Origin of the sequence: Stutzerimonas chloritidismutans AW-1 (genome assembly GCF_000495915.1) — a bacterium.
In the GTDB taxonomy this organism is placed as follows: Bacteria; Pseudomonadota; Gammaproteobacteria; order Pseudomonadales; family Pseudomonadaceae; genus Stutzerimonas; species Stutzerimonas chloritidismutans.
In genome coordinates this window covers 1-57,671 of record NZ_AOFQ01000026.1, presented here as the reverse complement: position 1 = coordinate 57,671, position 57,671 = coordinate 1, and the positions used below count along the sequence as shown (strand labels likewise).

At 62.8% G+C, this 57,671-nt stretch carries 42 protein-coding genes, 1 tRNA gene, 1 pseudogene and 1 riboswitch (1 of these 45 running past the window's edge); of the genes and pseudogenes, 15 read left to right on the top strand and 29 right to left on the bottom strand.

What is annotated here, in order from left to right; translation table 11 throughout:
- From F753_RS33480 to F753_RS33455, 6 genes are all read left to right on the top strand, one after another.
- Positions 1–465, top strand: the 3' portion of a protein-coding gene (locus tag F753_RS33480; RefSeq protein WP_023444905.1) for an HDOD domain-containing protein. Its footprint begins 1,050 nt before the window's first position; the window shows 465 of its 1,515 coding nt (coding positions 1,051–1,515); the start codon falls outside the window, past its left edge; the stop codon is at positions 463–465.
- A 47-nt stretch (positions 466–512) separates the two neighbouring features.
- Complete coding sequence (locus tag F753_RS33475; RefSeq protein ID WP_023444904.1) at positions 513–1,328, top strand: rhodanese-like domain-containing protein; 816 nt, start codon at positions 513–515, stop codon at positions 1,326–1,328.
- Between the two features lie 11 nt (positions 1,329–1,339).
- Positions 1,340–2,233 carry an archaetidylserine decarboxylase gene (gene asd / locus F753_RS33470; RefSeq protein ID WP_023444903.1) on the top strand — a complete coding sequence of 298 codons (894 nt, stop codon included), beginning with the start codon at positions 1,340–1,342 and terminating at the stop codon, positions 2,231–2,233.
- Positions 2,234–2,374: 141 nt separating this feature from the next.
- Complete coding sequence (locus F753_RS33465) at positions 2,375–4,213, top strand: hypothetical protein (RefSeq protein WP_023444902.1); 1,839 nt, start codon at positions 2,375–2,377, stop codon at positions 4,211–4,213.
- A gap of 61 nt (positions 4,214–4,274) precedes the next feature.
- Positions 4,275–6,341 (top strand): GGDEF/EAL domain-containing response regulator, encoded by a 2,067-nt coding sequence (locus F753_RS33460; protein WP_023444901.1) that lies wholly within the window; start codon positions 4,275–4,277, stop codon positions 6,339–6,341.
- 137 nt (positions 6,342–6,478) lie between these two features.
- On the top strand, positions 6,479–7,552 hold the full coding sequence (locus F753_RS33455) for an NAD(P)-dependent alcohol dehydrogenase (RefSeq protein WP_023444900.1): 1,074 nt from the start codon (positions 6,479–6,481) through the stop codon (positions 7,550–7,552).
- Between the two features lie 85 nt (positions 7,553–7,637).
- Here the strand turns inward: F753_RS33455 and serB are convergent, their stop codons facing one another.
- The gene (serB, locus tag F753_RS33450; RefSeq protein WP_023444899.1) at positions 7,638–8,852 is read right to left on the bottom strand and encodes a phosphoserine phosphatase SerB; all 1,215 of its coding nucleotides are present in this window, start codon (positions 8,850–8,852) and stop codon (positions 7,638–7,640) included.
- A gap of 202 nt (positions 8,853–9,054) precedes the next feature.
- Here serB and F753_RS33445 point away from each other — a divergent pair, with 202 nt between their 5' ends.
- Entirely contained in the window at positions 9,055–10,584 is a 1,530-nt protein-coding gene (locus F753_RS33445) for an AhpA/YtjB family protein (protein ID WP_023444898.1), read from the top strand.
- A 150-nt stretch (positions 10,585–10,734) separates the two neighbouring features.
- Here F753_RS33445 and F753_RS33440 read toward each other — a convergent pair whose 3' ends face one another.
- From F753_RS33440 to F753_RS33395, 10 genes are all read right to left on the bottom strand, one after another.
- On the bottom strand, positions 10,735–11,442 hold the full coding sequence (locus F753_RS33440) for a PqiC family protein (RefSeq protein WP_023444897.1): 708 nt from the start codon (positions 11,440–11,442) through the stop codon (positions 10,735–10,737).
- 183 nt (positions 11,443–11,625) lie between these two features.
- A complete protein-coding gene (gene parC / locus F753_RS33435; RefSeq protein WP_023444896.1) occupies positions 11,626–13,878 on the bottom strand; it encodes a DNA topoisomerase IV subunit A in 2,253 nt (750 codons plus the stop codon).
- The gene (locus F753_RS33430; protein ID WP_031297512.1) at positions 13,878–14,261 is read right to left on the bottom strand and encodes a bleomycin resistance protein; all 384 of its coding nucleotides are present in this window, start codon (positions 14,259–14,261) and stop codon (positions 13,878–13,880) included. Before F753_RS33430 ends, parC begins: the two co-directional genes overlap by 1 nt.
- Positions 14,258–14,791: a retropepsin-like aspartic protease family protein gene (locus F753_RS33425; protein ID WP_003301658.1), complete on the bottom strand. Its 534-nt coding sequence runs from the start codon at positions 14,789–14,791 to the stop codon at positions 14,258–14,260. The genes F753_RS33430 and F753_RS33425 overlap by 4 nt, the downstream gene beginning before the upstream one ends.
- Positions 14,788–15,771 (bottom strand): esterase-like activity of phytase family protein, encoded by a 984-nt coding sequence (locus tag F753_RS33420; protein ID WP_023444894.1) that lies wholly within the window; start codon positions 15,769–15,771, stop codon positions 14,788–14,790. Before F753_RS33420 ends, F753_RS33425 begins: the two co-directional genes overlap by 4 nt.
- Positions 15,768–17,654, bottom strand: a complete 1,887-nt coding sequence (gene parE, locus F753_RS33415; protein WP_023444893.1) for a DNA topoisomerase IV subunit B — start codon at positions 17,652–17,654, stop codon at positions 15,768–15,770. Before parE ends, F753_RS33420 begins: the two co-directional genes overlap by 4 nt.
- 153 nt (positions 17,655–17,807) lie before the next feature.
- A complete protein-coding gene (locus tag F753_RS33410; RefSeq protein ID WP_023444891.1) occupies positions 17,808–18,413 on the bottom strand; it encodes a YqiA/YcfP family alpha/beta fold hydrolase in 606 nt (201 codons plus the stop codon).
- 136 nt (positions 18,414–18,549) lie between these two features.
- Positions 18,550–19,362 (bottom strand): 3',5'-cyclic-AMP phosphodiesterase, encoded by an 813-nt coding sequence (gene cpdA / locus F753_RS33405; RefSeq protein ID WP_023444890.1) that lies wholly within the window; start codon positions 19,360–19,362, stop codon positions 18,550–18,552.
- 152 nt (positions 19,363–19,514) lie between these two features.
- Positions 19,515–19,961: a DUF1249 domain-containing protein gene (locus F753_RS33400; protein WP_003301652.1), complete on the bottom strand. Its 447-nt coding sequence runs from the start codon at positions 19,959–19,961 to the stop codon at positions 19,515–19,517.
- Positions 19,958–20,575 carry an NUDIX domain-containing protein gene (locus tag F753_RS33395; protein WP_023444889.1) on the bottom strand — a complete coding sequence of 206 codons (618 nt, stop codon included), beginning with the start codon at positions 20,573–20,575 and terminating at the stop codon, positions 19,958–19,960. The genes F753_RS33400 and F753_RS33395 overlap by 4 nt, the downstream gene beginning before the upstream one ends.
- Positions 20,576–20,791: 216 nt before the next feature.
- Between F753_RS33395 and F753_RS33390 the strand changes: the two genes are divergently transcribed.
- Complete coding sequence (locus F753_RS33390) at positions 20,792–21,529, top strand: RsiV family protein (protein WP_023444888.1); 738 nt, start codon at positions 20,792–20,794, stop codon at positions 21,527–21,529.
- A gap of 7 nt (positions 21,530–21,536) precedes the next feature.
- On the opposite strand, the gene F753_RS33385 is transcribed toward F753_RS33390, so the two are convergent.
- The 3 genes from F753_RS33385 to F753_RS33375 all read right to left on the bottom strand — a co-directional run bounded on the left by F753_RS33385 (position 21,537) and on the right by F753_RS33375 (position 25,593).
- Positions 21,537–23,525 (bottom strand): polysaccharide biosynthesis protein, encoded by a 1,989-nt coding sequence (locus tag F753_RS33385; RefSeq protein ID WP_023444887.1) that lies wholly within the window; start codon positions 23,523–23,525, stop codon positions 21,537–21,539.
- A gap of 74 nt (positions 23,526–23,599) precedes the next feature.
- Positions 23,600–24,631 carry an MraY family glycosyltransferase gene (locus F753_RS33380; RefSeq protein ID WP_014818920.1) on the bottom strand — a complete coding sequence of 344 codons (1,032 nt, stop codon included), beginning with the start codon at positions 24,629–24,631 and terminating at the stop codon, positions 23,600–23,602.
- A complete protein-coding gene (locus F753_RS33375; protein ID WP_080583086.1) occupies positions 24,628–25,593 on the bottom strand; it encodes an NAD-dependent epimerase/dehydratase family protein in 966 nt (321 codons plus the stop codon). The genes F753_RS33380 and F753_RS33375 overlap by 4 nt, the downstream gene beginning before the upstream one ends.
- A 378-nt stretch (positions 25,594–25,971) precedes the next feature.
- Here F753_RS33375 and F753_RS49970 point away from each other — a divergent pair, with 378 nt between their 5' ends.
- Positions 25,972–26,142, top strand: a complete 171-nt coding sequence (locus F753_RS49970; protein ID WP_014818918.1) for a hypothetical protein — start codon at positions 25,972–25,974, stop codon at positions 26,140–26,142.
- A gap of 84 nt (positions 26,143–26,226) precedes the next feature.
- Here F753_RS49970 and F753_RS33370 read toward each other — a convergent pair whose 3' ends face one another.
- Positions 26,227–27,645, bottom strand: coding sequence for a mannose-1-phosphate guanylyltransferase/mannose-6-phosphate isomerase (locus tag F753_RS33370; protein ID WP_017246559.1), 1,419 nt, complete (start codon positions 27,643–27,645; stop codon positions 26,227–26,229).
- Between the two features lie 174 nt (positions 27,646–27,819).
- Here F753_RS33370 and F753_RS33365 point away from each other — a divergent pair, with 174 nt between their 5' ends.
- Positions 27,820–29,004: a glycosyltransferase family 4 protein gene (locus F753_RS33365; RefSeq protein WP_014818916.1), complete on the top strand. Its 1,185-nt coding sequence runs from the start codon at positions 27,820–27,822 to the stop codon at positions 29,002–29,004.
- 64 nt (positions 29,005–29,068) lie between these two features.
- Here the strand turns inward: F753_RS33365 and F753_RS33360 are convergent, their stop codons facing one another.
- The 10 genes from F753_RS33360 to F753_RS33315 form a co-directional block, all read right to left on the bottom strand.
- Positions 29,069–30,778 (bottom strand): DUF4214 domain-containing protein, encoded by a 1,710-nt coding sequence (locus tag F753_RS33360; RefSeq protein ID WP_023444885.1) that lies wholly within the window; start codon positions 30,776–30,778, stop codon positions 29,069–29,071.
- Positions 30,779–31,466: 688 nt separating this feature from the next.
- Positions 31,467–32,687, bottom strand: a complete 1,221-nt coding sequence (locus F753_RS33355) for an acyltransferase family protein (protein WP_245218633.1) — start codon at positions 32,685–32,687, stop codon at positions 31,467–31,469.
- 237 nt (positions 32,688–32,924) lie between these two features.
- Positions 32,925–34,667 carry a DUF4214 domain-containing protein gene (locus tag F753_RS33350; RefSeq protein WP_023444883.1) on the bottom strand — a complete coding sequence of 581 codons (1,743 nt, stop codon included), beginning with the start codon at positions 34,665–34,667 and terminating at the stop codon, positions 32,925–32,927.
- A gap of 280 nt (positions 34,668–34,947) precedes the next feature.
- Complete coding sequence (locus tag F753_RS33345) at positions 34,948–37,050, bottom strand: acyltransferase family protein (RefSeq protein WP_245218632.1); 2,103 nt, start codon at positions 37,048–37,050, stop codon at positions 34,948–34,950.
- 169 nt (positions 37,051–37,219) lie between these two features.
- Positions 37,220–40,915, bottom strand: a complete 3,696-nt coding sequence (locus tag F753_RS33340; protein WP_023444881.1) for a glycosyltransferase — start codon at positions 40,913–40,915, stop codon at positions 37,220–37,222.
- On the bottom strand, positions 40,905–42,128 hold the full coding sequence (locus F753_RS33335; protein ID WP_014818910.1) for an ABC transporter ATP-binding protein: 1,224 nt from the start codon (positions 42,126–42,128) through the stop codon (positions 40,905–40,907). The genes F753_RS33340 and F753_RS33335 overlap by 11 nt, the downstream gene beginning before the upstream one ends.
- Complete coding sequence (locus F753_RS33330) at positions 42,125–42,919, bottom strand: ABC transporter permease (protein ID WP_014818909.1); 795 nt, start codon at positions 42,917–42,919, stop codon at positions 42,125–42,127. The genes F753_RS33335 and F753_RS33330 overlap by 4 nt, the downstream gene beginning before the upstream one ends.
- A gap of 110 nt (positions 42,920–43,029) precedes the next feature.
- Entirely contained in the window at positions 43,030–44,424 is a 1,395-nt protein-coding gene (locus tag F753_RS33325) for a TolC family outer membrane protein (RefSeq protein WP_374417599.1), read from the bottom strand.
- A complete protein-coding gene (locus tag F753_RS33320; RefSeq protein WP_014818907.1) occupies positions 44,421–45,734 on the bottom strand; it encodes an HlyD family type I secretion periplasmic adaptor subunit in 1,314 nt (437 codons plus the stop codon). The genes F753_RS33325 and F753_RS33320 overlap by 4 nt, the downstream gene beginning before the upstream one ends.
- A 20-nt stretch (positions 45,735–45,754) precedes the next feature.
- Positions 45,755–47,491 (bottom strand): type I secretion system permease/ATPase, encoded by a 1,737-nt coding sequence (locus F753_RS33315; RefSeq protein WP_014818906.1) that lies wholly within the window; start codon positions 47,489–47,491, stop codon positions 45,755–45,757.
- A 222-nt stretch (positions 47,492–47,713) separates the two neighbouring features.
- Between F753_RS33315 and F753_RS33310 the strand changes: the two genes are divergently transcribed.
- Positions 47,714–48,829: a glycosyltransferase family 4 protein gene (locus F753_RS33310; protein ID WP_014818905.1), complete on the top strand. Its 1,116-nt coding sequence runs from the start codon at positions 47,714–47,716 to the stop codon at positions 48,827–48,829.
- Between the two features lie 8 nt (positions 48,830–48,837).
- Here the strand turns inward: F753_RS33310 and F753_RS33305 are convergent, their stop codons facing one another.
- The 3 genes from F753_RS33305 to thiC all read right to left on the bottom strand — a co-directional run bounded on the left by F753_RS33305 (position 48,838) and on the right by thiC (position 52,527).
- Entirely contained in the window at positions 48,838–50,265 is a 1,428-nt protein-coding gene (locus F753_RS33305) for an MBL fold metallo-hydrolase RNA specificity domain-containing protein (RefSeq protein ID WP_014818904.1), read from the bottom strand.
- A gap of 99 nt (positions 50,266–50,364) precedes the next feature.
- Positions 50,365–50,439 (bottom strand) — tRNA-Thr (locus F753_RS33300).
- A gap of 207 nt (positions 50,440–50,646) precedes the next feature.
- Positions 50,647–52,527, bottom strand: a complete 1,881-nt coding sequence (gene thiC / locus F753_RS33295) for a phosphomethylpyrimidine synthase ThiC (protein ID WP_023444878.1) — start codon at positions 52,525–52,527, stop codon at positions 50,647–50,649.
- A 99-nt stretch (positions 52,528–52,626) separates the two neighbouring features.
- A riboswitch (TPP riboswitch) is annotated at positions 52,627–52,733 on the bottom strand.
- Between the two features lie 175 nt (positions 52,734–52,908).
- Between thiC and F753_RS33290 the strand changes: the two genes are divergently transcribed.
- Positions 52,909–54,363, top strand: coding sequence for a TolC family outer membrane protein (locus F753_RS33290; RefSeq protein ID WP_023444877.1), 1,455 nt, complete (start codon positions 52,909–52,911; stop codon positions 54,361–54,363).
- Between the two features lie 177 nt (positions 54,364–54,540).
- On the opposite strand, the gene waaA is transcribed toward F753_RS33290, so the two are convergent.
- Entirely contained in the window at positions 54,541–55,809 is a 1,269-nt protein-coding gene (waaA, locus tag F753_RS33285; RefSeq protein ID WP_023444876.1) for a lipid IV(A) 3-deoxy-D-manno-octulosonic acid transferase, read from the bottom strand.
- Positions 55,810–55,990: 181 nt separating this feature from the next.
- Between waaA and F753_RS33280 the strand changes: the two genes are divergently transcribed.
- From F753_RS33280 to F753_RS0124820, 3 genes and pseudogenes are all read left to right on the top strand, one after another.
- Complete coding sequence (locus F753_RS33280; protein ID WP_051375869.1) at positions 55,991–56,263, top strand: DMT family transporter; 273 nt, start codon at positions 55,991–55,993, stop codon at positions 56,261–56,263.
- 60 nt (positions 56,264–56,323) lie between these two features.
- Positions 56,324–57,499 (top strand): NAD(P)/FAD-dependent oxidoreductase, encoded by a 1,176-nt coding sequence (locus F753_RS33275; protein WP_023444874.1) that lies wholly within the window; start codon positions 56,324–56,326, stop codon positions 57,497–57,499.
- A pseudogene (locus F753_RS0124820) lies at positions 57,496–57,671 on the top strand (aldo/keto reductase); the annotation flags it as partial. The gene F753_RS33275 and the pseudogene F753_RS0124820, both read left to right, overlap by 4 nt.

Sequence of the window (57,671 nt, the reverse complement as noted above, 5' to 3'; positions counted from 1 at the left end):
CTCAGCGAGCCGACGCCGTTCAGCAACGTCTTGCAGCTGACCGCCACCGCCAGCCAAGCCCTTGCCTGCGCGGGCATGCAGCGCACACTGGTGTTGCTGTTCGACCGAAAGCAGAACCGCCTGGTCGCCCAGCAATCGGCCGGCCTGCCAAGCGATGCTGCGCGACTTACCCTCATCCCCGAGCAGAGCCAGATCGTGCGCCGTCTGCTGGAAAAGCCGGCACAGCTGCGCCTGCAGCCGGCCAACATGGCACAGTTCTCGGCCTTGCTGCCCGGCAGCCTGAAAGCGCTTTTCAGCGGCGAACATCTGCTGTTGCGCTCGCTGGGCATCGACGGGCGCGTGCTAATGCTGGTGGTTTCCGATCAGAACGGCGCGCCCTTCTCCGACACTACCCTGCAAACATTCGCTAAAACAACGCAGTGCATCGAGCGCGCATTGGCTACCTTCAGCAGGCGCGGGGTCTGAGCTTTTTCGCTAGACTTCGCCCCTTCTACGACTAGATGAGGGCTGCCGTGTCTGCCTTTTCCAACCTGCCGCTGGTGATCGAGCCAGCCGACCTGGCCGCACGCCTGGACGCGCCGGAGCTGATTCTGGTCGACCTGACCAGCGCCGCCCGTTATGCCGAAGGCCACCTGCCGGGCGCTCGCTTCGTCGATCCCAAACAGACCCAGCTCGGCCAGCCGCCAGCGCCGGGATTGCTTCCGGATATTGCGCAACTGCAGCGATTGTTCGGCGCACTGGGTCATCGGCACGACGCGGTGTACGTGGTGTATGACGACGAAGGCGGCGGCTGGGCCGGTCGTTTCATCTGGCTGCTCGACGTGATCGGCCATCACCACTACCACTACCTCAACGGCGGGCTGCACGCCTGGCTCGGCGAGGCGCGACCGCTGACCCAGCAGATACCCGAGGCGGCGCCCGGCCTGCCGAACCTGACGCTGGACCCCGCCCCAATCGCGACCCGCAGCTACATCGAAAGCCGCCTCGGCGCAGACGATCTGGTGATCTGGGACGCACGCTCGCCGGCCGAATTCCGTGGCGAAAAACTCTTTGCCGCGCGGGGCGGCCACATACCCGGGGCAATCAACTTCGAGTGGACCGCCGCCATGGACCGTGCTCGCGACCTCCGAATCCGCGAGGACATCGCCGAGCAATTGGAGGCACTGGGCATCGTCCCGGAAAAGGAAGTCGTAACCCACTGCCACACCCATCATCGCTCCGGCCTCACCTACCTCCTGGCCAAGGCACTCGGCTACCCACGCGTCAAGGGCTATGCCGGCTCCTGGTCCGAATGGGGCAACCTGCCTGATACACCGGTGCAGCAATGAAAAGGACCCACATGAAAGATCGCCTGTTCGTCATCAGCCAGTACGCGCTGCCCCATCACCTCATCTCCCGCCTGGCTGGCTGCCTGGCCGAGTGCCGGCTGCCGTGGGTGAAGAACACCTTCATCAAGTGGTTCGTTCGGCATTTTCAGGTCGACATGCGCGAGGCCCAGGTCGAGGAGCCCACGGACTACGAGCACTTCAATGCCTTCTTCACCCGCGCGCTGAAGGACGGTGCCCGTCCGCTGGATCAGACCCCGGGCGCCATCCTCAACCCCTGCGACGGCGCCATCAGCCAGCTCGGCAAGATCGAGCAGGGCCGGATCTTCCAGGCCAAGGGCCACAGCTACAGCGCCATGGAGCTGCTTGGCGGCGATCACGAACGTGCCGCACCGTTCATGGGCGGCGCATTCGCCACCGTGTACCTCTCGCCCAAGGATTATCACCGCGTGCACATGCCGGTCAGCGGCACGCTGCGGGAGATGGTCTACGTGCCGGGGCGCATCTTCTCGGTCAACACCGTCACGGCGCAGGGCGTGCCGGAGCTGTTCGCACGCAATGAGCGGGTAGTCTGCCTGTTCGATACCGAGCACGGGCCAATGGCCATGGTGCTGGTCGGCGCGATGATCGTCGCCAGCATCGAGACCGTCTGGGCTGGGCTGGTCACACCGCCCAAGCGCACCTTGAAGACCTTCCGCTACGACGCAGCGGCGCGTGCGCCCATCCATCTTGAGAAAGGCGCCGAGATGGGCCGCTTCAAGCTGGGTTCAACGGTGATTCTGCTGTTCGGACCGGAGCAAGTGCGCTGGGCTGAACAACTGGGGCCGCTGAGCCCCGTGTGCATGGGCGAAGCGCTGGGCCTGGCGACATCCAGCCCAACCGCCACCGACCCGCTCGAAACCCTCTGATTCCCGCCCCCGCGACGTTCGGCAGCCCATAACTGCCGAACGTCGGCTAATATCATGAAGCCATCATTCAGTCCTGCCCGCTGCGGCAGATATTGATAGAGTTCTCATTAATCATGCCCTGACCGCCGCGGAGCCAACCGTTTGGATAGACAGAGCCATCATCTGCTGTTGCGCGCACCAGCGCCCACCCGGCAGACCCTGTCCTTCTGCGACGCCAGCGTGCGCGGCGTAACCGGCTGGCTTGCCGGCTTGCCGAAAGCCAACATCGGCGAAACCGCTCGCCAGCTCTACCAGGCGCTGATCGAACTCAATCAACTGCGAATCACCACGGAAACCCGCCTGCAGATGCTGGAACTGCTGCGGCCGGACGTGCAGTTCGTCTGCACCCAGCTGGAAAAGCACTTCGTCAACCAGCCCATCGTGCTCAGCGAGCGACCGCGCAAGGTCGCCGGTCTCTGCCAGGCGCTGCAGAATCACCTGGCGGTCGGCTACAAGCTGATCGTGGTGCGCGTGGTATCCCAGCCCGAGCGCGACCGACATCAGCTGCTATCGATCGCCCTGCAACGCGCCATTCACAGCCTCGGTGCCTTGCTGATCCGCTCCACTCAGCTGTACAGCCCGGCAGCCGCCGGACTGTGGCTGGAACTGCACCAGCTCTACCAGCTGGCGGTCGAGCATGGCACCGAGCGCCTGCTGCTGCGCGACCCACTGGCACGACATGCCAAGGAGCTCACCGCCGAGCAGAGTTACCTGGCAGCGCTGCTGCTCGGTTGCGCGCGCTGCAATCAGTTGCGTCAGCAGAACATCGTCAAGCTGGCCGCAGCACTGGAGGCCTGGGGCGCCATGGCGCAGATCCAGGCAGCCAGCGCCGCCAGCAGCCTTTTCCTCCTGTCTCCGCTGGTGGACGGGCCGCCGCGCTACCGTTCGCTGTTTCCCGACAGAAATCAGCAGAACCTGCTCGGCATCGATACCCGGATGCTGGTCGGCATGATCGATGAGCACCTGCGCCTGGCGCCCGACAACCGCCGGCTGAGCCGTCTGCCAGCCGCCGCAGGACTGGACGACGATCTGCTGCGCCACCTGAACTCGGCCTGGGGCGCCATCTCCGAACGAACCTTCCAGCGCACGCCGGCAAAGGGCACGCTGGCGCTGTGCATCGGCATGACTGCGCTGCACTATCAGCTCGCCGGTCAGCGCGCCTTCAACGAAGTGCTCGAACTGCCCGGCACCTCGAATCGAGCCGTGTTCAAGCTGCACAACGGCGCCGCAGATGTCTGGGCCAATGCATTCGATGCACAGAGCAACAGCATCGAACGCCTGCCCGACAGCGACCACATCGAGTTCGTCAGACCCGATGTTTCACGCGCAACGCCAGCGACCAGAGCAGCCGCGTCTGCATCGACGAAAGGTAAGTCCACCAGCAGCGAAGATCATCCGATCTATCAGGTCCAGCTGGTCGACCATAGCCCCGGCGGTTACTGCCTGGCCTGGGAAGGCGAGGTGCCCAGCCTGCTGCAGACCGGCGAGCTGTTGGGACTGCGCGAAGACACCGGGCAAACCTGGAGCGTCGCCGTGGTGCGCTGGATTCGCCAGGTACGCGGCGGCGGCACGCAGCTGGGCATCGAACTGATCGCACCGCAGGCCAAGCCCTGTGGTCTGCGCCTGCTGCGCAAGGTCGACCAGGGCAGTGAGTACCTGCGCGCCCTTCTGTTGCCGGAGATCGCCGCGATCTCCCAGCCGGCAACGCTGATCGCGCCACGCCTGCCTTTCCAGGAGGGGCACAAGGTTCAGATCAACCGTAACGGCGAGGAAGAACGCGCCGTGCTGAACCAACGCCGTGCGGCTACCGGCAACTACAATCAGTTCGAATACCGCTCCCTCGGACAGGTCGCACCGGAGCGAGAGACGCCTGTCACAGGCTGGAAAACCCACACCGCAGGCGGGGATGAAGATTTTGACTCACTCTGGAAGTCGCTGTAGATTGCCGACTCTCGCATTCCTGCCTGCCCGCGCCGCTTTGGCGCGCACTTAAGCTGTTGCCATGGCCCTGCAAAAGAAAACCATCCGCCTGCTGATTCTCGAAGACTCGCAGAACGAGGCCGAGCGCCTGGTCAGCCTCTTCCGCAATGCCGGACAGGCGACCCGGGTGCATCGGCTCACCTCCAGCGACGATCTGGCCGAAGCCCTGAAACAGACCTGGGATCTGCTGATCAACGCACCGCAGAGCGAGAATCTCGACCCCAGTGAGGCAATCAGCGCCATTCGCCGGCAGGCCAAGGACATCCCAATCCTCCAGCTAACCGCAGGCAACGACGCCGAAGCGATCACCGAAGCGCTGATGCTCGGCGCCCAGGATGCCCTGCCGCAGGGCGAGGACGAGTGGCTGCTGCTGGTGGCCAATCGCGAACTGGCCAATCTCGAAGAGCGCCGCGCACGCCGTTCAGCCGAAGTGGCCCTGCGTGAAGCGGAAAAGCGCTGCCAGCTCTTGCTCGACAGCTCGGTGGACGCCATTGCCTACGTGCACGACGGCATGCACATCTACGCCAACCGCGCCTACCTCGAACTGTTCGGCTACGAGGACGTGGAGGATCTGGAAGGCATGCCGATGATCGATCTGATCAGCGGCACCGACCAGAGCCGTTTCAAGACCTTCCTGAAGAACTACCAGAGCATGGAAGGCAGCGCCGAACTGGCCTGTGGCGGCGTGCGCGCCGATGGCGACACACTCAAGACACGCATGCACTTCTCGCCGGCGGCCTATGACGGCGAGCCCTGCATTCAGGTGGTGATCCGCGCCGAGAACGACAGTGCCGAACTGCAGAAGCTGCGCGAGATCAGCAGCCAGGACCCGGTAACCGGCCTGCTCAACCGCAACAGCTTCCTCGAAGTGATTGACGCCGCCGTAGAGCGCGCGATCAATGCCGGTCAGCCCGCCAGCCTCGCCTACATCCGCGTCGATCGCTTCGCCGCGCTGCAGGCAGACATCGGCCTGACCGACTCCGACCAGCTGCTCAACCAGCTCGCCACCCTGTTGCGGGGCCACTTCCCCGGCGAAGCCCAGCTGGCTCGCTTCGCCGATGACGTCTTTGCGGTCCTGCAACCCGGCGTCATTCCGCAGCAGGCCGAACCGGAGCTGCGCAAGCTGCTGACCAAGGTCGAAGGCCAACTGCTCGATGTCGGCGGTCGCACGGTGCAAACCACCCTCAGCATCGGCGTTGCCGGCCTCGACGAGAAGACCGCCAAGGCTCAAGACGCGATCGAGCGCGCGCACCGCTGTGCCGATGAGCTGAGCGACGGCAATGCGCTGAAGCTCTACAACCCGGCCGACGAACTGGCGGCAGCAGCCAACCGCGGCGACATCGTCGCGATGCTCAAGCAGGCGCTGGAAAGCAACAGCTTCCGCCTGCTGTTCCAGCCGATCATCAGCCTGCGCGGCGACAGCTTCGAGCATTACGAAGTGCTGCTGCGGCTACTCGATCCGCAGGGCGTGGAAGTCCCGCCGAACGAGTTCCTCAGTACCGCGGCCGACGCCGGCCTGGCTGCCAAGATCGACCGCTGGGTCATTCTCAATTCCATCAAACTGCTCGCCGAGCACCGCGCCAAGGGCCATCGCACGCGATTGTTCCTGCACCTGTCCGCCGCCAGTATCCAAGACCCCAGCCTGCTGCCCTGGCTCGGCGTCGTGCTCAAGGCTTCGCGTCTGCCAGGCGATTCGCTGGCCTTCGAGTTCGGTGAAGCCGATGCCGTGGCCTATCTCAAACCGGCCAAGGCGCTGGCCCAGGGACTCAACGGCCTCGGATGCCGCACCGCGCTCGCCCAGTTCGGCTGCGTGCTCAACCCATTCAATACGCTCAAGCATCTGGATGCCGAGTTCATCAAGGTCGATGGCTCCTACACCCAGGATCTGACCCGCCAGGAAAACCAGGAAGCGCTCAAGGCCCTGCTCGCCGAACTGCACGAGCAGCAGAAGCAGAGCATCGTACCGTTCGTCGAAAGCGCGACCGTACTCGCTACGCTATGGCAAGCCGGCGTCAGCTACATCCAGGGCCATTATCTGCAGGGCCCGAGCCAGTCGATGGACTACGACTTCGCCTCCGACGAAGAGTGAAGCGCCGCCGGGCTGGCAGCCTCCCCGCCAGCCCGAACGCCACCAGACAATCCACCTCAGCTTGACTACGATCACTGGCCAGCCGCAGCGCTGAGCTAGAGTGTCCGGACGCCTTCAACTCGAAGAGGAGCCGCACCATGGTCATGATGAAAGCTGCCGTGTTCGTCGAACCGGGCCGCATCGAACTGCAGGACAAGCCCATCCCCGAGATCGGCCCCAACGATGCCCTGCTACGCATCACCACAACCACGATCTGCGGCACCGACGTGCACATTCTCAAGGGTGAGTATCCGGTCGCGCCCGGCCTGACCATCGGCCACGAGCCGGTAGGCGTCATCGAAAGGCTGGGCAGCAACGTCAAGGGCTACCAGGAAGGTCAGCGCGTCATCGCCGGCGCCATCTGCCCGAGCTTCACCTCCTACGCCTGTCAGGACGGCCTCCCCTCGCAGGACGGCGGCTGCTCCTGCCATGGTTACAAGCCCATGGGCGGCTGGCGTTTCGGCAACAGCATCGACGGCACCCAGGCCGAGTACGTACTGGTACCCGACGCCATGGCGAACCTGGCGCCCGTACCGGACGGCCTGACCGACGAACAGGTGCTGATGTGCCCGGACATCATGTCCACCGGGTTCGCCGGCGCCGAGGCGGCCAATATCAAGATCGGCGACATCGTGGTGATCTTCGCCCAGGGGCCCATCGGCCTCTGTGCCACCGCTGGCGCCAGGCTCCGCGGTGCGGGCACCATCATCGCCGTGGACGGTGTGGATGCGCGGCTGGATATCGCCCGGAAGATGGGAGCGGACGTGACGCTCAACTTCCGCAATGTCGATGTGGTGGAAGAGGTTCTCAAGCTAACCGGCGGCCGCGGCGTCGACGCCTCCATCGAGGCGCTGGGCCTGCAATCGACGTTCGAGAGCGCATTGCGAGTACTCAAGCCGGGCGGAACGCTGTCCAGCCTGGGCGTCTATTCCAGTGACCTGACCATTCCGCTCGGCGCTTTCCATGCGGGCCTTGGCGACAACAAGATCGTCACCTCGCTCTGCCCGGGCGGCAAGGAGCGCATGCGCCGACTGCTCAATGTGGTCGCCTCGGGCCGGGTCGATCTCGGCCCGCTGGTCACCCATCAATATGCGCTGGACGACATCACCGACGCCTACGACCTGTTTGCCAATCAGCGCGATGGCGTGCTGAAAGTGGCGATCAAACCCTGAAGGCACTGCAAGGCATGAGTGACAAAACTAGAGCCCCGGATCGATTGATCCGGGGCTTTGCGTTGTTCGAGCCTGCAGTCGCGCTTTATTCCGTGCCGTCGCGATCGCGGAAACCCAGCAGGTAGAGAATCCCGTCCAGACCCAGGGTTGAAATCGCCTGCTTGGCCGACTGCTTGACCAGCGGCTTGGCGCGGAAGGCAACGCCCAGGCCGGCCAGACCAAGCATCGGCAGGTCGTTGGCGCCATCCCCCACGGCGATGGTCTGCTCCAGACACAGCCCTTCCTGCTCGGCCAGCTGGCGCAGCAGATCGGCCTTGCGCTGGGCATCGACGATCGGCTCGACCGCCACGCCGGTGACCTTGCCGTTCTCGATCTGCAACTCATTGGCGAACACGTAGTCGATGCCGAGCTTGGCCTGCAGCTGCTTGGCGAAATAGCTGAAGCCGCCGGACAGAATCGCTGTCTTGTAGCCCAGGCGCTTGAGTTCGGCGAACAGCACTTCGGCACCCTCGGTCAGGCGCAGGCTGGCACCGATGTCCGCCAGCACGTCTTCCGACAAGCCTTCCAGCAGCGCCAGGCGCTCCTTGAAGCTGGCGCGGAAATCCAGCTCGCCGCGCATCGCCCGCTCGGTGATCTCCGACACCTGTTCGCCAACACCGGCGGCCTTGGCCAGCTCGTCGATGACCTCGGCCTCGATCAGCGTCGAGTCCATGTCGAACACAGCCAGCCGGCGGTTGCGCCGGTAAACCGAATCGCGCTGGAAGGCGATATCGACATTGAGCTCCTGCGCCACGCTGAGAAACTCGGCGCGCAGCGCCGCGGTATCGGCTGGCTCGCCGCGCACCGAAAACTCGATGCAGCCCTTGCCCAGTTCTTCCGGCATGTCCAGCGGCATGCGTCCGGACAGGCGGTCGATATGGTCGATGTTGAGCCCGTACTTCGCCGTGATCGAGCTGACCCGCTGCAATTGCTCGGCGGTGACCTTGCGCGTCAGCAGGGTGACGATGTGCCGGGACTTGCCCTGCCCGGCCACCCAGTGCTGGTAGTCAGCCTCGGCCACCGGGGTGAAGCGCACCTGCTGGTCATGCTTGTAGCCCATGAACAGGACGTCCTTGAGTACCGACGAGGCGCGCTCGTTATCCGGAATCTCGATCAGGATGCCGAACGACAGCGTGTCATGGATCACCGCCTGGCCGATGTCGAGAATATTCACGCCACCCTGGGCGAGCACGCCGGTGATGGCCGCGGTGAGGCCCGGTCGATCTTCACCGGTGATATTGATCAGGACGATTTCGCGCAAGGCGCAGCTCCCATGGCAGGCAACGAAGGCGGGCATTCTACATCAGCTGACCAGCGCGCTGGACAGGCCCCGCGGCAGGCACATCGCGCGCCATCACGATGACCCTGGACGCAATTCGTCAGCTTACCGTCGCAGACCTTCAGCGCCCCCCGTGCTTTCCGTATACTGCTCGGCAATTTCCCGACGAGAAGAGCCGCGCTCTGTGAACCGGCCCGCATCCGTAAAGCCAGACAACTTCTTCCTCATGCTCTATCGCGCAGTACGCCAGCATCGCGTGCCGCTGGTGTTGCGTATTGCCAGCCATACGCTGCTGCTGGTGGCGCTGGCGCTGATCATCTACGCGTGGGTGATCGGCATGCAGTTCAAGCATGCCATGGAGCAGCAGGCCGATGCCCTCGGCCAGAGCCTGGTCACCCAGACGGCCGCCTCGGCCACCGATCTGCTGGTGGCCAACGACATCCTCAGCCTCAACGTGCTGCTGAGCAATCTGGTGAAGAATCCGCTGGTCGCTCACGCAGCGATCTACAGCGTGGACAATCGCGTGCTCGCCGAGTCCGGAACCCGGCCGCAGCAGGGCCTGCTTGGGGACGATAACGGGCTTTATTCGACACCAATCAGCTTTCAGGAAGTGATTGCCGGGCATCTGCGCGTGAGCCTAGACATGCAGCAGTTTCAGCAGCCGATGACCATCAGCCTGCAGAGCATGGGACTGCTCAGCCTGATCCTGCTGGCGTTGACGCTGATGCTGAGCCTGCGCCTGGGCCGGCAATTGGCGACGCCCTTGATGCAGCTGCGCCTGTGGCTGCGCGACCCGGACGACCCCGCCCCGGGTGCCGGACGGCAGGACGAGATTGGCGACCTTGCGCGCCAGCTGCAGGCACGCCTGGTGCCGGAGAAGCCCGAGGCGGAGCTTGACCTGAGCGATGCGCTGGACGACGACTATTTCGACCAGAGTGACGACCACAGCATTGACTCACGATCCCCCGCAGCGCAACCGGAGCGCTTCGATATCGAGCTGGACGACGAGTCACAGCGCCCACGCGGCTTTTCCGCGAACGCTGATGACCACGTGCAGCAGCTGGACGACGACGTCCCGTTCGAGCTCCCGTCACTGGGTACCCCGAGCGTACAGCCTCCTACCCCGCCCCAACCTACCCGCAGCGCCGTGCTGGCCATCCAGCTCGGCGGGCAGGAACAATTGCGCCGCTTGCCGCGGCCGCGCCTGACCGAACTGCTGCAACGCTATCGAGACTGCCTGCAACAAGCCGCGACGCTTTACCAGGCCGAGCTGCACACGCTCAACGATGGCAGCAGCCTGATGTTGTTTCATAGCCAGGACGACGAGCAGAACTACCTCACCCACGCGATCTGCTGCGGCGAACTGATGCGTGCGCTGGGCCATGCCTTGCAGATCGACGTCGCCGACAGCGGCATCACGCTGCAACTGCAGCTCGCCCTGACCCAGGGCGATGGCCTGTTCGACCTGAGCCAGGGCGACCTGCTGCTCAGCCAGCCGGCGCAGGCCGCGCTGGATATGTCGCTGCACAGCCGCAACCTGCTGCTGGTAGAGGGCAGCATCAGCGAGGACCGGCTGATTCAGCAGCGCGCGCGTATCCGCCCGATTGCCAGCCCGGAAGGCGCCTGCTGCGTCGAGCGCCTGCTGGACCCATACCCCTCGCTGCTGGAACGCCAGCTCACGCGCATGCACGAACTACGCAGCCGCACCCACTGACGCAAACCATACGGTCGCTATCAAACGACCGTTGACCTTTGACCTTTGGTCGAGCCCGCAGTCGCAACCAGCCCGAGAAAACGAAAAAGCCCGACCAGATCACTGGCCGGGCTTTTCAATGCGCTGGCTGCAACAGCAGCCGCGACAGAGTCAGAAGCGGAACACTTCCATATCCGTACGAATGGGTTCGGCGGCCGGGATGCGCGGTGCCGGTGCCTCGGCAGACTTGCTTACCTGTGGCTTGGCAGGGGCAACCTTGGGTGCGGTCTTGGCTACCAGGGTAGGTTCGACCGCATCGGCGACCATCTCGCTCAGGCGCTGCAGCAGAACGCTCTGCGCCCGCACCTGGTCGCTCGCGCTGCCCTGGTGCTCCTCCTGCAGGCGCACCAGTCGACTGCCCAGGTGCTTGCCCGCCTTGTCGCGCAGACGCCATTGCGCCTCGAGTACCGCCGGGAATTCGGGGCCGGAATCAAGGCGCGTGATGGACAGCTCGATCTGCACTTCTGGCGTAAAGCCTTCGTCGGCCGGGCCAAGCACCAGGCTCTGCGTATCCAGACGCCAGGCCAGCTGGCGCAGCAACACCTGCTCGACGTCGGCCTTCAGGCTACCCGCCCAGTGGGCGCGCTGTCCGTCGACGGCCAGGCTGCCGTCAGCCAGACGCTGAAGCAAGGCGTCACGCTGCAGATAATCGGCAAGCGTCACCGGTGCCAGCAGCACGGCGGCGCCATCGGTTCGCTCAGGCACTTCAGTCGTACCGCTGTCCAGTCGGTACATTGGTGCAGGCTGCAGGCCGATGCAGCCTGTCAGCCCCATGCTGGCCAGCAACAAAACAGTCGGAACACGCAGCAAATTCTTCATTACCGTCATAACACCAGAGTTCAGGCCGCTCGCGACCATCAGATCGCCAATGCCTCGTGCATATGTCTCGCCGGACAATCGACTCCGCCGACGCGAAAGAAAGCACCGGGCAACATGCCGCAGGCTGGAAAGGCCGCTATCTTCCGTGAAAGCGGCCTTCGATTCCAGCGCCAATACGTTTGGTCATGCTTCGACCAGCAAGCCTTCGACGCGCTGGAAGCCTCGTGGCAGCTTGTTGCCGCGCCTGCCACGTTCGCCTTTGTAGTGCTCCAGATCCTCGGCCTTGAGCGACAGCGTGCGCTTGCCCGCCTGCAACACCAGTGTCGCACCGGTCGGCAACACGGCGAGATCGACCAGATACTCCTCGCGGCTCGCGACCCGCTCGCCGGGGATGCCGATGATCTTGTTGCCCTTGCCCTTGCCCAGCTGCGGCAGATCCCGCACCGGGAACACCAGTAGACGGCCCTCGGTCGTCACTGCAGCCAGCCAATCCTCCTCGCGACTGGCCAGCGGCCGCGGCGCGACGACCTTGGCGCCTTTCGGCAGCGAGAGCAGCGCCTTGCCCGCCTTGTTCTTGGCCTGCAGGTCTTCGCCCTTGACCACGAAACCGTAGCCGGCGTCCGAGGCGATCACGTAGAGCGCCTCATCATCGGGCAGCATCACGCATTCGAAACTCGCGCCCGGCGGTGGCGTCAGCCGGCCGGTGAGCGGCTCGCCCTGGCCTCGCGCCGAAGGCAGCGAGTGCGCCGCCAGCGAATAGCTGCGCCCAGTGGAGTCGATGAACACCGCATATTGATTCGAGCGCCCGGCCGCAGCTGCCTTGAAGCCATCTCCCGCCTTGTAGGACAGCCCGCTGGCATCGACATCATGGCCCTTGGCGCAGCGCGCCCAGCCTTTATCGGAGATCACCACGGTCACCGGCTCGGACGGCAGCAGCTCGTTTTCCGACAGCGCCCGCGCCTCGGCACGCTCGACGATCGGCGAGCGGCGATCGTCGCCGTAGGTTTCCGCGTCCTCGATCAGCTCCTTGCGCACCAGTTTCTTCAGCTTGGTTTCACTACCCAGCAGCGCCAGCAGCTTCTCGCGCTCCTTGGCCAGCTCGTCCTGCTCGCCGCGGATCTTCATCTCTTCCAGCCGCGCCAGCTGACGCAGGCGGGTGTCGAGGATGTAGTCGGCCTGCAGCTCGGAAAGCTCGAAGCGCGCCATCAGCACCGGTTTGGGCTGATCTTCGGTACGGATGATGTGGATCACTTCATCCAGATTGAGGAAGGCCACCAGCAAGCCTTCCAACAGGTGCAGACGCCTCTCGACCTTGTCCAGGCGGAACTGCAGGCGACGGCGTACCGTACCGATGCGATAGGTCAGCCACTCGCTGAGCAGGGTGCGCAGGTTCTTCACCTGTGGGCGACCATCGAGCCCGATCACGTTGGTGTTGACCCGGTAGCTGGACTCCAGATCGGTGGTGGCGAACAAGTGCTGCATCAGCGCTTCGACATCGACCCGGTTGGAGCGCGGGATGATAACGATGCGACAGGGGTTCTCATGATCCGACTCATCGCGCAGGTCGGCGACCATCGGCAGCTTCTTGGCCTGCATCTGCCCGGCGATCTGCTCGAGCACCTTGGAGCCGGACACCTGGTGCGGCAGCGCGGTGACCACGACGTCGCCGTCTTCGACACGGTAGACGGCCCGCATGCGAACGGAACCTCGACCTGTCTCATAGATCTTCAGCAGGTCCGCACGCGGCGTGATGATCTCCGCCTCGGTCGGGAAATCCGGCCCCAGCACATGCTCGCAGAGCTGCTCGACACTGGCGCTCGGCTCGTCGAGCAGACGTATGCAGGCGCTCGCCACTTCACGCAGGTTGTGCGGCGGCACATCGGTGGCCATGCCCACGGCGATGCCGGTGGTGCCGTTGAGCAAAAGGTTGGGCAGGCGCGCCGGTAGCGTCGCCGGCTCGTCGAGGGGGCCATCGAAGTTCGGCACCCACTCCACCGTACCCTGCCCCAGCTCGCTAAGCAGCACCTCGGAATAACGCGACAGCCGGGCCTCGGTGTAACGCATGGCGGCGAAGGACTTGGGATCATCCGGCGCGCCCCAGTTGCCCTGACCATCGACCAGCGTGTAGCGATAGCTGAACGGCTGCGCCATCAGCACCATGGCTTCGTAGCAGGCACTGTCGCCATGCGGATGAAACTTGCCGAGCACGTCACCGACGGTACGTGCGGACTTCTTGTGCTTGGCGTCGGCGCCCAGGCCGAGTTCGCTCATGGCATAGATGATGCGCCGCTGCACCGGCTTCAAACCGTCGCCGATATGCGGCAGTGCGCGATCCATGATCACGTACATGGAGTAGTTGAGGTAGGCCTGCTCGGTGAAATCGGCGAGGGAGCGACGCTCCACGCCGTCCAGGCTCAGGTCGAGGGATTCGCTCATCAGCAGTTTTCTTCAGCAAAGGATGGATGACTCACGGCTGGTTGCTCGCCGAACTTGAGCAAGTTGCCGTGGGCGTCGATGACATAAAGTTCTTGCATGCCCCAGGGCTGCATAACGGGCGCGTCCAGGACCAGGCCACGCTGACAGAACTCCCGGTACAGCGCCTGGCAATCGCCGGTACGTATGTAGCAGGAGGTGTTCTCGGCAACGTGGCGCTCCGTGCAAAGCCAGAAATGCAGCTGCGCACCGTCGCGCTCCACGATCAGGTAGTCAGTGGCCTGCAGCACGACCTGGAAACCCAGATAGGTCGTGTAGAAGCCGCGGCTTTCATCGAGATTCAACGAAGCCAGGACAGGCACCGTGGACTGTATGAGCGCCCTCATCGGTCTTGCCCCTGAGGTAGTTGCTGGCGCAGCACCAGGGTGCCAGCGCGCTGGGTGAATTCAAGCTGCTTCAGTGCGCTCATACCGAGCAGAACCTGTTCGCTGCGAAAGCCGGGAGCGACGATAGCGCGCACGTCGTGCAGGCGGATGTCACCCAGATCGAGGCTCGACAGCACGGTGCGATAACCGGTGGTCTGGCCGTTGGCGGTGTGCAGCATCACCGGCGCGCCGCGCTCCAGTCCTAGCCGTTCGGCCAGCTCGGCCGGCACCGCGACGTCGGTAGCACCGGTATCCAGCAGAAAGGTGACCGCCTCGCCATTGATCCGCCCGCTGGCGACGAAATGGCCTTGGACATTGCCGGCCAGCTGCACTTCGATCTGCTCGCCCTGCAGCTGGGAAACCGGCTGCCGATTGGGGTTGAGCCGATCCTCCTCCCAAGCGGCGAAAAAGCGGGTGGCCAGGAACAGTCCGACGCCCCAGGCGAGCACCAGCATCACGCGCCCGGCACGCCGCCCGGCGGTCTGGCTCACGGCTTCGCACCCCAGCCGCCATCAGGCGCGGCAAAACGCCAGACAATCGGGCGCTTTTCGCCATCACCACGGGCCTTGCCGTTGTTGTCAACCCCGATCCATGCGCCTTCGGCATCGACCCACAACGCCTCGGCATTGCCGTAGGGCTCAGCGTAACGGCGCGCCTCGGTCAAGGCTTCCTCGGCAAATGACCAGCAGCGCTCGACCACTCCAGTGGCCGGGTTGCGACGACAGACGCGGTAGGCCGAGGGCTCGAGCACGAAAAGCTTGTCGGCGAAGAACGCCACCGCAGCGAAGCTCTTTGGCAGCGGCGCATCGCCCAGCGCAGCGGGCGGCAGCTGATCGCCCCCGTCGGCCATCAGCACGCAACCGCCCGTGCACTGCCAGCTGCTCTGCTGACGATGCAGCACCAGAAGACCGCGGCGCTCGCGTTCGGCCGCAATCCACATGCGCTCGGCCTTCGGATCGACGGCGATCCCTTCGAACAGCGCGTTGAAGTGCCAGAGCATGCCGCTGGCCCGCGCCTGTCGTACCAGCGTATCGGGCAGGCGCAGCCATTCTGCCGTACCCGCCGGGCTGACCCGCAGCACGCCGGCATGGGCCTCACTGACCACGTAGCGGTTGCCCAGGCTGTCACAACTCAGACCTTCGAAATCCAGCTGACCACCCCGCACCTGGCCACTGACCCAGGCGCGCATGCGCATGCCCCAGGGCAAGCCGCTGTCCGGTGGCGGGGCCGCCTCGAAACGCTCGGGCTCCGCCTGCCAGGGCGAGACGCTGGTATCCAGACGATAGAGAACGTCGTCCTCGCGATCGGAAACGGCCCACAAGGCATCGCCGCACCAGGCCATTCCGGACAGGTTGCCACCGGTTATTCCGGCCACCGGGTGCTCGCCGAGCAATTTCAGTTCGGGCGCCGGCTCGCTGGCCCAGAGCGGTGCCGAAGCCAGACTCAGCGCTGCCAGCCAACGGCGGATCAAACCAGCACCTCGGCCAGATTGCCCTTGGACTCGAGCCAGCTCTTGCGGTCGCCGGCGCGCTTCTTGGCCAGCAGCATGTCCATGATCTCGCGGGTGCCCTCGAAATCATCCAGGGTCAGCTGTACCAATCGACGCGTGTTGGGGTCCATGGTGGTCTCGCGCAGTTGCGGCGGATTCATCTCACCGAGGCCCTTGAATCGGGTGACCTGAGGCTTTCCGCGGCGCTTTTCAGCAACCAGACGCTCGAGGATGCCGTCGCGCTCGGCCTCGTCCAGCGCGTAGAAAATGTCCTTGCCCAGATCGATGCGGTACAGCGGCGGCATGGCGACATAGACATGGCCGGCCTCGACCAGAGGGCGGAAATGCTGAACGAACAGGGCGCAAAGCAACGTGGCGATGTGCAGGCCGTCTGAGTCGGCGTCGGCGAGGATGCAGATCTTGCCGTAACGCAGCTGGCCCAGATCGGCCGCGCCCGGATCGACGCCGATGGCGACGGCGATGTCGTGAACTTCCTGGCTGGCCAGCACTTCGCCGCCGTCGACTTCCCAGGTGTTCAGGATCTTGCCGCGCAGCGGCATGATCGCCTGGAACTCCTTGTCCCGCGCCTGCTTGGCCGAGCCGCCGGCCGAGTCACCCTCGACCAGGAACAGCTCGGCGCGCATCGGGTCCTGCCCGGCGCAGTCGGCCAGCTTGCCCGGCAGCGCCGGGCCCTGGGTGATCTTCTTGCGTTCGACCTTCTTGCCGGCCTTGAGGCGGCGCCCGGCGTTGCTGATCGCCAGCTCGGCCAGTTGCATGCCCAGCTCCGGGTGGGCATTGAGCCAGAGGCTGAAGGCATCCTTGACCACACCGGAGACGAATGCCGCGGCCTCGCGGGACGACAGGCGCTCCTTGGTCTGCCCGGAGAACTGCGGCTCCTGCATCTTCATCGAGAGGACGAAGGCGATGCGCTCCCAGATGTCTTCCGGAGCCAGCTTCAGCCCGCGCGGCAGCAGGTTGCGGAATTCGCAGAACTCGCGCATGGCGTCCAGCAGCCCTTGGCGCAAGCCGTTGACATGGGTGCCGCCCTGGGCCGTTGGAATCAGGTTGACGTAGCTCTCCTGGACACTCTCGCCACCTTCCGGCAGCCACAGCAGCGCCCAGTCCACCGCCTCGGTGTTGCCCGCCAGGGTGCCGACGAAGGGCTCGTCGGGCAGGCGCAGGTAATCGCTGACCGAGTCGACCAGGTACGAACGCAGGCCGTCCTCGTAGTGCCACTCGACCTTCTCGCCGCTGCTCTTGTCCTCGAAGCCGACGCTCAGCCCCGGGCAGAGCACGGCCTTCGCCTTGAGCACATGCTTGAGGCGGCTGATGGAGAATTTGGGGGAATCGAAGTATTTCGGATCGGCCCAGAAGCGCACGCTGGTACCGGTGTTGCGCTTGCCGACGCTGCCGATGACTTCCAGGTCAGTGGCCTTGAAGCCATCGGCGAAGCTCATGCGGTATTCGCTGCCGTCGCGCTTGACGGTCACTTCGACCCGCCTCGACAGGGCGTTGACCACCGAGATGCCGACCCCGTGCAGACCACCGGAGAACTGGTAGTTCTTGTTGGAGAACTTGCCGCCGGCGTGAAGCTTGGTGAGGATCAGCTCGACGCCCGGCACACCCTCTTCCGGGTGGATGTCCACCGGCATGCCACGGCCGTCGTCGATCACTTCCAGCGAATTGTCTTGATGCAGGATCACCTGAACCGAGCGGGCATGGCCGGCGAGGGCTTCGTCGACGCTGTTGTCGATGACTTCCTGGGCCAGGTGGTTGGGCCGCGAGGTATCGGTGTACATGCCCGGGCGCTTGCGCACCGGGTCGAGGCCGGAAAGAACCTCGATGGCTTCTGCGGTATAAGACATCTGTCTGGCACTGTCCTTATGTTCTGAATGAATCAGCCCTTGCGGGCAGCGAAATCCGCGCAACAGCCCGAATGAAATGGCAGGTCCGCGTTCGCGAAACCACCCTGGCCGCCGACCAGCCGCGCTAACGTTGCGCCGCGCATCAGCATCCCTTCAGAGCAGATCAAGCCATGCCTGCGGCTCGAAGCCGGCAAAGGCCAGCAGCGCCGGCAGACGCTCGGCAAATCCCTGAAAGCCATGGTCACCACCGGCCTGAATGCGCAGTGCACAGCCACGATAGAACTGCGCGGCGTCACGGTAATCCAGCGTCTCGTCGCCCGTCTGCAGCCAGACCTGATAGCGCTCGGCATCCTGTGGTGGCGCGGTTTCCAGTTCCGCCAAGGCGGTTACATGATCGTCGGTGAGGTCCCAGACTTCCCCACTATACAGATTGGTCTGCGGCCCAAGATAACCGTCGAACCGGCGGTGCGGTGTCACGGCCGGATTGATGAGCAATGCCTTGAGGCCATGGCGCTCGGCGAGGTGCGTCGCATAGTAGCCGCCAAGCGAGCTGCCGACCAGCAACGGCCGGCCGAGCTCGGCCAGGCATGCTTCGAGTTGGGCGATGGCCTGACGCGGATGATGGTGCAGTGCGGGGACCCGCAAGCGTTCGGCCATGCCCAGTTTCTCCAGCGCAGCGGACAACCGGCTGGCCTTCTGCGAGACCGGTGAGCTGTTGAGACCGTGGATATAGAGAATCGAAGGTGAATAGCTGGACATGGATACAGTTCGTAGGAAAACCGCAAGGCTACAAGGCACCTGCCGCCGTCTGCAAGCAGGCCGGCGGCATGATGGGTGGGCTCGGGGTATCTGCTGGCAAGTACCGCCAGCGCGTGTCACTGCGCGCAGAGCCGCGTTAGTAGCCCTTGACGCTGTAGTCGATCTCGAACTCGATACCGCTGACCCGGGAAACTCCGGTTTCCAGCTGCCCATCGGCATATAGCCGCAGCCAGCGATAACCCGGCGCGACGTTGTCGACCTGAAAGTCTTCACTCTGCGGGGCGAACTGCACGCCGGTCGATGGCGACGCCAGCAGGCGTACGTCGTTACGCCAGCTATCGAACTCCTGGTGGATATGACCCCAGAGCAATGCACGCACGTTGCTGTGACGATCCAGCACCTCGAACAGGGCGTCAGGATTGCGCAGCCCGATGGTATCCATCCAGCGGCTGCCGATGGACACCGGATGATGGTGCAGACAGATCAGATGGTGATGGTCCGGCGCTTCACTCAGTGCACGCTCGAGCAGTTCCAGCTGATCGTTGCGCAGCATGCCGAACACCGAGCCCGCCACCAGCGTATCGAGCATCACCACACGCCAGCCGCCGATCTCCAGCACCGGCTCCATCAGCGCACTGCCACGGCAGGCCTCACGCATTGCTGCCAGCTCGTCGTGGTTCCCCGGACACCAGCGCGCTGGTGCTTCGATGCGTTCGGCAAGCCGGCGGAACCGCTGGTAGGACGCTACCGAGCCATCCTGCGACAGGTCGCCGGTGGCAAGGATCAGGTCGATGCGCGGCTGCTCGTCGATGGCGAGCTCGACCACCTGCTCCAGGCTGTCACAGGTATTCATGCCCAGCAGCTTGCCGTCCGCTTCGGCAAACAGATGGCTGTCGGTAAGCTGCACCAGCAGAACCGAATCTTCAACAGTCAGGGACGCACCAGGCAATGCCCTTCTCCTTGAGCTAAATCGCAACGGAATTATGGTAGGTGCCCGGCAGGGGGGTAAACCTCGGGATGTGGGCTTGGATCACAGAATAGCGCTGCGCATCCAGGGCGGATCAAGCGCACTATCAGGCTATCAAGGCATGGTGCAAGGGGTCAGAGCACCGGTTCCAGCTCGTGCCCGCAGGCCAGACAGTGGCCCAGCCATTCGCCGAGGAACAGATTGAGTTGGTTCTTCTCGTCCGGCTGGTGCATCTGCGCGTTGGGGTAGTGATAAATGCCGCGGAAACGTCGCGCATTCTCGGCGCGAATGACTTCGGCCATGCGCGCATCGTGGTAAACCCGCACCTCCATCTTCGGCACCGGCAACCAGGTCAAGCAGTTCTCCTGACTGACCTGCAAGGTCGTGGTGTAAGGGCAGCTCTCCAGCACCTCGAGCACCAGCACACCGAGCAACATGTCGCCCTGACTGATGGCGATGCGGCGCGCGTCGCAACCGTTACGCATGCCCGGCAGCAGGCGCATCAGGCGCAGGTAATTGGCCTCGCAGGCCGACTGCAGTTCGAGCAGATCGACTCGGTATCGCTCGCGCGTCTTCCTCATGCCCACTCCCCCCGCACCTGCTCGCGATTCAAGGCCAGCCACTGCAGTGCAATGATGCTGGCCGCGTTGTCGATTCGACCCTCGTTGACCGCGCGGATTGCCTGCTGCAGCGGCCAGACATGCACGCGAATATCCTCGCCTTCCTCGTCCAGACCGAAGACGCCTTGCGCGCCTTCGCTGTCGCAGCGGCCGATGTAGAGATGCACCTGTTCATCGCTGCCGCCCGGAGACGGAAAGTACCGGGTGATCGGCCACAGCTCGCCGAGCTCCAGCCCGGCTTCTTCGATCGCCTCGCGCCGGGCCACCGCGTCAGGTGACTCGTCCTTGTCGATCAGCCCCGCCACCAGCTCGATCAGCCAGGGGTTCTCAACCTTGCCCAGCGCACCCACGCGGAACTGCTCGATAAGCACCACCTGATCGCGCTGCGGATCGTAGGGCAGCACGCACACGGCGTCATGCCGCACGAACAGCTCGCGACTCAACTCCGCGCCCATGGCACCGCTGAACTGGCGATGACGCAGGTGCAGGCGTTCCAGCCGGTAAAAACCGCTGAAGCATTGCTCTCGTCGGAGGATCTGGACATCATCCGGTCCGGGCTTGAAGGTCTCGCTCATCGGGTACTACTCATATCGGTTTGAACCGCGCCTTACGTGACGGCGGGCGACTGCAACCGTCACAACGTGAGCGGCTTCGTCGCCATCCTAACGCGACATCGTCGCTGGCGCAGCCCTTTGCAGACCACCGTAGCCGAAGAAAGCTCCACCTGCAGCGCCGCACGAACTTCAGGTGTCTTCGGCAATCGAAAGCGCACTGCCATGTCTGGACCAACCATGAATCGAACCGCATCCATCCGCACTCTGATCCTCTTGGGCAGCCTTGTCGTGCTGCTGAGCGGCTGCCAGCACCTCTCCTCCGAACGTCCGGTGGAGGTGCGCCAGAACCTCACCGAGCAGCGCCCGCAGGGCTGCCAGGGCGAAGACTGCCCGCTGGTGAACATCGACACCCTGACCTTCGCCGATGAACCCGAACTGAACAGCCTGATCGACGCGCGCCTGCGTCGGATGACCATCAATGGTCCGGATGATCGCCTGCCCGATTCGCTCGAGCGTTACCAGCAACAGTTTCTGCGCGCTGCCGAGCCGGGCTGGAGCAGCTACCTGCAAGCCAAGCTGCGCGAGCAGCACGGCGACATCCTGATCGTCGAGCTGTCCAGCTATCTGTACGTCGGCGGCGCCCACGGCATGCCCGGGCGTGGCTTCATCAACTATGATCGCGAGCAGAACCGCGAGCTGCGCCTGGAAGACCTGCTGATTCCGGGACAGGAAGGCAGCTTCTGGCGCGTCGCGCGCCAGGCCCATCAACGCTGGCTGGTGGAGAACGGCCACGCCCAGGACGCCGAGTTCCTCGACTTCTGGCCCTTCCAGCAGACCGCCAACATTGCACTGCTGAAAGACAGCGTGTTGCTCAAGTACGACGTGTATAGCATCGCGCCGTACTCGAGCGGGCACCCTGAACTGTTCATTCCCCATGAACAACTCGAAGGCATCTTAAAAGCGAAATATCTCTGACCGAGCCCTACGTCGGCGGCACTCGTGCCCGCCGCCGGTGGATCCAATCGACGATCTCCTCGCGTGGCGAGTAGCCATCGACCGTGGCACGCATGACCAGCCTAACCTGCTCGAAGTCGTCACGGTCCAGCCCCTGCAGGAGTCTGTCCAGCACATCGCAGAACTCGGCCCATGGCAGGCAGGCTTCGTTCGCCGACATGATCATCGGATGCTGGGTCGGGGTGACGTTGTCGCCAATCAGCAACTCCTCGTAAAGCTTCTCGCCCGGCCGCAGGCCGGTGAACTGTATGGCAATGTCGCCGGCAGGATTGCTTTCGGAGCGCACGGATAGTCCCGACAGGTGAATCATCTTCTCGGCAAGCTCGACGATTTGCACCGGAGAGCCCATGTCGAGCACGAACACGTCCCCGCCCTGCCCCATTGAGCCTGCCTGTAGCACCAGCTGGGCAGCCTCGGGGATGGTCATGAAATAACGGGTGATCTTGGGATGGGTGACAGTGACAGGCCCACCCCGGCGAATTTGTTCGCGAAACAGCGGTATCACCGAGCCGGACGACCCCAGCACATTGCCGAACCTGACCATGGTGAAGCGTGTCCGGTTCACATGGTTGACGCCCGCCTGCCCATACAGCACTGGCGCCGTTTCGCTGCTCAGGGCCTGCAGTGCCATTTCCGCGAGGCGCTTGGTGCTGCCCATGACATTCGTCGGGCGCACCGCCTTGTCGGTCGAAATCAATACGAAGTGAGAAACACCCGCCTGAATCGCCGCCTGCGCACAGTTGAGCGTGCCGATCACGTTGTTCATCACGCCTTCGGCGACGTTGTGCTCGACCATTGGCACATGCTTGTAGGCCGCAGCGTGATAGACGCTATCGACGCCCCAGGTGCGCATCACGTCGAGCAGCCGATCGGCATTGCCGACCGAGCCCAGGATGGGGATCAGCTCCAGCTGAAGCGCCCGCTCACCGACCTGCTGCTCGAGCTCGGCGTGGATGGCGTACAGGTTGTATTCACTGTGGTCAAGCAGAAGCAGCACCGTTGGCGACAGCCGCAGGATCTGGCGACTGAGCTCGGAGCCGATCGACCCCCCCGCGCCAGTGACCAGCACGACCTTGCCCTGCATGCAGTGTGCCAGCAGCCTCTCGTCCGGGGCGACGCTGTCGCGCCCAAGCAGGTCGGCGATATCGACCTCTTGGAGATCTTCCACCTTCACCCGGCCGCTTGCGAGATCCATGAACCCGGGTACCGACCGGACGTGCAGCGGATATCGCTCCAGATCGGCAAGAATCTCCCGACGCCGCGCCCGGCTGGCGGATGGAATCGCCAGCAACACTTCGCTAGCCCCCGTGTCTCCGATCATCTGATCGATATGCCTGGGCTTGTACACCTTGAGCCCGGCAATGACCCGATTGGCCAAGTCGCCATCGTCGTCGATGAAGGCAACCGGACGCATGGCACGCCCCATTCGTAACGCCGCCGCCAGCTGATTGCCGGCCGCGCCCGCGCCGTAGATGGCTACACGCGTCAGGCCGTCGTCACGTCCGAACGGGACGGCCAGCATGCCGGCGTACCAGTCACCCAGCACGTACTGTCGCAACAACAGGCGCAGCCCGCCGAGCAGCATCAGGCTGATCCACCAGTAGTTGAATACCAGCGAGCGCGGCACCAGCGCTGGCGCATCGCGATACCAGTAGATCGCCAGCGCCAGCAGCAGCGAAGAAAACGTCACCGCCTTGGCAATGGTGATCAGCGCATCGTTGCCGAGATAGCGCATCACCGCTCGGTACATGCCGATGCGGATGAACAGCGGAATAGCCAGCACCGGGGCCAGGGCGAACAACCAGGCATGCCCCCCGAGCGGCTCGATCGGGCCGAACGAGCCCAGCCGCACCACGAACGCCAGCCACAACGAGATCCATACCAAGATGACATCGGCCAGCACCTGCAGCAGGCGCTTGTACCGTCGGGGCAGGCCCAGTAGGCGATCACGCAACATTCATTTCATTCCCCTACCGTCAACGTCATTCGTCCCAAAACCGCGCATGTGCAAATCGCCACCTCGCAACGCCATCATCTGGCCGTCTCAGCCGCACCGGCGCCAAGCCAAAGGCAGAGGCACAACAAGGGCACATAGGCGATCAGCATGGCCGTCGCACCGTCGACTCCGCCCAAGGCCACCCCCACCGCCCAGGGCAGAAGCCAACCCAGGTTGATCAGTCCAACCGCAATCGTCACCGGCGCATGGCGGCTAAAGCGCCGCGCCGCAGCCTGATACGCATGGCTGCGATGAGCCTGATAGACAGCTTCGCCCCGCAAAAGACGACGGAGCAAGGTGAAAGTTGCGTCGACGATGAACACGCCGAGCAAAATCAGCCAGCTCCACAGCAGCTGCGGATGCTGCCAGGTGGCCTGCAGCACAAGAATGCCGATCACGATGCCGAGAAAGCCGCTTCCCACATCGCCCATGAATATGCGCGCCCGCGGGAAGTTCCAGAACAGAAACCCCAGCACCGCGCAGGTCAACAGCAGCTCGCTCGCGCCCCCAGCCATCAGGGTGAACGCACCCGCATCCACGGCAGCGTAGCAGAGCACGGCCCCGCCACCGGCACAGATGGCCTGCACTGCCGCTATGCCATCGATGCCATCCATGAAGTTGTAGAGATTGAGCAACCAGACCAGGAAAACAGCGGCCAGCACGTGCCCCACCCAACCTAGGTCGAACGGCACCCCAAACAGAACCACTGGCGGTAGCCCGCCCAGCCAGAACAGTGACCAGGCGGCCGCCACGAAATGACCCAGCAAGCGCCAGCGTGCTGCGATATGGCCATGGTCGTCGGCAAAGCCGAGGGCGGCGACGCCACCACCGGCCCCCAGCAGGGCGATCATCAGGTCACTTTCGAGCCCGGCGCAAAGCCACAGCGCCAGCAGCAGCGAAAGAAACACCAGGACAAACGCCATGCCTCCCCCGCGAGGGGTTGCAACCGTATGCGAGCTGCGTGCATTGGGCTTATCCAGCAGGCTGCGCTGCAAGGCATAGCGGCGCAACAGCCCGGTCAGACCGAAAGCGGCCAAGGTCGCGAGCAGGAAGAGCGCCCAGCTCATACTTGCCGCCGCCGGATATAGTCCGCCGCAGTTGCGCGCAGCGCATCATCCACACCGACGGGCGGCGCCCAACTCAGCAGTGAGCGGGTCTTGCCGATGTCGACCTGAAGTGAACCACACAGCCGGTCGAAGGCGGCGCGCTTGCCGAGCATCCGGGCGAGGAACTCCAGTTGCCCCCCGGGGACCGGCAGCAAGCGCACCGGCGTATCCAGCGCCGCACCCAGACGCCGAAGCAGATCCGGGGTCGCGAGGTCCTCGCCGTCACTGGCGAGCAAGGTCTCGCCGGCAGCGGCCGGGTGATCGATGCAGGTGCACAGGAGGTCGACGAGGTTGTCCAGGGCGACCAGGCTTCGCTTGTTCTCAACGGCACCGAGCGGCAACGGGATGCCCCTCATCAGCCAGTCCATCATGCTGCGGAAATTGCCCTTCACGCCGGGGCCATACACCAGCGGCGCGCGAACGATAACGATCTCCAGCCCCGTCTCCCGGGCGAGCGCCCGCAACCCCTGCTCGGCCTCGAGCTTGGATAGCGCATAGGGATCGGCCGCCTGCGGCAGGTCATCGGCCGTGAAGGGCCTGCCAGCCGGCGTCGACTCGCCGTTGACCTTGATCGAACTGATGAAGATGAACCGCCGCGCGCCCGCCGCCACGGCGCTGCGTGCCAGCTCGAGCGTGGCGTCCACATTGATCTTGCGAAACTCCGCCAGCGGATCCGCGGCCTCGTCCTGCATGACATGGACCCGCGCCGCGCAGTGAATGACCGTATCGACATTTTCGACCGGCGAACCCGCGGCAAAGGTGCGGCTGAACGAAACGGGCACGGGAACCACGCCAGCAGGCCATAGCGAATCCACACGGCGCGCCCAGGCGAGAGCCTGCACGTCCGGACAGGCGACCAGGCGCTGCAGCAGCGCGCCCCCCACGAAGCCGGTTCCTCCGGTTACTAGAATCTTTCTCTTCAAGCTCAGCGTCTCTCTGCCATACGCAGCCATCCCTGACTGCCAGGCGGCAATTCTACGCGCTCGCGTCGGGCAAAGCCGCAAGCGTCAACCGACCCGGCACATGGCGGACCGAGCCAGGCGAGTCCGTCCGTCGAACACCCGAACGGGTGCGACGAAATTAAGCCATCAAACTGAAGACATTAGGCCACTTGAGCAAACCGAGATAAATCCAGCACACACCTGCCGGATGAATGCCATGACTGGTGATTCAGCCGCAGACGCCACCTCCACGCGCTTCGCGCGCATATCGAAGCGTTACTCGCCGCACGGGCATCGCTGGAAGGACCGGACCCGGTTCGCCTCTCACTCAACGGCCAGACCTTTCTGGTTCGCCACGGCATGCTGGTCAGCGAAAATGGCGACTTGGATGCTATCGAAACCCTGTCGAAGATCGAGTGGGATAACGAGCAGCAACGCAACCACGCGATCGAACTGTGCCTTCATCACCTGTCACAGGCCATTGACCAAACGGAACCGAGCTTACGACCTTGGGATTGCGACGAAGCCTGAAATTGAAATGATGCGCCAGATAACGCTGGAATGATTCAATCTCGAAAGGATCCGCGCATCGCCAGCGTTACAGGCACCTGCCAGTTACGACCGCGCACGCCCGTAGCGGTCCTCGAAGCGAACGATGTCATCCTCACCCAGATACGCGCCGGACTGCACCTCGATGAGTTCCAGCGGCACCTTGCCTGGATTCGACAACGAGTGCTTGATACCCAGCGGGATATAGGTCGACTGATTCTCCGAAAGAATCATCTCCTTGTCGCCACATACGACCTTGGCAGTTCCGGATACGACGATCCAGTGCTCGGCGCGGTGATAATGCAACTGTAATGACAGGCACTCACCGGGCAGCACGGTGATGCGCTTGACCTGATAGCGCTCACCCTTGTCGACCGTGTCGTAATGGCCCCACGGACGACTTACCAGTGGATGGCTGGCATGCTCTTCCCGCTCCTCGGCCTGCAAGCGCTGGACGACTTCCTTGACCTGCTGGCACTTTTCTCGATGGGTGACCAGTACAGCGTCCTTGGTTTCCACAATGACCAGGTCTTCGACACCGACAGCCGCCACCAACCGGTGCTGGGAGCGTACCAAGGTATTGCGAGCGCCTGCGATCATCGTATCGCCCTGTACACTATTACCCTGCGCGTCCCGCTCGGAAATGTCCCAGATAGCGGCCCAACTGCCAAGATCATTCCAGCCCGCATCCAACGGAACCACAACACCCGAATGGGTGTGCTCCATCACGGCGTAGTCGATAGATTCATCATCGCAGCGCGCGAATCCCTCGGCTGCTACATGGATGAAATAGGCATCTTCTTCAGCCTGCTGCCACGCTTCACGACAGGCCTCGAGTATGTCGGGTCGCAGGCGCCTGAGCTCATCGAGCAGAACCGATGCACGGAACATGAACATTCCGCTGTTCCAGAGATAACGCCCATCCTGAACATACTGCTCAGCGACATCGGGCGCAGGTTTTTCCCTGAAGCCTTCGATCGCAAATCCCTCGGGCATTATCCGCGCGCCACACTGGATGTAGCCGAAGCCCGTCTCGGCCCGTGAGGGACGAATACCGAACGTCGCCAACCGACCGGCCTGCGCATGCTGCAGCGCAACCTTCACGGACTCACGAAAAGCAGCGTCATCCTCAATGTAATGATCGGCGGCAAGCACCAGCAATACCGGGTCCTCACCACTGCTGCTCGCCTCCAATGCGGCCAGCGCAATAGCGGGTGCCGTGTTACGAGCCAGCGGCTCGAGAATGACCCGGCGTGCCGACTGCCGCTTCAACTGCAACTGTTCGGCGACCACGAACCGGTGCTGCTCGTTGGTAACCACCAGCGGATCGCCGTGTTCGAGTCCCTGCAGCCGTGACAACGTCCTCTGCAGCATTGTCCCGCGCTGCTGGCCATCAAGAGCGAGGAACTGCTTGGGGTACTGCTGACGCGACAATGGCCACAGCCTGGAGCCGCTGCCACCTGCAAGAATTACCGGGATAAACATCGTGGATCCGTCCAAAGGAAAAAAGTAGCGTCACATGCCAGGCATTATCAATTGCCCCCCTGACAGGCGCAACCAACCAGGGCCAAGCGCAGACCATGGAGCCTAGGCCTGATAAACTCCGCGACCGCATTTCAGCGCCGACAGGCCGCGCCGGCCAATAGGACATCCCAACCAATGAACCTGCTGCTCAATACTGAATCCATGCGCCCTCCCTTGACGGGCATCGGTAACTACACCTACCACTTGGTTCAAGAGCTGAGTCGGCGTGGAGAAATCAAGGACTTCCGCTGCTTTGATGGCCAGCACTTCCTGAGCCCCGAACAGATGCTGCAGCAATGCGACGAGGCCGCAGCGAATTACCATCAGGCCAGTCCTGTACGTAACGCTGCATCCAGCGGACTGGTATCGTTCATACGCAAGATTCCTGGCGCTTATGGCGCCCGTCAGGCAGTTCGCGACCTGCGCCTCCTTCAACAGACACGCCGCCATCGTGGATACCTCTATCACGAGCCCAACTTCATTCTCAAGAATCATCCCGGCCCCAAGGTGGCGACGATTCATGACCTTTCCTTCATTCACTACCCACAATTCCATCCGACGGAGCGCGTGGAATGGATGATGGGCGGCCTGAACGACACCATCAAGCGAGCAGACATGCTATTGACAGTCTCAGAGCTGGTGCGCTCGGAGCTGATCGAACGGCTGAATGTAGAACCTGAGCGCGTCCGGGCCATTCACCTAGGTGTGGATGCCTCCTACCACCCAAGAAGCGCTGAACAGACTCAAACCGTCATGACCCGCCATGGCCTGCGTCACGGCAGCTACCTGTTGTTCGTGGGTACGCTTGAACCACGCAAAGGCGTGGACCTGCTCATGGATGCCTGGGCTCGGCTACCAGGCGAGATGCGTCGCGAATTCCCCTTGGTCCTCGTGGGCTCGTCCGGTTGGCGCAATCAACAGATGCTTGATCGCGTCCGCGAATTGGAAAGTAGCGAAGGATTACGCTGGCTGCGGTACGTCCCCTCAGAAGAGCTGCCGCAGATTTATGCTGGAGCCGCCACCTTCGCCTATCCATCGCTTTACGAGGGTTTTGGCCTGCCTGTACTTGAAGCCATGGCCAGTGGCGTTCCTGTCGTCTGCACCGCAGGCACCTCCATGGCAGAATTCGCCGGTGAGGCGCCATTACTATTCAGTCAAGGCAGTACCGAAGCACTCAGCGACTGCCTGCAACGCCTGTTCGCAGACAGCGCTCTCCGTAACCAGCGCTCCGACATCGGCCTGCGCTTGGCCGGCTCGTTTACCTGGTCGCGCTTCGCGGCACGTACTTGCGACGCGTACCGCACTGTCGCCAGCTACTGAATACAACGAGGCCGCCCCGGAAGGCGGCCTCTTCTATTAGGCGAACTCACATCCGCCACTACTCTCACGCAACGTGACTGATCACACCATTGCTGAATTGCAGCTCATCCGCGCTCACACCCGTCAACGTGATCACGGCGGCATCAGGGGAAGCCGTAATGCTTCCATTGGTACCGGCAGTTACGGAGCTGCTAGCAAACGGCGTCGTTTCGATAACGATCTGTGCACCAGCTGCGCCCTGAACGATGAAAAACTCGGAGACATTATTGTCGCCAGCACTCGTAGCCCCTTCGTTGTAGGCGAAAGCGCCGCCGATCACCAGACTGTCGTTGCCTTGGGCACCAAAGTTCGCTATCGCGAAATCCGCAGTCGTAGGCGCCTCGGCAAACACGAAGACGTCGTTGCCTGTCGATCCTGCGGCGGCACCATCATCCAGTTCGTCGTAGTTCACGTTCGGGTTAGCGGCCAGGTAAGTCGAGAATGCAGTTTCAGCAGTGTCAACAGCGCGGTCCAATGAGCTGAACTGGTCGACAATCGGCTGAATAGCTGCAACAGCCGCATCAGCCTCCTGAGCGTCCTCAAGTAGATCCATCGCAACGATGCGTGCCTGGCTGGTCGCCAGATAGCTCGTGCCGGCAGAGCCAAGCGCCGTCACGGCGCCCTCGGTAGCAGTGACAGCCGCGTCGGCTTCGGTAATTGCCAGATCGTTGGCAGCCAACGCGGCCACCTGCTGGCCGAAGCTCAAGCCGCTGACGGCCTCCACCAGATCGGCCCTTTCCGCGCTCGCAGTAGCCGGGTCGGAGAGCGCCGCATAGAGCGTTGCGTAGTCCGTAACGGCAGCGGACGTCAATGCGTCCAGTGATGCATACGAGACAGTTGCACTACTGCCAATGGCCGCGTTGAAACCGGCTTGCGCGGCAGCCTCGTCGGCTGGATCATTTTCTTCCAACGCCAGGGATGCCTCAACAGCGGCCTCGTATTCGGTCACAGCCTGGTTTCCGCCCTGCTGCGCAACCGCAGCCGCACGGGCATTGGCATAGTTGGCCTCGGCTGTATCCAGACGGGCGGCCAGAACATTGGTAGTCTCGCCTCCGCCGATAGCAGCGCGAACCGCAATCGCACTATCCAGCGCACCCTGTGCTTCAGTGAGACTTACCTCTCCGCTATCGTCGGCATCCCAATCCGGAAAATCGGTGGCAAGTTGCTCGCCATAGCCAGCCAGTTCAGCCTCGGCAGCAGCAATTGCATTGAACAATGCCAAGCCAGGAACGGCACCCGGCAACGAGCCGTCTTCCAGCATCTCAAGTGCTGCGCTTACCGATGCCGGATCGGAACTAACATCCGCAACGATTCGCGCGCCAGCAGCAGGAGTGTAGTTATCTCCCGCCGCTACCGTATAGGTATTGGCGACAAATATCTTGTTATCGATAGTGCGCTGATCCACCTCACCCAGACTATTGATCATCGAGGCTACAAGCGTATCGGCCGAAATCACACCATTTCCAATTTCATTCACCCAGAAAGCCAGCCCCTCTTCATCCGGGTCTCGCCCCAACACATTCCTATAAACCGTTGCAACAAACTCCTCGACAGGAAGGCCACCATAGAGTCCCTGATACTCCTCGCTAAGAGTAAAACCCAAGGCAACGGATTCGAGAGTCGACACGTCATTGCGGATGGCATCGAGCCAGAAATCCAGCCCTGCCTGATCTCCCGCGCGGCCCAAATAGCCTACATAAAGCGCTTGTACCTGCGATACGGTAGCGGTCGCCATACGAATATCTCCAATTCCAGAACGATTTATTGTGCTAAGGCATCTTAGGGCTTGGCCCACTCCAACTTGATGCCCAAAGGCATAGCCTGTTCCAAGCTGGTGAATCTTTTTTAGCTAAAAACGCTGAACAAAAAAGAGAGAAAACGATAATTGCAGTACCGTCTGTCGCACCGTAGCAGCACTTTAATATCAAAAACTACCGAATATCAGCTCCACGACTAATAGCTTTTATCCCTGACATCACATTTGCTATTGGAAATTATCAAGCACAAGCCCCTTCTCACCGCCCACCCGCAAACCGCTTAAGCTCAATCCATTTAAGTAAACGGCAACAAATAAGGCGGTCGCTAGCCATGCATTGCACCGCAGCCGAATTCGTATATCGCAAGCTATTGCAAAAAGAGAATCCCACCTCAAAGCAAGCCGCCGACTTTCAACGGGTGGTTCCAAGCAGCCTCTGGCTGGAATTTAAAGACATTCTCTACAGGCGAGACTCATCACCGCCCCGCCCACTGAAGAAGCCCAATAGACTCGCAAAACGGCAAGCGGGCCCGCCGACCTAGACCTGATGCATCACCATCAACATGGCAGCGTCTACTTCAGGAAACAGCCGTACGTATCAGATCCAAGAATAACGATGCATCAGGAGATGCGAGAGCTGGGCCGAACAGCCCCTGAACCAATCCGCTTAGGCGAGCTGGCGATTTTCCGCTTCGACCACGTTCTTGGCGATCCGCCCCCCTAGTGCTTGAAAGGGAACTTCCACATATCGATACGTCAGGGCGGAAATGCCGATAGTCAACGAGGCGGTAGCAAGCATGTAACTACCGGTGCTCCACCCCTTTAGTACAGCGATATCGGTGGCCTGTACCAACCAGGACAGGCTGTACTGCGCGACCGGGTGAAACAGGTAGAGCGAATAACTGACCGTCCCCAGCCAGACAAGTGCTCGCGCGCGCAGTTTCATGTATGTAGCGAACGACACGAACATCGCCACCCCAGCGGCGCAAGGCACAAAGGTGCGAAACAGGGCCTCATTGGGTCGGACCAGCATATGCTGTGCGCCCACCAGCAGGCCAACGGTAATCCAGCCCGCCCCGAATCCGATCATGACCAGCATCGCCAGCCTGGGCAAGGTGTCGTGTTCGTGGGCATGACGCACCAGTGCGCCCCAGAACATCAGGCTCAGATGAACGATAAGCGAAAGCGCTTGCGGAGGGATATCGAAGGGGGCTGCTGTGAATGAAGTCGGTGCGGTGGCGGTTCTGGCGTCTGCCAGCCTTTCCTGGATCGAGGTGTAGTCCGAGTCTTCCGGCGTCTCGGCGATGCCGGCGCGGATCGGGTTGAGGTCCACATAGGCCATTGCAGCGAGCAGCGCCTGTTCATCGAGCAGCGCCTGGCTTTTGAAACGCCCCTCCCAGAAGCGCCCGGTGCACTCGTCCTCGGCGTTGGCCTGGCGGGCGATGGACTCGTTCAGTACGCGCATGAACCAGGACAGGTCGTGCAGACGTGCGCGGTAGCATTCAGCGTACTCCGCAATGCGCGCAAGCTCCGCGGCGCCCAGGGCTGCTCGCTCCGGTGACAAGTAGCGCACCACCAGCGGCGGACCGCTGAACAGGCGCGTCCAGCGCGCCAGCACGTCGTCGGTGCTCCAGCTCAGCGCGCGGGCGCGGTCTACGTGGGCGACCAGATGGTAGTGGTTGCTCATCACTGCGTAGGCCGCGATGTCGATGGCGAACACCTGCGCCAGTTCCTTCATACGTTCGGCTATCCAGCCGCGGCGATGATCGTAGTTCTGGCCGGAAAGGCGGTCGTCGCCGCAAAGAAATGCTCGCCGCACGCAGCGGCAAACGCAGTGATACCAGGAGGTGTCGGCAAGGCTGACGAGGATAGAGCGAGGCTGTGTCATGTCGGCGATCCCTGCCGGGCCCGCTCGATGCGGGCAATGAATGAAGCGTAGCGCAGAAGGCTAATTCAGCAAAACAAAGTGGGTGTCCTTTTGTTTGTTTTTTGTGCTTTTGCTTTGTGGATTGGAAGTGGGTGTCCTTTTGTTTAAAAGCAAAACCCCGCCGGTTAGAGCGGGGTTTCGTTTAAGCCAGTCAGACGGTGTACCACCACACGGTGTGCTCCGCCTACACGGCTTTCGTCAAGCTACGTAGCTAATCACGCCGTTGGCAATCGCCAAGTCAGCGACATTCACACCAGTCAACTCGATTACCACAGCGTCAGTGGAGGCATTGATCTCACCAGAGGTCGCATCGTAGCCCAAGCTACCGCTACCGTACTTAGCGGTTTCAATTACGACCTTAGCGTCCGCGCCGTCTTGAATCACGAAGTACTCAAGAACGTTGTTGTTACCGGCAGTAGTCGCGCCGCTGTTGAAGGTGTACTCCGAGCCAAGCAGGATGTAGTCAGCCTTACCCTCACCAAAGTTAGCGAAAACAACGTCATCGCTAGCGCCAGTAGCGGCACCAACATAAAGCACATCGCTGCTATCGTCAGTCAGAGTAAGGGGGCTATCGATTACAACGAAGTCAACGTCGTTATCGCTTTCAAAATCGCTTAGAGCGGTTTCAGCCTTCGTAACAGCATCGTCGAGCTTAGTCAGCTCAGCTTCGATAGCTGTCAAAGCCTTGATTACTGCGTCAGCCTCACGGACGTCAGCCAGCAGCTCGTCTGCTTCAGCTTTGGTATCGAAGGCAACCAAGTATGCTTGGCCGTCAGTGATTGCCTTAACCGCAGTCTCAGCCTTCGTAACAGCATCGCCAGCTTTGTTGATGGCATACTCATTGTCAGCCAACTTAACCAAATCACTGCCGTATTGCAGCTCGCTTACAGCATCGACAATCTTGGCGCGATCAGCGGCAGTTGTGCTCAGCGAGGTCAGAGCAGCGTAGATCGTATCGTACGCGCCGTCAGTCAAGTCATTGGTCAGAGTAGCGTTCAGCTCTACGACGCTGATCGTACCGTTAGCAGCGGTGAAACCTGCCTCAGCAGCAGCTTCCTGCGCCGCGCTGTTTTCGGTAAGAGCTGCGAAAGCAGCAACTGCGCTTTCGTAAGTACGGACAGCTTGCGGTCCATTTGCCTGGGCCTGCACTGCGGTCTTGGCAGCGGCGAGATCAGTAGCGGCCTCGGAAGCAGTAAGTTCCAGAACGCTGGTTTTGGTAGTGGAAGACACCAAAGCGTCACGATCGGCTTGAGCAAAGCCAACAGCGGCAGTTGCTTCAGTCAGAGTCAGACCGACCTTCTTGTCGGCGATGACTACGTTGTCAGCCACATCGTCCACATCGCCAGCGGCAACAGCCAGCTTGGCTGCTTCCAGCTGATAAGCGGCCAGAGCTTTCTCAGCAGTTTCGATAGCATTGAACAGAGCCAGGCCAGGGACAGCGCCCGGCACCGTACCATTGCCGATATTCTGCAGGGCTGCAGCAACAGAAGCCTGAGTGCCATCAACACCAACCAAAACAGCTGCACCAGCTTCAACGTTGTAAGCGGCACCAGCCGAAGCAGTGTAAGCGTTGGCAACGTAGACTTTGTTATCGATAACTTGCTGATCGATAGCACCCAGGCTATTAATCATCGATGCGATCAAGGTATCAGCGGAAATGGTGCCGTTGTCGATCTCACCAGCCCAAAATGCGCTGCCTTCGGCATCCGCTGCGCGACCGAGCAGATTGAAATAAACCTGCTCAACCAGCTGAGTAGTGGTCAGCCCTTCATACTTGCTGGTGTATTCCTGGCTCAGGGTGAAGCCCAGGGCGACGGACTCGATGGTCGAGGTGCCGGCGGTGATAGCGTTGGTCCAGAAGTCCAGACCGGCCTGATCCGCGGCGCGGCCCAGGTAGCCTACGTACAGCGCTTGTACTTGCGATGCGATAGCGTTCGCCATTTCCTACTTCTCCAATATTTAGTCGAATCGACAGACAGGCTTTGGTTGTTTCGGGCCCGTCGGCCCGGCCTGCTTGCCATGCCCCATCGGGGCATGGCCCCCCTTGATGGGTTACGTCTAACACCGCGGTAAGGCCGATCCCGTCATATTCCTAGACGCAAACCGGAGCCTGTCGGTATTAAGCGGGGTCATGCTACACATTTTTCCGCGCGACAAACAAGGGCGACAGGCGATTAAATTGAGGCCTTCGCGACATCAGTATTAGTTGCGTAATCGTCTACTACCTTTTATCCGATTTAGAGGCGGCAGAATTCAGACGATCAGCCATGTAGGCGTCAAACGCGCGGAACAACTGGAGGTTGCCGTATCCGCTCAGGTGATCACCGTCAAGATAAAGCGGCAATTCGCCGCGCACGGCTTCGCAAACGGGCTCCGGGCAGAGAACCGGGAGTGGATCCCAGACGCCGACTCGAGGTACGGCGCTGGCGATATGATCGTAACTGGCCAATACGGGGCCACGGAAGCGCTCGATCAGTTCCCGGGGGATTTGCAGGCCCTGCGCGCAGATGGGATTAGCCCTATTGAACCAATCCGCGCAGCGAAAAGGCGGCGCCTTGAACAGGGGCTTGGGTGCCTCGAAGACGATCTGTACGCCCCGCTCGGAGAATTCGCGCAGCACCTCGATTGCATTCGCCTCGGCACGGGCGCGACCGGCACGGGCTTCGGCACCGAACATCTGCCTTTGCGCATCGGCCTCGCCGAAATAGGCCCACTGGTCGGAGAAGCGCGGTATGCGCAGCGACGGCAGGAAGAGGATATCGCCAGGCTTGATGCGCTCACGCAAATGGCGCAACGCGGCGTCGGCATAGCGTCGGCAGTCGGCGTTGTCCAGGTCTCGCCAGGGTTGCAGGCTGATGAAGGGGCAGCCTCCATTGTTGTAGGCGTTGATCTGTACCGAGCGGGCGATGGCGTACTGCTTGAACAGACCTTCATAGGCCAGGGCATGGGAGTCGCCGATCACATGAATGCTGGCTTCGCCGAGGGGGCGGGGCTCAGCACAGCCGCGCGGCTTGTAAATAAGCAGCAACCCGCCTTCGACATCGTGGTATTCGGGCTCGGCCGTGCAGCCCGGATAACCTTCACGCGTGGCAGGGCCGTGCGGGTACCAGAGGTCCTGGTTCCGGCTCAGGGTGCTGAGCGACAGTTCGTGCAGGTTGTCGGCCATCCGTGCGGCAAGCCACCAGCCGCCCCCGATCACCAGCAGCCCGCAGATTATGACGACGCCCTGGGGGGCGCGCCGCACCAGCCCGGCATGGCGCAGCGGATTTTCCACCAGGCGATACGAGAGTATCGCCAGGGCAAAGGCCAGGAGCACCGCGATGGCGCGCAGCAATGGTGTTTCCAGCCCCACCGTCCAGCGGAACAGGACGAAGACCGGCCAGTGCCACAGGTAGAGGGAATAGGAGATCTTGCCTACGGCCACCAGGGGCTTGCTGCCGAGCAGGCCGTGCAGGCGCTTCAGGTCGTCCCGCAGGTGCAGGCTGTAGATCAAGCCCAGCGTGCCCAGCACGGCGAGCAGCGCTCCCGGCATGGGGAAACGCTCGGCGGTGGAAACAACGAATGCCAGCAGCAACAGACCGAGGGATGCCCCACCCAGCCAGCCGCGCACTCTGCCTGCGGGCCTGGCGGTGATGGCCGGGAAAAGGGTTATCAGTTGGTACAGAAGCACGCCAGCGGCCAGTTCCCAGAAGCGGCTAGGGCTGAGGAAGTAGGCCTGAGTGGGGCTCGCCGCGCTCTGCCAGCCGGCAAATGCCATGGAAGCCAGCAAGCCGATGGCGAACAGGCCTACCGATACCCAGCGTCCGCGCCGGGAAACCAGCCAGCCGATGATCAGGAAGGGGAAGATCAGGTAGAACTGTTCCTCGACGGCCAGCGACCAGGTGTGGGTGTAGGGATTGAATTCGGTAGTCGGTGCGAAGTAATCGCGGCCAGTCCGGGCCAGGATGAAATTACTGAGTCCGAAGAAGGCAAACAAGCCCGTTTGCTGGTTCACTGCACTCAGCCACGACGACGGAATGAACAACGCGGAGACATAGGCGGTGATCAGCAGGCAGACGATCAGTGCTGGAAAGATGCGCTTGATCCGGCGCGCATAGAAATAGGCCAGGAAGGCTCCCAGCCCCTGTCCACGGAAGCTCGCAATCGATGCGCTGACGACGAAGCCGGAGATGACGAAGAACACGTCCACACCGACGAAGCCGCCGGGCAACCAGGCCGGATTGAGGTGATAGATCAGTACGGACAGCACGGCGAAGGCGCGCAGACCATCGATATAGGGAAAATACTGACCGCGCGTGGGGGTAATGGCGGGAGTCGGAATCATGCTGAGGCTCTGGTTCGGGCCGGTTTCACCGGGCGGTGGCATCGAGTATGCGGCGCGCATTCAAGCACAAGGTGGCAACGCAGGGAACGATGAAGCGTAAGGTTGCATGCCTTGCCAGCGGAGAAAATGCGCAGCGGCTACGGTGCGCTCCGCAGGCAAGGCATTCCTCCTACGAGGAGCGCAGAATCCGCTCAAGATTGGCCGCGCTCTGTTGCCAGGTGAGCCAGGGCATTTGCCGCGAGGCCGGGGTGAAGCCGGCTTCGATCCAGCCTTGCAATGCATCGGCCAGCTCTTGCGGCTCGGCGGCCTGGAAGAAACGGGCGTGCTCACCGGCGACTTCGCGGAACACGGGGATATCCCTGGCCAGAATCGGCAGCCCATGCTGCGCCGCTTCGATGAGCGGCAGGCCGAAACCTTCGTCTTCCGAAGCCGCGAGCAAGCCATGACAGCCGGCATAGAGGCGCTCGAGATATTCGTCGCTGATGCCGTCCATCCAGAACAGCCGCTGTCCCAGCTGCGGATGGCTCCGCAATGCGCGCACCAGCGCGGGAATCGAACGGCGCTCTTCGTTCGGCAGGTCACGCCAGCCTTCGCGGCCGACGATAACCAGATTGACCTCGACCCCGCGCGCCCACAATTCGTCGAAGGCGGCGAGGGCCTGGGGATAGCCCTTGCGGGGCTCCAGTGTGCCGACCATGAGGATGCTGGGCGCCTGCGACAAACGCTCGACAAGCGCTTCGGCTTCGGCCGGCAAGCCGGAACTCGGCGCCGAGCTTGCGAGATCCGCCCCGTGATGCGAGTGATCGATATGGAACTGGTCGAGGCGCCAGCGCGCCTCGATCCGCATCCAGTAGCGCAGCTCGTCCGCCACCGTCCGGGTAACGCAAACGGCGCCATCGAGACGCGCCACCGCCTGCAGCCAGGCTCGAAAATGCTCTTGGGCACGCGCGGGGAAAAGCTCCGGCCGGGTCACCGGCAGCAGGTCGTGCACCAGCATGCGGGTGCTCACCCCGTCGGCGCGCATGCGCTCGAACAGGCCTTCTCGCGTTGCGGCCACGAAGCTATCACCGGAGATGTCCAGCGCTATCAATCGATCGCCGGCGCATGCGTCCACCGCATAGTCCGAAGTTCCCGCAGGCAGGCCGAGCAGCTGGGCGGTGTATTGGCAGGCATACCGATAATGCCAGCGCCCACCGCGATCAGAGAGGTAGACGGGCTCGACCCGAATACCGGCTGGCGGGTTAGCCAACAGTGCGTAGGTGAGCGCCCTGGCCACGCGCTCGATGCCTGTCTGCCGGTCAAGCCGGCAGGTAGCGGTGATATCGAGCAGCAGCTGCGGTTGATGAACTGCCGGCCGACTCGGCTCCAATCGTGAAGCGAGCGCCTGTAGCGCTCCCCGCGTGGGGTGTGCGCCAAGCGGCTCCAGGGCGGCAACCAGGCGCTGCCGCTCGGCCTTGGCGCGTGTGGCGAAACGCTCGATGGCCTCGGCGTACAGCGAAGCACAACGGGCGGGCGAATGAACCGTCTCGACCAGCTGGCGCGCCCTCTTGCCGAGGGCGGCGCGGGCAGGTTGGTCGGCATACAGGGCTTGTAGCGCCTCGATCAGTTGCGCATCGCTGAATTCGTCCGGCAGGCGCCAGACGCCTTCGGGTGGCAAGTCGGCCATGCTGCCGTTGGCGTTGATGATCGTCGGCAAACCGTGGTTCATGCAATCGAGCACCGTGCCCGAGGTTTCGCCTCGTGACAGCGTGCGCAGCTGTACCGCCAGGTCGGCGGCGGCCAGATAGCCACGGAATGTCTCGAGATCCGCCCAGCCGGTGACGCGGATGCGGTCCGCCAGGCCGCTGCGCTCGATGGCTTGACGCAGCTGCACGGCGTAGGGGTCGTCCCCCAGTTCGCCGACGAATACCAGCAAGCCATCAGGCTCAGCGGCAAGGTTCGATGCCAGCCAGGCCGACAGCAGGCGGTCATTCAGCTTGGTCAACCCGAGTAGGCCGAAGCTGCAGACGACAAAGGCATCCTGCGCAATGCCCAGGCGCTCACGCGCCGACTGCCGTCTCTCCCGCTCGACAGGCTGTCGCAGATGGGGTACCAGCGCCCAGTCGGCTCCCGCTTCAGGCCCATACCACTGCCGGGCCAAACGCAGGGAAATCTGCGAATGGACAATGACGCCGGCAGCGGCGTCCAGCAACGAGCGATTGAAGGGGTAGGCCAAGGCCGCCCTCCCCTCGTCAGTGGCACGAGCCACTTCGGCAACGGCGGTGTGCCCACTGCCGTAATGCAGCTCCCGCCATTTGATGCCGGCATACCGGGGGTCGCAATCGAGCGCCCAGATCAGCCCGCTGAGGTAGAAATCGTGCAGCACCACCACGCCCGGCACCTGGCGCAGAAGGTCGTACATCCAGGCGTGATAGTGCGAATTGCCGACGTGGTAGATGACCGCGTGGTACTGCTCGGCATGCTGCAGGAGCCATGCGCCATCGCGTATTGCGCAATGGGCCTGAAGCCACTGCCCGACAACGAGTGGTTGCTCGACGATGACATCGATCTGGTAGTGCTCGGCCAGCGCTGGCAGCAGTTCGGCACTGTAGTCGGCGATCCCCGTGCGCTCGGGAGGTAAAGGCGATACGTAGGCCAGGCGGGCTCGCCCCACGGACGGCGTCGGCGCTTCGCTTACGCTCGCCAGCAGCTCCAGACGCTCGAGAAGCAATGCAGCCCGCGGCGCCATTGTCACCGACTCCTGGCCGCCTGCCAGGCCTTGCAGCACGCTCAGGTAGTGGGCGAAACGACGATCCAGACCCGGCCAGGCCTGGCGCAGCCGCATCAGTGGTTTTCCAAGCGCGGGCCTGCGCTCGGCGACGACGCTCATGCGCAAAACCGGGCGACTCAGAAGCGTGGCGGCGGCATGCTTCACCCAGCGCATATTCAGCTGCGGGCGACCAAGGCGACCGAACAGGCGGCCGAGCCTGGCCGTGGGGGAACGTTCGATCTGGCGAACGAGCCGATCGATGAGCAATCGGTCTTTGGCCAGTTGCTCGTCGAGACGCACCAGACGTTCACCCTGACGCCGGATGATGACTTCCAGATCCTGAGCCTGGCCAGAATTCGGCAATCGGGCCTGCAGGTCCTCATCATGCCGGCAGGCCAACTCCTCGAGCGTGATTCCACTCTTTTGCTCGAACAACCGCTCGATCGCATTGCTCTGGGCGGTGGGGCCCTTCTGGGCGACTACTGCATAATCGGGACTGACACCATAGAGGACCTGCCACACACCGATCCGGGCATCACCTCGGTGGAGCGCTGGGTCCTCCTGCAAGCGCAGGATTCGACACCGGTCGAACAGGTGGTACTGGCAGAGGAATTCCAGGAACAGTGCAGGCACGGGCCGCTGGTGGGTCGGGTCCAGATAGAAGTTGTTGGTGCCGACGATCAGGTTTTCGCTGTTCGGCGTTTCGAGGATCAGCAATCCTCCCGGACGCAACACGCGCCGGCACTCGGGCAGGAGCTGCTGCAGGTAGTCGAATTCGAGATGCTCCACCACATGGAAGGCCGTGACCAGATCAAGGCTCTCGTCGGCCATGCCTGACAGCGCTTCGAGGGCGTCCTGGTTCTTTGCCTGCAAACCACGCTCATGGCAGGCGGCGAGCATCGAGTCATCCAGGTCGACGCCCTCGGCCTTGAACCCTTCCTCGGCGAGCAGCTGTAGCCATTCGCCGCGCCCGCATCCGATATCGAACGCTCGCGGCTGCGGTGTATGCTCGCGCAGCGCGCGCAGGTAGGGCAGATAACCCTCGAGGCGACGCCTGATCTCGGCTTGCGGCGCACGGAAGCGCTCCTCCAGAGCGCGGTAGAAATCATTGCTCATGGCGCTTGCCGCACTCCACTCGGGTATCCAGCCAAGCGACTCCGGAGAATTCGCGGCGGCTGCGGTTGATGACTTCGAACATCAATGCCCGCTCCTGCCAGGCGTAGTTACGCTCGATATGGCCGACGACGCTATGCAGGGCGATGGTCACCGAGTAGGTTCCGGGGCCGATGTCGGCGGCAAAATCGAAGTTCCACTCCAGCTCCTGCGCTTCAGGAATATCATGCAGCACCTGATCGAGCTGCCGTGTATTGGTGCCGAAAACATCCTGCCCATAGCGGTCCTTGATGAGGAAGCCAAGCACCAGGTCCGGCACGGCCGCAAGGCTCCGCGCACGAATGCGGAGCCGTACCGGCTGTCCCACATCGATGACTTCCACCGGCTGCCCCGACAAGTCCCGCAGTTCGACTCCACTGAAGGTCAGCTCGCCGGTTCCGGACAGCAGGGCGCCACCTTGCCCCGCCTGGATAACCTGCTGATCCTGATGGTCCGCGAGCATTGCGTTGTAGAAGTCCATGACCTGATCCGGCTCGCCCTGCATGGCGATACGGCCACTATCGAGCAGGATGGCGCGCGTACAGATGCTCTGAATGGCCTGCTTGTCATGACTGACCAGCAGCAGCGTGGTGCCCTGACGCGTGAACTGTCGAATGCGGTCGAAACTCTTGTGCTGGAAGTATGCATCACCCACCGACAGCGCTTCGTCGACGATCAATATCTCCGGGCGCCGTGCGGTAGCGATGCTGAATGCCAGGCGCATTTGCATGCCGCTGGAGTAGACCCGTACCGGCTGCTCGAAGTAATCGCCAATTTCGGAAAACCCATGAACCTCTTCGATGAATTCATCGATCTGTGAACGCGAATGGCCCATCAGACCGGCAACATGGTAGACGTTCTGCCGGCCTGTCAATTCGGGGTTGAAACCCATCCCGAGCTCGAGAATCGCAGCGACTCGGCCCTGGACGGTCACGCTCCCGCTACTCGGCTTCAGCGTGCCTGTAATGATCTTGAGCAGGGTGCTCTTGCCGGCACCGTTCAGCCCGATAAGCCCTACGGCTTCACCGGGCTCGAGAACGAAGCTGATGTCCTCGAGCACGGCGGTCTGATGAACGCCAGAGGTGTTCCAGCCGAACCAGGACAGTATGCGGTGGCGTTCGTGGCGATAGGTATTGAAAGCTTTGGAAATACTGTCCACACGCAAAGCGAAGCTCATAGGACATCCACCACTTCATCGATACCACGCCAATAAAGGTAGGCGGCGAGCGCTAGCACAAGCACCGTACAAGCAGCAGGGTAGATCAGCGCATGCAAGTCCGGGCTGCGGCCGTACACCAAAACCGCCTGATAGGCCTGGACCACTGCGGTCAGCGGGTTGAGGAACAACAGGTGCCTTGCCCGCTCAGGTAGCAGGTCGATGCTGTAGACGATCGGTGTCAACCAGAACCCGAACTGCAGGGCAATGGTTACGAGCTGTCCGATATCTCGTATGAATACATTCAGCATACCGAGCGCCAGCCCCAGCCCAAGCGCCAGGCCCAGCATCAATAGCGTAAGCAGCGGTAACCAGACGATCGACCAGCCGGGGGCATGGCCGAGCAAGGCAAAGATCACCATGACGGAGAGAAACAGGACAGCATTGTTCAACAAGGCCGAGCCCACGACGATCACCGGCAGCGCAAGGCGCGGAAACACCATCTTCTTCAAGAGATTGCCATTCTCGATGAAAAGGTTGAGACAGCGGCTAACGACCTCGGTGAACAATGACCAGGCAAGAATTCCGGCCGTCAGGAACAACGGATAGGCGTAGGCACCATTGAGGCCGGGAAGCTTCGCGGACATGACCACAGACAGCACGAATGCATAGATCGCGACCTGAGCCAGCGGGTACAACACGATCCAGACCAGGCCGAGCCGGCTGCGCACGACCCTGCTGATGAATTCGTTGCGGATGGAGTTACGGATGAAATAGCGCGCCTGCCACAACTCAAGCAGCTGTTTGTTCAAGATCGGTCCCTGTAGTCGACGGACTGGAGCATCTGTACGACTGCTCCAAAAAAGGAAAGGCGTACTTTATACACCTTGACTTGAAGGAGCACGCAGGAGCTCCGGCTCGGTCAATCTCCTTCTGCTCTTTCCAGCGCCCTGGGCTCCTCATGGGCGGTGAGCCACAGATTAACCGAGCCAACGCTCTGTTCGGAGAGGGCACCAGCCCAACGATTCAGGACGAGCAGATTGGTGATGAAATCGTATTGCGCCTTGAGCAGATCACGCCGGGCCTTATATTCGTTCTGCACAGCGGTCAGCACGTCAACCGCGTTGACGACGCCGAACTCGAAGCCGCGCTCGGCAGCCACGCTAGAACGCTCTGCCGACTCCAGCGCATTACGTGAGGCACGAATTTTTTCAATGCTGGCCTGAGCGGTCAGGTAAGCGCTTGTGGTTTCCTTGACGACTTCTCTGCGCACCGCTTCCATCTGCTGTTCGGTTGAAAGCCGGTCGTTGTAAAGCGCGCGGCTACGAGCCGAGGTGGAGCCGCCACTGTAGATTGGGATCTGCACGCCAAGGCTGGCGACATAGCTATCCGAGCGAGGCGCAAGGGTGTTGTCGTAACCGACATCGCTGCGCTGAGCGCTGAGGTTGAGACTTACCGAAGGGTAATGCCCACCCCGCCCTTCACGAAGGGCAGCCTCGGCAGCCGCCAGAGCCTGTTCCTGGGCCTTGAGCGCAGGGTTCGCGGCGACAGCACGCTCGACCCAGACGCTGACGCTTTCGCCCGGCACCTGCAGCTCGATGTCCTCGCGTATACGACTGAGGCGCTCGGTCACTGGGCGACCGATGATTTCGGACAACTCCTCGCGGCTGACGCGTACCTGATTGCGCGCCTCGACCTCCTGCGCAGCCAGTGCATCGACGCGCGCCCGCAAATCGAGTACGTCGGTCACCATGGCGAGCTGCCGCTCGTACATTGCCTCGACACGGTCAAGATTCTTCTGTGTGGCGCGGCGCTCGGCCTGAACCAGCTCCAGCTCGTCGTCCGAAGCCAGGGCGACAAAATAGCGCTGCGCCAGATCAACGGTTGCTTCCGCCTGCGCATCAATAGCTTCGAACTCGCCCTGTCTCGCCCGGGACTTGAATTCCTGATAGTTCTCCCAGGCCTGCTTGTTATACAAGTGCTGGCTCAGCGAGAGGGCGTAGCGTTCGTTGTTGAAGCTCTCGGTGTAGGTTTCCACGTCGCGGTTGGTGCGGTTGAAGCTGCTGCTGGCGGTGACCTGCGGCAGCAGTCCGCCGAAAGCTTCGCGCTCGCGCTCCTTGCCTGCCTGAGCGCGAGCGTAGGCGGCGAGGACACGCGGATCCTCGAGGCGGGACTCGCGATAGAGCTGCATCAGGTTGGCCGAGTAGGTCGAGGCCGTAACCTCGCCCGGCGGCGCCGCCGGTGTTTCGGCGGCTTGGGCCTGAACGAGGCCGAAGAACAGGCTGAAGCAAAGAGAGGCGAAGCAGCGCACCATCAGTCCTCGATCAATGATCTGGCAAAGGCATCGGTCGCCGGCTGCATCAAATACTGCAACATCGTCCGGTTGCCGGTATTGATCAGCACCTCCGCAGGCATGCCCGGCTGGAGCGTGAGCGAGCCCAGCGCCCGCGCGCCCTCCTCGGTCAGCGCGACGCGCGTCAGGTAGTAGGGCATGCCCGTTTCCTCATTGATCAGGCGGTCCGCCGATACATGCCGGACAACACCCTTGATCACCGGGGTGGTCGAACTATTGAAGGCACTGAAGCGGATATCGGCGGGCTTGCCCACGCTTACACGGTCAATGTCGATAGGCGACACCTGAGCCTCGACGATAAGGTCGGACACCGAAGGCACGATATCGAGCAACGGCGTGGCCGGGCTGACGACACCGCCGATCGTGTGGACCTTCATGCCCAGGATCATGCCGTCTTCGGGGGCACGGATGACGATGCGGCTCAGGCGATCTTCCAGAGCGGCCTTGCGCTCCTGCAGGTCGAACACCTTTGTCTGCACCTCTGAGAGCTGTGCCACCACTTCCGAATTGAAATCCTTATTCAGCTGGAGTATCTGCAGCTCGGTTTCACTGATCTGCAGGCGGGTCTTGGTAACCTCCGATTGGTGATCGGCGACCTCGGCCTTGAGCATGTCGAGGCGTCGCTGCTGTTCGAGCAGGCGCTGCTTGTCGACATAACCCTCTGCCAAGAGCTCCGTCAGTTCGCCAATTTCATCGCGGTAGGACTTTTCCAGATTGCGCTTGGTAGCGACCATCGATTGCAAGCCAGAAATCTGCTCCTGCAGCTGTCCGACACGCTTCTGCAGAACAGCGACTTCTCCAAGCCGTGAACCACGACGGGCATTGAACACCTGGGTTTCCCCGTCCTGGGCCTCGATCGCGCGATGGCTGCTGGTTTCGATCATTGCGCTGAAGTCGACCTGCTCCCGCCCGTCGCGCTCGGCCTGCAGCCGCGCTTCCATAGCCTGGGCAGCCACCAGTTGGCTAAGCGTCATGCCGTATTCGGCACGGACCTGGGTGTCGTCAAGCACGATCAGCGGATCGCCTGCAGCCACGACGTCTCCGTCACGGGCATGCAGTTCCTTGACGATGCCGCCTTCCAAGTGCTGGATGGTCTTGCGATAGGACTGCACGGTCACTACACCGGGCGCCAGTGCGGCGCTGCCTAAAGGGGCGAAGGTGGCCCAGGCACCAAAGAGCCCAAACGTCACGAAAACGATAGCAAAACCGATCAGGCGAGCCTTGCGGTCCGACGCCGGCAGGCTGGCAAGGCGATCTTCGATGGCATTGTTCATGCTAGTCATGATGGTCTCGGTTACGAGCGTGCCGCAGATTGCCCAGGCGTTACCTGGGCGATCTTCTGGGCGCTGGCTTGTTGCTTGTTGAGTTCGGCCATGACCTTGTCGCGCGGCCCATACAGGCCGATTGCTCCGTTGCTCATAACCAGCAGGCGATCGAGCTGGGCCAGGATGCTGGTGCGGTGGGTAATGATGAACACCGTGGCGCCACTGGCTTTGAGCTGCTGGATGGCCATGGCCAGTGCGCGCTCTCCGACCTCGTCGAGGTTGGAGTTGGGCTCGTCAAGGATAATCAGCCGAGGGCTACCGTAGATCGCCCGCGCCAAGCCGACACGCTGGCGCTGGCCACCGGACAGGTTGACACCGTCCGAGCCGATCACCGTGTCATAGCCTTCAGGCAGTTGCAGGATCATCTCGTGCACGCCGGCAGTCTTGGCTGCCTGGATGACCTTATCCGGCTCTACTTCGCGGAAGCGGGCGATGTTTTCGCTGATGCTGCCTTCGAACAGTTCGATGTCCTGCGGCAGATAACCGACGTAGGGGCCCAGCTCGCGCTTGTCCCAATTGTTGATATCCGCACCATCGAGCCGCACGACACCATGCTGCGGCGCCCAGACGCCAAGCAGGGCGCGGGCCAATGTGGACTTGCCGGAGGCGCTCGGGCCTATGACACCCACTACCGAGCCTGCCGGTACGGCGAAGCTGATGTTCTTGAGAATCGGCGTCTTGGAGCCGGGCGCACTGACGATGAGGTTTTCTACCAGCACATTGCCCTCGGGTGCGGGCAAGGACATGCGTTGCGGCTCAGCCTGCTGCTCGTCGAGGATTTCGTTCAGCCGTGCGTACTGGGAACGCGCCGAAATGAAGCCCTTCCAGCTGCCGATCATCAGGTCGATCGGCGCCAGCGCCCGACCGAGGAGAATGGAGCCGGCAATCATCAGGCCGGGAGTGATTTCCTGCTTGACCGCCAGATAGGCACCAATGCCCAGAATGAGCGACTGCGACAGCATGCGGAATGTCTTGGAGAACGAGGTAACCATTCCACCCTTGTCGCTAGCCTGCGATTGCAGCAGCAGAACCTGGCGCTGGCGCTCGCCCCAGCGCCCCATGAGCGTTTCCAGCATGCCCATGGATTCGATCACTTCGGCGTTGCGCAGATTCTTGTTGGTGTGCAGGCTCGCAGCGATGTTCTGCTTGTTGGCATCGGCGATGGCCTTGCCGGTCAGCTTTTCGTTGACTACCGCAAGCATGAGCAGAACGATGGCGCAGCCGATGGCAAACCAGCCGTACCAGGGGTGAAAGAGGAACATCACGCCGATGTAGACCGGTAGCCAGGGGGTATCGAAAAAGGCAAAAAGACCGTTCCCCGTAAGGAACTGGCGCAGCCCGGTGAGGTCATTAAGAGGCTGCGCCGACGCATCCATGCCACCGCTGTCCAGGGCCTTCTTGAAGCTCGCCCGGTAGACGTCACGGCTCAGCAGGACATCAAGCCGGGTGCTCAGGCGCACCATGATGCGCGAACGCACCCACTCCAGCGAGCCCATGGTGCCCATCAGAATGGTCATGATGAGCGTGAGCATCACCAGCGTCGGGATGCTGCCGCTGGTCACGACACGGCCATAGACCTGGAGCATGTAGAACGACGGCACCAGCATCAGGGCATTGACGAAGAAGCTGAAGAAGCCGACCGAGAGGAAACTGCCCTTGCACGCCTTGAGCGCGGTCTTCAGGCTGTTTTCGCGAACATTACGCATGGATTCGGTACTGCCTGGCATATTCGAAAGCGGCGGAGTCTACCACCGTTATATCCACTGGAGAATGTAAACCGAGGCGGCACGATGAATGACGCCCTTGTCGGGCCGCCGGAACGCAAGGTAGATTTCCGACCCGGGGCCTCATGCTGGCCTCTGTCCCATTTGGGGCCGGCCCGATCGCTCAGCGTATTCAGGCCGCCCGACAACCTGCCTCGAGCCCCCATGCGCGTCCTTCACTTCTTCAAGACCTACCTGCCGGATACCACCGGCGGCATAGAACAGGTCATTTATCAGCTATGCCAGGGCAACCGCGAACTGGGCGTCGAAAGCCGCGTGCTGACGCTGAGCCCTGACGCTTCGCCGCAGCGCCTGTGGGTCGCGGACCATGAGGTGGTCAGGGCCCGTCAGGATCTGGTCATTGCCTCCACCGGTTTTTCCCGGGAAGCATTCGCGTTGTTCAGCGACGCGGCTCGGCAGGCCGATATCATCCATTTCCATTTTCCCTGGCCGGTAATGGATCTGGTGCACTTCGTAAGCCGGCACAGGCGGCCATGCGTCGTCAGCTATCATTCGGACATCGTCCGCCAGCGCACGCTGCTCACCTTATACAAGCCGCTGATGCAGCGCTTCCTGGCGAGCATGGACCGCATCATCGCCTCCTCGCCGAATTATCTTGAAAGCAGCGAGGTCCTGTGCCGGCACCGAGACAAGACGGTAGCCATCCCCTTCGGCCTGGACCGTCGGGCCTACCCCGAGCCTTCGACCGAGCGCCTGACCTATTGGCGCGAACGCCTGCCGGCGCGCTTTTTCCTGTTTGTCGGCGTGCTGCGCTACTACAAGGGGCTGGAGTATCTGCTCGAGGCGGTGGCTGGCACTGGCTGGCCAGTAGTCATCGCCGGCGCAGGCCCAGAGGAAGCCAACCTCAAGGAACAGGCACGCCAGCTAGGGCTTGATCATCTGATCTGGACCGGGCGGATAGCCGACGAGGACAAGGCCTGCCTGCTGCAGCTCTGCCACGCATTCGTCTTTCCGTCCCACCTGCGCTCGGAGGCATTCGGCATTTCCCTGCTGGAGGCGGCCATGTATGGCAAACCAATGATCTCCTGCGAGATCGGCACGGGCACGACATTCGTCAACCTGGACGGCGTTACCGGTATGGCCGTCCCGCCGGCCGACTCGCCAGCATTGCGACGGGCCATGGGCCAGCTCTGGGAGAATCCGGCTCTGGCCGCCGAACTGGGCGCGAATGCGGCGCGCCGCTTCGAGGAGCAGTTCAGTGCGCAGCGCATGTGCGAGCAAACGGTACAGGTCTACCGGGACGTATTGCAGGGCCGCTAGAGCGAAACTCAGCGCTCGGGGACCAGCACGTCTACCCTTCGCCCCTTGGCCGCATAGGCTGACATAAGGCCCTCGCGCAGTTGCTGCTTGGCGCGCGCCTCGCCATGCACCAGCCGCACCTCGCTCGGCCAGCGCCGCATCGTGGTGATGAAGCCAAGCAGCCCATTCCGATCGGCATGCGCCGAGTAGCCACCAATGCTTTCAATACCGGCGCGGATGTCCAGTCGCTGGCCATCGAGCTCGACGTAGCCACCGCGAGGGCCGAAGCGCTGGATGGCGTACCCAGGGGTGCCGGCAGCCTGGTAACCGACGAAAAGAACGTTGTGCCGCCGATCCTCGAGCATCGCCTTGAGATAGTTGACGATGCGCCCGCCGGCGCACATGCCGCCACCGGCGATGACCACGGCCGGCCGCGCCGTTTCGGCCAGGTGGCGGACCATGCTCAGATGCTGGTCGTGGCTGTCGACGGTGAGCAGCTGGTCGAATGCCATCGGATCGCGCCCCTCGCGCAGCCGACCCTGCGCTTCGTCATTCCAGAACGGGCGCAGCTCGCGGTATGCCTCGGTGAAGCGACTGGCCAGCGGCGAGTCGAGGATGATCGGTAGCTGCCGCCAGCCGGCACCAGACGCAGGGCCGGCCCCGGCATGGGCCTCGAAGATGATCTGTTCCAGCTCGTAGAGCAGCTCCTGAGTGCGGCCAATGCTGAAGGCCGGGATCAGCACGCTGCCGTCGTCGGCCAGCGCCTTCTCGATCAGTCGTTTCAGGCGTTGCCGGCGCTGGGTTCGATCCTCGTGCTGGCGGTCGCCATAGGTGCTCTCCAGCACCACCACGTCGGCGCCGGCCGCCACTTTCGGCGGGCGCAGCAAGGGCGCATGGGGCGCATGGGGCGCACCGAGATCACCCGAGAAGAGCACACGCCGACGTGCCTGGCCAGGACGCCTGATGTCCACCTCGACATAGGCCGAGCCGAGGATATGCCCGGCGCGCTGCAGGCGGATGCGCGCCCGCAACGACGACGTGTCGCTGAGGGTGAACCAGCGGTTGTAGGGCAGCGCGATCAGACGCCGCTCGACGAGCGCGAGATATTGCTCGACCTTGTGCTGGTCACGACTGATGCCGAGACGAAAGGCGTCCTCGAGCACGATCGGCAGCAGCCGGGCAGAAGGCTCACTGCAGAGGATGGGGCCACTGAAGCCTGCGGCCAGCAGGTAGGGAATGCGGCCGACGTGGTCGATATGCACGTGGGTTGCGACCAGCGCACGAATGCCGGCCAGGTCGAACTCGATATCCAGACTGCCGGCCCCGGCCCGTCCCGGCGAGGTATCGGCCCCCTGGAATAGCCCGCAATCGACCAGCAGGCTGAAACCGGTATCCAGGCGCAGCTGATGACAGGAGCCGGTGACGCCATCGGCGGCGCCGTGATGAAGGATTTCCATGACTCGTCCCTGAGTGTCGAAAACACAGGGGACCTTAGCCGGAAAATGCTGCAGCGGCCATTGGCCAAGTCACAGTTAACGACTGCACCCGCCAAACAATGGAGCCCATGGGCGGACTTGAACCGCCGACCTCTCCCTTACCAAGGGAGTGCTCTACCGCTGAGCTACATGGGCATCGCGAAGGGCGAGCACTCTAAGCGTCTAATGCAGGAAAATCAATAAGTTGCAGGTCGCCTCGGGTAGCGCTGGGCGGGCAATCCGGTGGATGGCTTCGGCCATCCACCCTACGCCTGCCGGCAGCACAAGGCGAAGCTTCCCGCAGGGTGGATAACCGCACAGCGTTAGCCGCGCTCATGATCAGCGCAGGCCCGCCCTCGCCGGTCACACCTGTTTGTAGATCACCGAGCCTTCGTCCTTGAAGCGCGAGGACTGCTCGGCGAAACCCGCCTCGATGGCTTTCTGCTCATCGGTCAGGCCGTGCTCGGCAGCGTACTCGCGCACTTCCTGGGTGATCTTCATCGAGCAGAACTTCGGCCCGCACATGGAGCAGAAATGCGCCACCTTGGCCGATTCCTTCGGCAGCGTCTCGTCGTGGAAGGCACGCGCGGTGTCCGGGTCGAGGCCGAGGTTGAACTGGTCTTCCCAGCGGAACTCGAAGCGCGCCTTGGACAGGGCGTTGTCGCGAATCTGCGCGCCCGGATGACCCTTGGCGAGGTCGGCGGCGTGCGCGGCGATCTTGTAGGTGATGATGCCGGTCTTCACGTCATCCTTGTTCGGCAGACCAAGGTGCTCCTTCGGCGTGACGTAGCAGAGCATGGCGCAGCCAAACCAGCCGATCATCGCCGCACCGATGCCACTGGTGATGTGGTCGTAGCCAGGGGCGATGTCGGTGGTCAGCGGGCCCAGGGTGTAGAACGGCGCCTCGTCGCAGCACTCCAGCTGCTTGTCCATGTTCTCCTTGATCATGTGCATCGGCACGTGACCCGGGCCTTCGATCATGCACTGCACATCGTGTTTCCAGGCGATCTTGGTCAGCTCGCCGAGGGTTTCCAGCTCACCGAACTGCGCGGCGTCGTTGGCGTCGGCAATCGAGCCCGGGCGCAGGCCGTCGCCCAGCGAGAAGCTGACGTCGTAGGCCTTCATGATTTCGCAGATCTCTTCGAAATGCGTGTAGAGGAAGTTTTCCTTGTGATGCGCCAGGCACCACTTGGCCATGATCGAGCCGCCGCGGCTGACGATGCCGGTCACGCGCTTGGCCGTCAGCGGCACGTAGCGCAGCAGCACCCCGGCGTGGATGGTGAAGTAGTCCACGCCCTGTTCAGCCTGCTCGATCAGCGTGTCGCGGAACAGCTCCCAGGTCAGGTCTTCGGCGACACCGTTGACCTTCTCCAGCGCTTGATAAATGGGCACGGTGCCGATCGGCACGGGCGAGTTGCGGATGATCCATTCGCGGGTTTCGTGGATGTGCTTGCCGGTGGACAGGTCCATCACGGTGTCCGAACCCCAGCGGATGCCCCAGGTCAGCTTGGCCACTTCCTCTTCGATCGAAGAACCCAGCGCCGAGTTGCCGATGTTGCCGTTGATCTTCACCAGGAAATTGCGGCCGATGATCATCGGCTCCAGTTCGGTGTGGTTGATGTTGGCCGGGATGATGGCGCGACCGCGGGCCACTTCGTCACGCACGAATTCCGGCGTGATCTCCTTGGGGATCGAGGCGCCGAAGCTATGCCCGGCGTGCTGATCCTTCAGCAGTCCAGCCTCGCGTGCTTCGGTCAGCTTCATGTTCTCGCGGATGGCAACGTATTCCATCTCGGGCGTGATGATGCCCTTGCGCGCATAGTGCATCTGGCTGACGTTATGCCCGGCCTTGGCCCGCCGCGGATGGCGTACATGGGCAAAACGCATGGCGGTCAGCTCCGCGTCGTTGAGGCGACGCTGGCCGAACTCGGAGGTCAGCCCCGGCAGCTTCTCGGTATCGCCGCGCTCCTCGATCCAGGCACTGCGCACATCGGCCAGGCCCTTGCGTACGTCGATCTGCACGTTCGGATCGGTATAGGGGCCGGAGGTGTCGTAGACGGTGACCGGGGCGTTGATCTCGCCACCGAAGTCCGTGGGCGTCACGTCCAGGCTGATCTCGCGCATCGGTACGCGGATGTCCGGGCGCGAACCCTGCACATAGATTTTCTGCGAGCGCGGAAAGGGCTGGATCGACTGCTGGTCGACCTGGGCGGATTCACTCAGGTTCTGTTGTTCTACACGCATCAGGCTGGCTCCTAGAGAATTGTCGGAGCGAACCTGAAACACGGATGGCAAGGGCATCGGGCGCGCCGGGACTGGCGCTGAGAGAGCTGGCCGAACGACTGGCGAGCACATCTTGTTCCCTACGCAGGCCTTAACCTGATCAGGTTCAACGGGATCCGGAACTTTCCGATCTCAGCCTTCGCTTCAAGGCACCCCGACAAGAACGCCATCGAGTCTAATCAAGACCCCGTACGAACGCCATGGCAACGGCGAAACTAGTCGACCGTTCGGTCATTTCGGCCGGCCGCAACCGGCATCTGACGTCACCTCGCACACGCGCCTTGACCCTCCGTCAGCCGCCGCTTAGCCTTGCCCATCAGCTCTATTCAGGATGGACCCAACATGCTGCGCAGACTCCCCCTGGCTCTCGCCGTGGCCTCCCTCACCGCCGGAGCAGCCTGGGCGCAGGAGACCATCCCCCTCGCCAGCAAGACCGATCTGGTCAGCGTCTATCAGCAAGCCGTCAACAACAACGCCGACCTGGCCGCGGCGCGCGCGCTGTTTCGCGCCCGCCAGGAAATCGTGCCGCAGGCGCGGGCCGGCCTGCTGCCCAACCTCAGTGCCGGCGCCGAGCTGAGCGACACCGAAACGGACGTCGACACCAGCATGGGCTCCACCTCGCTGTCGCGCAGCGGCACCGCCTATCAGGCGACGCTGAGCCAGCCAATTTTCCGCGCCGACCGCTGGTTCCAGCTCAAGGCTGCGGAAGCCGTGAGCGAGCAGGCGGCAATCGAATACTCCATCGCTGAACAGGACCTGATCCTGCAGAGCGCCCAGGCCTACTTCGCCGTGCTGCGCGCCCAGGACAATCTGGCGGCGGTTAAAGCCGAGGAAGCTGCATTCAAGCGCCAGCTCGACCAGGCCAACGAACGCTTCGAGGTCGGTCTTTCCGACAAGACCGACGTGCTCGAGGCCCAGGCCGGGTTCGATACCGCACGCGCCAATCGGTCCATCGCCCAGCGCCAGGTCGAGGACGCCTTCCAGGCGCTGTACACCCTGACCAACCGCGAATATATCGCCCTCGAAGGCATCCGCCACACCCTGCCTGTCCTGGCGCCGGTGCCGAACGAGGCCAAGGCGTGGGTCGATACCGCAACACGGCAGAACCTCAACCTGCTGGCGGTCAATTACGCGGTGACCGCAGCGGAAGAAACCCTGCGCCAGCGCCGCTCCGGCCATGCACCGACGCTCGATGCGGTGGCGTCCTATCGCAAGGGCGACAACGATGCGCTGGGCTTCAGCAACAGCCAGAGCATCCCGGGCTTCGACATGCCTCGCTACACCGGTGACGTCGAGCAGCGCAGCATCGGCCTGCAGCTGAACATTCCGCTCTACAGTGGCGGCCTGACCACTTCGCAGAGTCGCGAGGCCTATTACCAGCTCAGCCAGAGCGAGCAGCAGCGCGAGAGCCTGCGCCGCCAGGTGGTCGAATCCACACGCAATCTGCACCGAGCGGTTAACACCGATATCGAGCAGGTCGAGGCTCGCCGGCAATCGATCATCTCCAATCAGAGCGCGCTGGAGGCAACGGAGATCGGCTATCAGGTCGGCACGCGCAACATCGTCGACGTGCTCGACACCCAGCGCCGCCTGTATGGCGCCGTGCGGGACTACAACAACGCCCGCTACGACTACATCCTCGACAACCTGCGCCTGAAACAGGCCGCGGGCACGCTCAATCCGGACGATCTGCAGCAGCTGGCGGCGTACCTGAAGCCCGACTACAACCCGGACACCGACTTCCTGCCACCGGACCTGCCGCAAACCATCGGCCAGCCGGTGCGGATCGATTACTGAGCGACGAAGGAAAACAGGTGCATGATCGGCCGGGCAGCGTAGCGATACCTTCATGCACCTGTGCGAGAGCCCAACGGCTAAAACTCTAGCGTTGAGCTGCCTGGCCCGAGGCGGGAAAACCATCAAAAGCATCCCGCGCCGAACATGGCGGCCTGACGCCGAATCCGCCCGGCCAAATTACCCGAGCAGCCGCCCTAACCCCGCCAGCAACCGCTCCAGAGCGCCCTGATTGGCCTTGAGCACGCCGAGACCGGCATCGCGCATCGCCTGGGCCCCGGCTGGATCGCCCCAGAGTTCGCTGACCACCTGCGCCAGTTGCGCGGCATCCTGCACTTCACGCAGGGCGCCAGCCGCGCGCAACTGCGCCGATATCTCGAGAAAGTTGAACAGGTGCGGGCCGCTGAGCACCGGCTTGCCCAGCGCTGCGGGCTCAAGGAGGTTGTGCCCGCCGTTGGGCACCAGGCTGCCGCCAACGAAGGCGATATCCGCCAGCGCGTAGAGAAACAGCAGCTCGCCCATGGTGTCGCCGACCAGTACCTCGGTACCGGCGTCGACCACTTCCCCCGTCGAGCGCCGCACGGCGACAAACCCATCCCTGACCGCCGACTCGTACACCGAGGCGAAGCGCTCCGGGTGCCTGGGCACCAGGATCAGCAGCGCCTGCGGATGGTTGCTGAGCAGCTGGCGATGCGCAGCCAGCATGATCTCGTCCTCTCCGGCGTGTGTACTGGCGGCGATCCACAATGGCCGTTCCAGCGCCGCCCACTGCTGGCGCAATTTACTGGCACGCTCCAGCAGTGCCGGGTCGATGGTCAGGTCGAACTTGATCGATCCGGTCACCTCGACGCACTCATCGCGCGCACCGAGCCGGCGAAAACGTTCGGCTTCAGCCTCGGTCTGCACGGCAATCAGGCTCAGCTTAGCCAGCATCGGCGCAGTCAGACGGGCGAAGCGCGCGTAGCCGCGGGCCGAGCGCTCGGACAAGCGCGCATTGGCCAGCGCTACCGGAATGTCGCGGCGTGCACACTGATGGATATGGTTGGGCCAGAGTTCGGTTTCCATCACCACCGCCAGCTTCGGTCGCACGCGCTCAAGAAAGCGCGCCGCCGCCCAGGGCAGGTCATAGGGCAGATAGCAGTGCTGCACGCTGTCGCCGAACAGCGCCTGAATCCGCTCCGAGCCGGTCGGGGTCATGCAGGTGACGGTGATCGGCAGCTGCGGATAGCGCGCCATCAGTTCGCGGATCATCGGCGCCGCGGCGATGCTCTCGCCGACCGACACCGCATGCACCCAGATGCCACCCGGACGAAGCGGCGGCAAACCAAAGGCGAAACGTTCGCCGATACGACGGGAGTAGGCCGGCGCGCGCCAGGCGCGCCAGAGCAGGCGCAGAAATACCAGCGGCAGGCCGAGGTGGAACAGCAGGGTATAGAGGGTGCGATTCATGGGCGCGGAGCTTAGCAAGCCGCCTGCCGGCGAGCCACAATCGCCACGGCTGGCGAACTAGTTGACGAGGACGCGACCGAACGAAGTTGACCTCCTCCAGCCCACGATCAGGATTTCCCATGTCCGGTGTTACGTTTACCTGGCCATCGCCATCTGCGCCGAAGTGATCGCCACCACCTCGATGAAAGCCCTGGCCGGCTTCAGCCGCCCGCTGCCCCTGTTGCTGGTGATTTGTGGCTATAGCTTGTCCTTCTGGATGCTGGCGCTGGTGGTGAAGACCATTCCGGTGGGGATCGCCTACGCCATCTGGGCGGGCCTGGGCATCGTGCTGGTCAGCATCGCTGCGGCGCTGATCTATCGCCAGCACCTGGACCTGCCGGCAGCGCTCGGTATGGTCCTGATCATCGCTGGCGTGGTGGTCATTCAGCTGTTCTCCGGCAGCACCGGCCACTAAGCGCCCCGCGAACTGCATGCAGTTATACTGCGCGTCCGTTTCCCCGTATGAGGCCTGCACATGCCTGAATCCCTCAGCACCGATGTCCTGATCGTTGGCGGCGGCGTCGCCGGCCTCTGGCTCAACGCGCGCCTGCGCAGGCAAGGTTTTGCCACGTTGCTGGTGGACAAGGGAACGCTGGGTGGCGGGCAGAGCGTGAAGTCCCAGGGCATCATTCATGGGGGCACCAAATACGCCTTGAGCGGCGCCCTCACCGGCGCATCCGAAGCCATCGCCGACATGCCACGGCGCTGGCGCGAGGCTCTTGAAGGCAAGGGCGAGCTGGATCTCAGCGGCGTGCGCCTGCTGTCCGATGCGCATTACCTCTGGTCGCCCGGCACGCTGGCCGGCAACCTCACCAGCTTCTTCGCCAGCAAGGCAGTGCGCTCGCGGGTTGGTCAGGTCAAGGGCGACGAACTGCCACCCGCTCTGCAACACCCGAAATTCAAAGGCAAGGTCTACCGCCTCAGCGAACTGGTGCTCGATGTGCCCAGTCTGATCGCCCGCCTGGCCGAACTGGCCGGCGACAGCCTGCTCGCCGGCCAGCAGGTCGAACCGCTGCTCGATGGCGACGAGCTGGTCGGTCTGCGCGTCGACGGCCGCGAGATCCGCGCTCAGCGCATCGTTTTCAGCGCCGGCGGCGGAACGGCCGAGCTGCTCACTTCGCTCGGCCTGCAGCAGCCGGCCATGCAGCGCCGACCGCTGCACATGGTCATCGTCAAGGCGCCGACGCTCAAGCCGCTCTACGCCCACTGCCTGGGCGGCGGCACCAAACCGCGAATCACCGTGACCAGCCATCCGGCGGCAGACGGCGAGTGGGTCTGGTACCTGGGCGGCGATCTGGCCGAAGCCGATGGCGTGGCGCGCGACGAAGCCAGCCAGATCGCCGCGGCGAAGAAGGAACTGGCCGAGCTGGTACCCTGGATCGACCTGTCCGCAGCGCACTGGACCACGCTGCGCATCGACCGCGCCGAGCCGGCGCAATCGGCCCTCGCCCGTCCGGACAACGCCTTTCTCGCCGAGCAGGGCCGCCTGCTGGTCGGCTGGCCGACCAAGCTGGCGCTGTCACCGGACTTTTCCGACCGCGTCGAAGCCGCTCTCGCCCGCGACGGCATTCGCCCCGTCCAGCATCCTGCACTACCGGAACTGCCGCGACCACCGTTGACCGGGCCGTTCTGGGAAGGGCTGCTGCCATGAACGCGACGCTGCATGACATGCACCGCCCACTGGGCAGCACCGGCCTGCGCATTTCGCCGTTGGGTCTGGGCACGGTCAAGCTGGGTCGCGACCAGGGCGTGAAGTACCCCAGCGGCTTCGCCATCCCCGACGATGCCCAGGCTCCCGAACTGCTGACCCCGGCCCCCCGACC

What these genes read in the sequence shown, in the direction of transcription:
- F753_RS33385 (WP_023444887.1), bottom strand. Translation starts at nt 23,525, where the DNA reads ATGTTGCGTGATCGCCTACTGGGCCTGCCCCGACGGTACAAGCGCCTG.
- F753_RS33460 (WP_023444901.1), top strand. Translation starts at nt 4,275, where the DNA reads ATGGCCCTGCAAAAGAAAACCATCCGCCTGCTGATTCTCGAAGACTCG.
- asd (WP_023444903.1), top strand. Translation starts at nt 1,340, where the DNA reads ATGAAAGATCGCCTGTTCGTCATCAGCCAGTACGCGCTGCCCCATCAC.
- F753_RS33290 (WP_023444877.1), top strand. Translation starts at nt 52,909, where the DNA reads ATGCTGCGCAGACTCCCCCTGGCTCTCGCCGTGGCCTCCCTCACCGCC.
- F753_RS33340 (WP_023444881.1), bottom strand. Translation starts at nt 40,915, where the DNA reads ATGAGCAATGATTTCTACCGCGCTCTGGAGGAGCGCTTCCGTGCGCCG.
- parC (WP_023444896.1), bottom strand. Translation starts at nt 13,878, where the DNA reads ATGAGCGAATCCCTCGACCTGAGCCTGGACGGCGTGGAGCGTCGCTCC.
- thiC (WP_023444878.1), bottom strand. Translation starts at nt 52,527, where the DNA reads ATGCGTGTAGAACAACAGAACCTGAGTGAATCCGCCCAGGTCGACCAG.
- F753_RS33310 (WP_014818905.1), top strand. Translation starts at nt 47,714, where the DNA reads ATGCGCGTCCTTCACTTCTTCAAGACCTACCTGCCGGATACCACCGGC.
- F753_RS33320 (WP_014818907.1), bottom strand. Translation starts at nt 45,734, where the DNA reads ATGAACAATGCCATCGAAGATCGCCTTGCCAGCCTGCCGGCGTCGGAC.
- F753_RS33345 (WP_245218632.1), bottom strand. Translation starts at nt 37,050, where the DNA reads ATGATTCCGACTCCCGCCATTACCCCCACGCGCGGTCAGTATTTTCCC.
- F753_RS33360 (WP_023444885.1), bottom strand. Translation starts at nt 30,778, where the DNA reads ATGGCGACCGCTACCGTATCGCAGGTACAAGCGCTTTATGTAGGCTAT.
- F753_RS33380 (WP_014818920.1), bottom strand. Translation starts at nt 24,631, where the DNA reads ATGAGCTGGGCGCTCTTCCTGCTCGCGACCTTGGCCGCTTTCGGTCTG.
- F753_RS33455 (WP_023444900.1), top strand. Translation starts at nt 6,479, where the DNA reads ATGGTCATGATGAAAGCTGCCGTGTTCGTCGAACCGGGCCGCATCGAA.
- F753_RS33440 (WP_023444897.1), bottom strand. Translation starts at nt 11,442, where the DNA reads ATGAAGAATTTGCTGCGTGTTCCGACTGTTTTGTTGCTGGCCAGCATG.
- F753_RS33410 (WP_023444891.1), bottom strand. Translation starts at nt 18,413, where the DNA reads ATGTCCAGCTATTCACCTTCGATTCTCTATATCCACGGTCTCAACAGC.
- parE (WP_023444893.1), bottom strand. Translation starts at nt 17,654, where the DNA reads ATGTCTTATACCGCAGAAGCCATCGAGGTTCTTTCCGGCCTCGACCCG.
- F753_RS33350 (WP_023444883.1), bottom strand. Translation starts at nt 34,667, where the DNA reads ATGGCGAACGCTATCGCATCGCAAGTACAAGCGCTGTACGTAGGCTAC.
- F753_RS33400 (WP_003301652.1), bottom strand. Translation starts at nt 19,961, where the DNA reads ATGAGGAAGACGCGCGAGCGATACCGAGTCGATCTGCTCGAACTGCAG.
- F753_RS33305 (WP_014818904.1), bottom strand. Translation starts at nt 50,265, where the DNA reads ATGGAAATCCTTCATCACGGCGCCGCCGATGGCGTCACCGGCTCCTGT.
- F753_RS33315 (WP_014818906.1), bottom strand. Translation starts at nt 47,491, where the DNA reads ATGCGTAATGTTCGCGAAAACAGCCTGAAGACCGCGCTCAAGGCGTGC.
- F753_RS33370 (WP_017246559.1), bottom strand. Translation starts at nt 27,645, where the DNA reads ATGTTTATCCCGGTAATTCTTGCAGGTGGCAGCGGCTCCAGGCTGTGG.
- F753_RS49970 (WP_014818918.1), top strand. Translation starts at nt 25,972, where the DNA reads ATGCTGGTCAGCGAAAATGGCGACTTGGATGCTATCGAAACCCTGTCG.
- F753_RS33275 (WP_023444874.1), top strand. Translation starts at nt 56,324, where the DNA reads ATGCCTGAATCCCTCAGCACCGATGTCCTGATCGTTGGCGGCGGCGTC.
- F753_RS33365 (WP_014818916.1), top strand. Translation starts at nt 27,820, where the DNA reads ATGAACCTGCTGCTCAATACTGAATCCATGCGCCCTCCCTTGACGGGC.
- F753_RS33355 (WP_245218633.1), bottom strand. Translation starts at nt 32,687, where the DNA reads ATGACACAGCCTCGCTCTATCCTCGTCAGCCTTGCCGACACCTCCTGG.
- F753_RS33390 (WP_023444888.1), top strand. Translation starts at nt 20,792, where the DNA reads ATGAATCGAACCGCATCCATCCGCACTCTGATCCTCTTGGGCAGCCTT.
- F753_RS33395 (WP_023444889.1), bottom strand. Translation starts at nt 20,575, where the DNA reads ATGAGCGAGACCTTCAAGCCCGGACCGGATGATGTCCAGATCCTCCGA.
- F753_RS33280 (WP_051375869.1), top strand. Translation starts at nt 55,991, where the DNA reads ATGAAAGCCCTGGCCGGCTTCAGCCGCCCGCTGCCCCTGTTGCTGGTG.
- F753_RS33335 (WP_014818910.1), bottom strand. Translation starts at nt 42,128, where the DNA reads ATGAGCTTCGCTTTGCGTGTGGACAGTATTTCCAAAGCTTTCAATACC.
- waaA (WP_023444876.1), bottom strand. Translation starts at nt 55,809, where the DNA reads ATGAATCGCACCCTCTATACCCTGCTGTTCCACCTCGGCCTGCCGCTG.
- F753_RS33430 (WP_031297512.1), bottom strand. Translation starts at nt 14,261, where the DNA reads ATGAGGGCGCTCATACAGTCCACGGTGCCTGTCCTGGCTTCGTTGAAT.